Annotated in this window: 47 protein-coding genes (2 of these 47 cut by a window edge); 10 read left to right on the top strand and 37 right to left on the bottom strand. The window is 65.2% G+C overall.

All coding sequences use genetic code 11. From position 1 onward, the window contains the following. From doeA to P9272_RS00830, 9 genes are all read right to left on the bottom strand, one after another. Window positions 1–501: the 5' portion of an ectoine hydrolase DoeA gene (gene doeA / locus P9272_RS00790; protein ID WP_128259658.1), read on the bottom strand. 678 nt of this gene lie to the left of the window's left edge; the window shows 501 of its 1179 coding nt (coding positions 1–501); the start codon lies at window positions 499–501; its stop codon lies beyond the left edge, outside the window. Between the two features lie 38 nt (window positions 502–539). Then, the gene (locus tag P9272_RS00795; protein WP_278158104.1) at window positions 540–1532 is read right to left on the bottom strand and encodes a cyclodeaminase; all 993 of its coding nucleotides are present in this window, start codon (window positions 1530–1532) and stop codon (window positions 540–542) included. After that, window positions 1529–2515: a hydroxyectoine utilization dehydratase EutB gene (gene eutB / locus P9272_RS00800; RefSeq protein ID WP_278158105.1), complete on the bottom strand. Its 987-nt coding sequence runs from the start codon at window positions 2513–2515 to the stop codon at window positions 1529–1531. The genes P9272_RS00795 and eutB overlap by 4 nt, the downstream gene beginning before the upstream one ends. Window positions 2516–2535: 20 nt before the next feature. Beyond that, entirely contained in the window at window positions 2536–3312 is a 777-nt protein-coding gene (eutA, locus tag P9272_RS00805; protein WP_278158572.1) for an ectoine utilization protein EutA, read from the bottom strand. Between the two features lie 5 nt (window positions 3313–3317). Continuing rightward, window positions 3318–3977 (bottom strand): ectoine/hydroxyectoine ABC transporter permease subunit EhuD, encoded by a 660-nt coding sequence (ehuD, locus tag P9272_RS00810; RefSeq protein WP_128259660.1) that lies wholly within the window; start codon window positions 3975–3977, stop codon window positions 3318–3320. Further along, window positions 3977–4636 carry an ectoine/hydroxyectoine ABC transporter permease subunit EhuC gene (gene ehuC, locus P9272_RS00815; RefSeq protein ID WP_278158106.1) on the bottom strand — a complete coding sequence of 220 codons (660 nt, stop codon included), beginning with the start codon at window positions 4634–4636 and terminating at the stop codon, window positions 3977–3979. The genes ehuD and ehuC overlap by 1 nt, the downstream gene beginning before the upstream one ends. A 194-nt stretch (window positions 4637–4830) precedes the next feature. Then, entirely contained in the window at window positions 4831–5682 is an 852-nt protein-coding gene (gene ehuB / locus P9272_RS00820; protein WP_128259662.1) for an ectoine/hydroxyectoine ABC transporter substrate-binding protein EhuB, read from the bottom strand. Window positions 5683–5776: 94 nt separating this feature from the next. Next, a complete protein-coding gene (gene ehuA / locus P9272_RS00825; protein WP_042638471.1) occupies window positions 5777–6562 on the bottom strand; it encodes an ectoine/hydroxyectoine ABC transporter ATP-binding protein EhuA in 786 nt (261 codons plus the stop codon). A gap of 136 nt (window positions 6563–6698) precedes the next feature. After that, window positions 6699–8084 (bottom strand): PLP-dependent aminotransferase family protein, encoded by a 1386-nt coding sequence (locus tag P9272_RS00830; RefSeq protein WP_278158107.1) that lies wholly within the window; start codon window positions 8082–8084, stop codon window positions 6699–6701. A gap of 82 nt (window positions 8085–8166) precedes the next feature. Between P9272_RS00830 and P9272_RS00835 the strand changes: the two genes are divergently transcribed. From P9272_RS00835 to P9272_RS00850, 4 genes are all read left to right on the top strand, one after another. Further along, window positions 8167–8655, top strand: coding sequence for an Lrp/AsnC family transcriptional regulator (locus P9272_RS00835; RefSeq protein WP_278158108.1), 489 nt, complete (start codon window positions 8167–8169; stop codon window positions 8653–8655). Between the two features lie 171 nt (window positions 8656–8826). Then, window positions 8827–10320, top strand: coding sequence for an NAD-dependent succinate-semialdehyde dehydrogenase (locus tag P9272_RS00840; RefSeq protein ID WP_278158109.1), 1494 nt, complete (start codon window positions 8827–8829; stop codon window positions 10318–10320). Between the two features lie 35 nt (window positions 10321–10355). Further along, window positions 10356–11735 (top strand): aspartate aminotransferase family protein, encoded by a 1380-nt coding sequence (locus P9272_RS00845; protein ID WP_278158110.1) that lies wholly within the window; start codon window positions 10356–10358, stop codon window positions 11733–11735. A gap of 8 nt (window positions 11736–11743) precedes the next feature. Beyond that, on the top strand, window positions 11744–12844 hold the full coding sequence (locus P9272_RS00850; protein ID WP_278158111.1) for an alcohol dehydrogenase family protein: 1101 nt from the start codon (window positions 11744–11746) through the stop codon (window positions 12842–12844). Window positions 12845–12874: 30 nt separating this feature from the next. Here the strand turns inward: P9272_RS00850 and P9272_RS00855 are convergent, their stop codons facing one another. The 7 genes from P9272_RS00855 to P9272_RS00885 form a co-directional block, all read right to left on the bottom strand. Then, complete coding sequence (locus tag P9272_RS00855) at window positions 12875–13849, bottom strand: branched-chain amino acid ABC transporter permease (protein ID WP_278158112.1); 975 nt, start codon at window positions 13847–13849, stop codon at window positions 12875–12877. Then, complete coding sequence (locus P9272_RS00860) at window positions 13846–14724, bottom strand: branched-chain amino acid ABC transporter permease (protein ID WP_278158113.1); 879 nt, start codon at window positions 14722–14724, stop codon at window positions 13846–13848. Before P9272_RS00860 ends, P9272_RS00855 begins: the two co-directional genes overlap by 4 nt. A gap of 3 nt (window positions 14725–14727) precedes the next feature. Beyond that, window positions 14728–15438 carry an ABC transporter ATP-binding protein gene (locus tag P9272_RS00865; RefSeq protein ID WP_278158114.1) on the bottom strand — a complete coding sequence of 237 codons (711 nt, stop codon included), beginning with the start codon at window positions 15436–15438 and terminating at the stop codon, window positions 14728–14730. After that, entirely contained in the window at window positions 15431–16231 is an 801-nt protein-coding gene (locus tag P9272_RS00870; protein ID WP_128259671.1) for an ABC transporter ATP-binding protein, read from the bottom strand. The genes P9272_RS00865 and P9272_RS00870 overlap by 8 nt, the downstream gene beginning before the upstream one ends. Window positions 16232–16235: 4 nt before the next feature. Then, on the bottom strand, window positions 16236–17585 hold the full coding sequence (locus P9272_RS00875; RefSeq protein ID WP_278158115.1) for an ABC transporter substrate-binding protein: 1350 nt from the start codon (window positions 17583–17585) through the stop codon (window positions 16236–16238). Window positions 17586–17606: 21 nt separating this feature from the next. Further along, complete coding sequence (locus P9272_RS00880) at window positions 17607–18707, bottom strand: class II histone deacetylase (RefSeq protein ID WP_278158116.1); 1101 nt, start codon at window positions 18705–18707, stop codon at window positions 17607–17609. A gap of 141 nt (window positions 18708–18848) precedes the next feature. Beyond that, entirely contained in the window at window positions 18849–21584 is a 2736-nt protein-coding gene (locus P9272_RS00885) for a LuxR C-terminal-related transcriptional regulator (protein WP_278158117.1), read from the bottom strand. Between the two features lie 313 nt (window positions 21585–21897). On the opposite strand from P9272_RS00885, the gene P9272_RS00890 reads away from it, so the two are divergent. Both P9272_RS00890 and P9272_RS00895 read left to right on the top strand, forming a co-directional pair. After that, a complete protein-coding gene (locus P9272_RS00890) occupies window positions 21898–24447 on the top strand; it encodes a caspase family protein (protein ID WP_278158118.1) in 2550 nt (849 codons plus the stop codon). Then, on the top strand, window positions 24444–24722 hold the full coding sequence (locus P9272_RS00895) for a hypothetical protein (RefSeq protein ID WP_278158119.1): 279 nt from the start codon (window positions 24444–24446) through the stop codon (window positions 24720–24722). Before P9272_RS00890 ends, P9272_RS00895 begins: the two co-directional genes overlap by 4 nt. 381 nt (window positions 24723–25103) lie before the next feature. Here the strand turns inward: P9272_RS00895 and P9272_RS00900 are convergent, their stop codons facing one another. Further along, window positions 25104–25826, bottom strand: coding sequence for a hypothetical protein (locus tag P9272_RS00900; RefSeq protein WP_278158120.1), 723 nt, complete (start codon window positions 25824–25826; stop codon window positions 25104–25106). Window positions 25827–25852: 26 nt separating this feature from the next. On the opposite strand from P9272_RS00900, the gene P9272_RS00905 reads away from it, so the two are divergent. Further along, the gene (locus tag P9272_RS00905; protein WP_278158121.1) at window positions 25853–26389 is read left to right on the top strand and encodes an OmpA family protein; all 537 of its coding nucleotides are present in this window, start codon (window positions 25853–25855) and stop codon (window positions 26387–26389) included. Between the two features lie 63 nt (window positions 26390–26452). On the opposite strand, the gene P9272_RS00910 is transcribed toward P9272_RS00905, so the two are convergent. The 7 genes from P9272_RS00910 to tagH (P9272_RS00940) form a co-directional block, all read right to left on the bottom strand. Then, window positions 26453–28891 (bottom strand): M23 family metallopeptidase, encoded by a 2439-nt coding sequence (locus P9272_RS00910; protein ID WP_278158123.1) that lies wholly within the window; start codon window positions 28889–28891, stop codon window positions 26453–26455. Further along, complete coding sequence (locus P9272_RS00915; RefSeq protein WP_278158125.1) at window positions 28888–29298, bottom strand: DUF1036 domain-containing protein; 411 nt, start codon at window positions 29296–29298, stop codon at window positions 28888–28890. The genes P9272_RS00910 and P9272_RS00915 overlap by 4 nt, the downstream gene beginning before the upstream one ends. A gap of 95 nt (window positions 29299–29393) precedes the next feature. Then, complete coding sequence (locus P9272_RS00920; protein ID WP_278158127.1) at window positions 29394–31922, bottom strand: serine/threonine protein kinase; 2529 nt, start codon at window positions 31920–31922, stop codon at window positions 29394–29396. Further along, complete coding sequence (locus P9272_RS00925) at window positions 31919–32698, bottom strand: PP2C family serine/threonine-protein phosphatase (RefSeq protein WP_128259678.1); 780 nt, start codon at window positions 32696–32698, stop codon at window positions 31919–31921. The genes P9272_RS00920 and P9272_RS00925 overlap by 4 nt, the downstream gene beginning before the upstream one ends. Before the next feature lie 117 nt (window positions 32699–32815). Continuing rightward, window positions 32816–36346: a type VI secretion system membrane subunit TssM gene (gene tssM, locus P9272_RS00930; RefSeq protein ID WP_278158130.1), complete on the bottom strand. Its 3531-nt coding sequence runs from the start codon at window positions 36344–36346 to the stop codon at window positions 32816–32818. Further along, a complete protein-coding gene (tssL, locus tag P9272_RS00935) occupies window positions 36346–37875 on the bottom strand; it encodes a type VI secretion system protein TssL, long form (protein ID WP_278158132.1) in 1530 nt (509 codons plus the stop codon). The genes tssM (P9272_RS00930) and tssL (P9272_RS00935) overlap by 1 nt, the downstream gene beginning before the upstream one ends. Before the next feature lie 296 nt (window positions 37876–38171). Next, entirely contained in the window at window positions 38172–39254 is a 1083-nt protein-coding gene (tagH, locus tag P9272_RS00940) for a type VI secretion system-associated FHA domain protein TagH (RefSeq protein ID WP_278158134.1), read from the bottom strand. A 308-nt stretch (window positions 39255–39562) separates the two neighbouring features. Here tagH (P9272_RS00940) and tssI point away from each other — a divergent pair, with 308 nt between their 5' ends. From tssI to P9272_RS00955, 3 genes are read left to right on the top strand one after another with little or no spacing between them, the layout of a single operon-like run. Continuing rightward, complete coding sequence (gene tssI / locus P9272_RS00945) at window positions 39563–41887, top strand: type VI secretion system tip protein TssI/VgrG (protein ID WP_278158136.1); 2325 nt, start codon at window positions 39563–39565, stop codon at window positions 41885–41887. Between the two features lie 7 nt (window positions 41888–41894). Then, window positions 41895–42320: a DUF6484 domain-containing protein gene (locus tag P9272_RS00950; RefSeq protein ID WP_278158574.1), complete on the top strand. Its 426-nt coding sequence runs from the start codon at window positions 41895–41897 to the stop codon at window positions 42318–42320. A 9-nt stretch (window positions 42321–42329) separates the two neighbouring features. Next, complete coding sequence (locus P9272_RS00955) at window positions 42330–43493, top strand: hypothetical protein (RefSeq protein ID WP_278158138.1); 1164 nt, start codon at window positions 42330–42332, stop codon at window positions 43491–43493. Window position 43494: 1 nt separating this feature from the next. Here the strand turns inward: P9272_RS00955 and P9272_RS00960 are convergent, their stop codons facing one another. The 13 genes in view from P9272_RS00960 to tssF are tightly spaced (at most 43 nt apart) and all read right to left on the bottom strand, a layout consistent with a single transcriptional unit that may run on beyond the window. Continuing rightward, window positions 43495–44538: a hypothetical protein gene (locus P9272_RS00960; protein WP_278158140.1), complete on the bottom strand. Its 1044-nt coding sequence runs from the start codon at window positions 44536–44538 to the stop codon at window positions 43495–43497. Continuing rightward, window positions 44535–45620, bottom strand: a complete 1086-nt coding sequence (locus P9272_RS00965; RefSeq protein ID WP_278158142.1) for a DUF2169 domain-containing protein — start codon at window positions 45618–45620, stop codon at window positions 44535–44537. The genes P9272_RS00960 and P9272_RS00965 overlap by 4 nt, the downstream gene beginning before the upstream one ends. Before the next feature lie 3 nt (window positions 45621–45623). Next, entirely contained in the window at window positions 45624–46103 is a 480-nt protein-coding gene (locus tag P9272_RS00970; RefSeq protein ID WP_278158144.1) for a hypothetical protein, read from the bottom strand. A 3-nt stretch (window positions 46104–46106) separates the two neighbouring features. Beyond that, the gene (locus tag P9272_RS00975) at window positions 46107–46529 is read right to left on the bottom strand and encodes a hypothetical protein (protein WP_278158146.1); all 423 of its coding nucleotides are present in this window, start codon (window positions 46527–46529) and stop codon (window positions 46107–46109) included. 9 nt (window positions 46530–46538) lie between these two features. Further along, window positions 46539–47399 (bottom strand): DUF4150 domain-containing protein, encoded by an 861-nt coding sequence (locus tag P9272_RS00980; protein WP_278158148.1) that lies wholly within the window; start codon window positions 47397–47399, stop codon window positions 46539–46541. A gap of 4 nt (window positions 47400–47403) precedes the next feature. Then, window positions 47404–47958: a type VI secretion system-associated protein TagF gene (tagF, locus tag P9272_RS00985; RefSeq protein WP_278158151.1), complete on the bottom strand. Its 555-nt coding sequence runs from the start codon at window positions 47956–47958 to the stop codon at window positions 47404–47406. Beyond that, window positions 47940–51476: a type VI secretion system membrane subunit TssM gene (gene tssM, locus P9272_RS00990; protein ID WP_278158153.1), complete on the bottom strand. Its 3537-nt coding sequence runs from the start codon at window positions 51474–51476 to the stop codon at window positions 47940–47942. Before tssM (P9272_RS00990) ends, tagF begins: the two co-directional genes overlap by 19 nt. A gap of 1 nt (window position 51477) precedes the next feature. Continuing rightward, window positions 51478–52806, bottom strand: a complete 1329-nt coding sequence (tssL, locus tag P9272_RS00995) for a type VI secretion system protein TssL, long form (protein ID WP_278158155.1) — start codon at window positions 52804–52806, stop codon at window positions 51478–51480. Window positions 52807–52810: 4 nt separating this feature from the next. Further along, on the bottom strand, window positions 52811–54145 hold the full coding sequence (tssK, locus tag P9272_RS01000; RefSeq protein ID WP_278158157.1) for a type VI secretion system baseplate subunit TssK: 1335 nt from the start codon (window positions 54143–54145) through the stop codon (window positions 52811–52813). Between the two features lie 43 nt (window positions 54146–54188). Then, window positions 54189–54641, bottom strand: coding sequence for a type VI secretion system lipoprotein TssJ (gene tssJ / locus P9272_RS01005; RefSeq protein WP_128259693.1), 453 nt, complete (start codon window positions 54639–54641; stop codon window positions 54189–54191). Window positions 54642–54645: 4 nt separating this feature from the next. Then, entirely contained in the window at window positions 54646–56103 is a 1458-nt protein-coding gene (tagH, locus tag P9272_RS01010; RefSeq protein WP_278158161.1) for a type VI secretion system-associated FHA domain protein TagH, read from the bottom strand. Continuing rightward, a complete protein-coding gene (gene tssG, locus P9272_RS01015; protein ID WP_278158163.1) occupies window positions 56103–57167 on the bottom strand; it encodes a type VI secretion system baseplate subunit TssG in 1065 nt (354 codons plus the stop codon). Before tssG ends, tagH (P9272_RS01010) begins: the two co-directional genes overlap by 1 nt. Next, a protein-coding gene (tssF, locus tag P9272_RS01020) for a type VI secretion system baseplate subunit TssF (RefSeq protein WP_278158164.1) crosses the window boundary here: on the bottom strand, window positions 57131–57671 show its end. Its footprint extends 1334 nt past the window's final position; only the last 541 of its 1875 coding nucleotides appear in the window; the start codon falls outside the window, past its right edge; it ends in the stop codon at window positions 57131–57133. The genes tssG and tssF overlap by 37 nt, the downstream gene beginning before the upstream one ends.

Below are 57671 nucleotides of genomic sequence, written 5' to 3' on the forward strand. Positions count from 1 at the left end.
GTACTCGATCTCGGTCGGGCTCTTCACCGCGCGCTGCCAGTTCACCAGCGCGGTGGCGTCGGCGAAACGGGCATTGGGCAAATGCTTCTGAAGAGCTGCGAAGGCAGCCGCCGAGAACCAGTAATTGTCCATCTCGACGCCGATGGAGAGCTTGTCCCAGCCGCGCTCGGCCAGCACGCTGGCGAGATAATCCATCGGATGCCGCTCGGTCGACTGCACATAATGGTCGGCGTAGCCGATGATGTTGTCATGCGCGAGATAGGCTGTGCGCTTGGCGCCGTTGGCGTCCTGCCCGCGACCGTACCAGACCGGCTCGCCCGTAGGCGGCACGATGACCGCCTGATGCACGTAGAAGGACCAGCCGTCATAACCCGTCAGCCAGGCCATGTTGGAGGGATCGCTGACGATCAAAAGATCGACGCCCTTGGCCTCCATGGCTTTGCGCGTCTTAGCGAGGCGATCGGCAAATTCGCTCCGCGAGAATTTCAAGTTTGGCTGCATTGTTCTTGGTCCTCGTTTGTTGGGCCTTGCGGCCGGTACTAGCTCTCGAAAATCGTTCCGGCGTTCGCCGCCCGCGCGCGATCGCGCGCAAGTGTGGCGATCGCGGTGTCCTGCACGCCGGTGCCGGTGAGATCAGCGATGGTGATGTCGCTCGCCGAGCGCCGGCCGTGCTTGCTGCCGGCTATGATCTGGCCGAGCTCGGTGACCTCGGCGTCGGCCACCATCACGCCTGCATCGATCGCGTGATGGAGTTCGCCGAGGCGCCGCGTCTGCTTCGCACTGTCGGCCACATAGAGATCGGCCATGCGCAGGATCGCCGGCGCGATCTCGTTCTTGTGCTCGGCATCGGAGCCCATCGCGGTGATGTGTTGTCCGGCGGAAACGAAACCGGGCTTGATCAGCGGTTCGGTCGATGGCGTCGTGGTGACGATGATGTCGGCGCCGGCTGCCGCGTCCGCCGCATCCGGCTCGGCGCGAACCATGATGCCGAGCCTGTCGCGCAAGCGGGCGGCGGTTGCTTCGGCCTTGGCGGCATCGCGCGCCCAGATACGCGCTTCCTCGATCGGCCGCACGAGGCGCAGCGCTTCCAATTGCCGGCCGGCCTGCAAACCGGCGCCGAAGATCGCCGCGACCTTGGAGTCCTCGCGCGACAGATGCCTGGCCGCAACAGCGCCAGCAGCGGCGGTGCGGACATCGGTCAGATAACCATTGTCGAGCAGCAGCGCCTCGACCACGCCGGTCTTGGCCGAGAGCAGCACCATCATGCCGCCGCCGCTCGGCAGACCGAGCTTCGGATTGTCGAAGAAGCCGGAGCTGATCTTGACGGCGAAGCCGTCTATGCCCGGCACATAGGCGGACTTCACGTCGACCTCGCCGCGATGCTCGGGAATGTCGAGTCTCAAGATTGGCGGCATTGCCACCGGCAGCGTGGCCAGGGCGCGAAAGGCGTTCTCGACGCAGGCGACGGCTTCCAGGTCGAGCGTCACGATCTTGCGAAGATCACTTTCGGTGAGAATTGTCATCCGGCTCATGCGGCACGCTCCCTTGCGGAGGATTCGCCGCAGACGATGCGACGGTGCAGGCTCATGTCGATGTTGCGCCCGGAGAGGATGAGCACAGTCGGGCCGCTCACTTTGACCTTGCCGGCAAGCAGCGCGCCGATGCCGACAGCGCCCGCGCCCTCGACGATCTCGCGTTCCTCTTCATAGGCATGGCGAATGCCGACAGCGATCTCGTCCTCGGCAAGCAGGATCACGTCGTCGAGCAGGTCGCGGCACATGGCGAAGGTAAGCTGGTTGTCGAGGCCGATGCCGCCGCCGAGCGAGTCCGCCAGCGTCGGCAGTTCCTCGACCTGCACGGGCCGGCCTGCGTCGAGGCTGGCTTTCATCGCGGCGCCCCGCGCCATCGAGATGCCGATGACTTTCGTGCCCGGGCTCACGCCTTTGACGGCCGCCGCCACGCCGGCCGCGAGCCCGCCGCCGGAGAGCGGCACCAGCACGCATGCTGCGTCCGGAAGCTGCTCCATGATCTCCACCCCGAGCGTGCCTTGCCCGGCGACGATATCGGGATGGTCGAAGGGCGGCAGCATGACCAGCCCTTCCTCCGCCACCAGCCTGTCGACCTCCTGCTGGGCATCGTCCTGGCTGTTGCCGACAATGCGCACTTCGGCGCCCAGGCGGCGGATGCCGTCGAGCTTATTCTCCGGCACCAGCTTCGACATGCAGATCACCGCGCGCATACCTTCGAGCTTCGCCGCATGCGCCAGCGCGCGGCCGTGATTGCCGGTCGAGGCGGCGACGACCCCGCGCGATTTTTCTTCCGGGCTCAACGCCGCAATCGCGTTGGAAGCGCCGCGCAGCTTGAAGGCGCCGGTGGTCTGGTGGTGCTCCAGCTTGAGATGAACAGGATGCCCCACGCGCTCCGACAGGTTTTGCGACAACACGACGGGTGTCCGCTCGACCTTGCCGGCAATGCGTTCGCGCGCGGCGCGAATATGCTGAAGCGTAACTGGCATTTCGATCACGGGCATTACGATCACTGTGCCAGCGGCTTGGTCCACAGGCGGCCGAACTCCGGTCGCGGCGTCTCGTCGCCGCAGAGCCGCAGGCAGTTCCAGGCGCTGGCCTGGTTGCTGGTGACGACCGGACGCCCGATCGCGTCTTCCATGCCGGGGACGGCGAGCGCGGCGCGCAGCGCGGTGCAGGAGACGAACAGCGCATCGGCCTGCGGATGCGTGACCTTGCGCGCCATCTCGATGAGGGAAGCCGGCCTGATGCGGGCCATCTCGCGGTCATCCTCGAAGCCGAGGCAGGTGAAGCTCTGGATGTCGAAGCCATGCGCGCCGAAATAGGCCGCCATCGGCCGGCTGGTCTCGACAGTGTAGGGGGTGAGAATGCTGATGCGCTTCACGCCGAAGGCGCTCAGCCCGCGCATGCCGGCCATCGGCGGCGTGACCACGGGCACGCCGGGCTTGGCCGCCTGGATCGCAGCTTCAATCTCGGCATCGCCGATCACCACGGAAGCGGAGGTGCAGGAGTAGCAGACGGCATCGAGCGTCTCGTCCGGCAGGATCAGCGCCGCGCCCGCCGAGAGCGATGGCTGCATCTTGCGCAAATTCTCCAGCGTCGTCGGATTGGCGTAAGGGATGCGCGCGACATAGACGCCAATCCGCTCGCTCGCCACCATGCGGCGGAAGTCCACCTCGCTGGTGTGGTCGGTGGCTAAAGCGATCAGCCCGACACGCTTTTCCAGCGGACGCGCGTCAAGCGTGGGTCGCGCCGTTTCGAGGCGGATTTCAGGCAGTGCTTTCATGACTTTCATCTTTCGATCCTGCCGTAGCGATGCTCCAGCCAGCGCAACAGCACGACGGAGCAGAGGCTGATGACGAGGAAGAACGCGCCGACCAGCGTCATCGGCTCGATGTAGCGGTAGTAGGTGTTGGCGACGCTCTTGGCTTGGTTCATCAGCTCCAGCACCGTGATCGCCGAAAGCAGCGGCGTCTCCTTGAACATGGCGATGAAATAGTTGGCCAGGGCCGGGATCATCGGCGGGATCGCTTGCGGCAGGATGATATGTGTCCAGGTGTGGCGTCCAGTGAGATTGCAGGCCTTGGCCGCCTCCCACTGGCCACGCGGGACGTTGTCGATGCCGGCACGATAGACTTCCGCCGTGTAGGTCCCGTAGTGCAGGCCGAGCCCGATGACGCCCGCCACCAGCGGCGGCAGCAGGATGCCGATATCTGGCAGCACGTAGAAGATGAAGTAGAGCTGCACCAAAAGCGGCGTGCCGCGGATGAACTCGGCGAACCAGCTGATGCTGCGTGACACCAGCGGGTTCTCCGAGCGCCGCCCCAGCGCAATCCCGAGCCCCACGATCGCGGCCAGGATCGAGCCCAGAATGGTCGCCAGGATGGTGATCTTCACGCCCTGGATCAGGGTTGGCATGATTTGCCAGACGAAATCCCAATCCCAATCCATCAGACCCGCACTCCATCAAGGCCGCGCGCCATGCGGCGCTCGAGCGTGCGCACGCCCCAGGAAATGATCAGCGCCAGCGCGAAATAGATGATCAGCACGGACAGGAACGGCATCAGCGTGCTGCCGGTCTGCGAACGCACCACCTGCGCCTGGAAGGTCAGGTCGGCGAGTGAGATCAGCGATACGACCGAGGTCGCCTTGAGCAGTTCGATGGCGTTGTTGCCGAAGGTCGGCAGCATGACCAACAACGCCTGCGGCAGGATCACATGGCGCATGCCTTGCCAACGGCCGAGGTTGAGCGCCGTGCAGGCCTCATATTGCTCGCGGCCGACCGACAATATGGCGCCGCGCACCACTTCCGCCGCATAGGCGCCGACATTCAAGCCCAGCGCCAGCACGCCCGCCTGCAGCGGCGTCAGCGACAGGCCGGCGAAGGGCAGCACGAAATAGGCCCAGAACAGCTGCACGAAGATCGAGGTGCCGCGGAAGAACTCGATATAGGCGGTGGCGATCGCCCGCACGACGAAGAAGCGCGACACGCGCCCCATGCCGGCGAGGAAGGCCATGATCAGCGCAAGCACCGACCCCATGAGCGTCAGCTCGATGGTGACAAGCGCTCCCTGCAATATCAGGCCGAGATAGCCGGACCACTGGGTCATCTGGGTGTAAGATTTCCTATCGTTTGCGGTTGTGCGGGGCAGCCGAGACAAGCCCCTTCTCCCCGTTCAACGGGGAGAAGATGCCGGCAGGCAGACGAGGGGTAGAGCCAGCCTGTCAGAACTCGCCGCCGCCCCTCATCCGTCACTTCGTGACACCTTCTCCCCCGTGAATGGGTAGAAGGAAGAAGTAGTGCCTACTTCGCCGCGCAGAGCTTCTCGCGCGTCGTCGACATCGCCGCCTTGGCGGAGAAGCCGTAGGGCTCGATGATCTTGGCGAACTCGCCGGACTTCTTCATCTTGGCGAGCTCGACGTCATAGGCATCGCGCAGCGCCTCGTCGCCCTTCTTGAAGGCGGCGCCGTCGCAATAGACCGGCGCGCCCTGCACCGGCGCGATCACTTCGAGGTTGGGATCGTTCGCCTTCTTCATCAGGTCGTTGATCGACAGAACGGGGAGCGAGTAGGCGTCAATGCGGCCGTCCTGCACCATCTTCAGGCCGCTCTGGCCGTCCGGCACGACGATGACGCGATCGCGCGGCACGCCGGCATTGAGCGCCAGCTTCTCCTCGGTGCCGCCGCCGGGCGCGCCGACGGTGGCGGAGCTGTCCTTGGCGATGTCCGCATAGCTCTTGAAGCCCTTCGGATTGCCCTTCTTCACCAGCATCGCCTCGGCATCGCACAGCACCGGCTCGGAATAGGCAACCGCCGCGCAGCGCTCTGGCTTCATGAACAGGCCGGCGGTGACGACATCGAAGCGTCCAGCCTGCAGGCCAGGGATCATGGCACCGTATTCGGAGATCGAGGCGACGATGTCGTTGACGCCGAGACGCTTGAAGATCTCCCGCGCCACGTCCGGCGCCGCGCCTGAGACCTTGCCGTCGGCGGCCACAGCCGTATAGGGCGGCTCGTTGGCGATGGCGACGCGGGCAAAGCCCTGCTGCTTGAGTTGCTCCAGCTTTGCGTCGTCCGCCGAACGCGCCCCGGAGGCGAGCAGCACAGCGCCCAGTGCTAGGCTGGCGACGCCAGCCAGAATGCCAAGTCTCTTCATCGTTCCCAACTCCTTGTTTCTCTTCTTGGTTTGCTCGATTGACGGCTCTCGCCGCCGCCTTCGGAACGACTCACGTCGCCCGTTTGCATTGCGGTCAGACGCGATGTCCGGCCGCGATGATCTTCTTCAGGAAACTCTGCGTTCTTTCCTGTTTGGGGTGACGGAAAATCTCATCGGGCTTGCCTTCCTCGACGATCCGTCCGCGGTCGAAGAACAGCACGCGGTCGGCGAAGTCGTGAGCGAAGCCCATCTCATGGGTGACCAGAAGCATCGTCATGTCGGTCTCGGCCGCGAGCTTGCGCATGACGTTGAGCACTTCCTCGACGAGCTCCGGGTCGAGGGCCGAGGTCACTTCGTCGAACAGCATGATCTTGGGTGAGAGCGCCAGCGCTCTTGCGATCGCCACGCGTTGCTTCTGGCCACCTGAAAGCTGCGCGGGCATCGCCTTGGCCTTGTCGGCGAGACCCACCATGTCGAGCAGTTCCATCGCCCGTTTCTCGGCGGCGGCGCGCGCGACGCCCTTGGTCAGCATCGGCGCCAGCGTCACATTGTCCATGACGCATTTGTGCGGGAAGAGATTGAAGAGCTGGAAGACCATGCCGATCTTCTGGCGCATCCTGGCCAGGTGCCGCTCGTCGGCCGGCAGCAACTGGCCGTTGCGCTCCATGTGATAGAGCTGCTCGCCATCGACCTGGATATGGCCGCCGTCGATCTTCTCGAGCGTCATCAGGATGCGCAGGATCGTCGTCTTGCCTGAGCCGGACGGGCCGATCAGCGCCAGCTTCTCGCCCGGCATCACTTGCATCGACAAACCGTCCAGCACCTTGAAGGTGCCGAAGCTCTTCGAAATCGCATCGACCTTGATGATGGGCGCGGGCAATCCATTTCCCCGTTCTGGAGAAGCCTATGCCCTTAACGATGCGAAACGCGTCAAATCATGTCAATTGGGAAAATAATATCATGACAATATTTCCGACGCGGCACAATTTCAGGGCAATCTGCGCTCAGCTTGTGCATCAGATCGCGAGCAGGAGATGCTCCGGATCGCCGAGCAGCAGCTTGGCGACAACGCTCAACCCCGCCCGCAGTTCCCCCTCGGTGGTCGATCCGAGCGAGATGCGCACGGCCGGATGCCAAGTCGTGTCGGCGATGCGGAACGAGGTGCCTGGCGCGATCGCCACTCCGCGCAGGCGCGCTTGAGAGACAAAGCTCTCTTCGGCGCGGTCGCCCGGCAGCTCTAGCCACAGATGCAGCCCGTCGCGGTGGACGCGGTAATCGACGCCTGCCAGCATTTCCGCGGCGATCTCCTGGCGCCGCCTCAACGCCTGGCGCTGCCAGTTGACCAGTTCCATCGCCGTGCCGTCATTCACCCAACGCGTGGCGATCTCCGCCACCATTGGTGTCGCCATCCAGTTTGAGACGAGGTGGCGGTTGGCGACGGCTGCCACATAGCGGTCCGGCACCGCCAGATAGCCGATGCGCAGGCCGGGCACGGTGATCTTGGTGAAGGAGGTGACGTAGAGCGTCCGCTCCGGCGCGAAGGCGGCAACCGCCGGCGGCCGGCCTTCGACCAGCGGCCCAAGCACGTCGTTCTCGATGATGGCGATATCGTGCTTGCGGGCGACCGCCGCGATCTGCTCGCGACGGGTGGTGTCCATCAAGGTCGCCGTCGGGTTGATCACCGACGGCTGGACGAAGACGGCGCGGATGTCCGAGAGACGGCAGGCCTCGTCGAGCGCTTCGGGGATCAGCCCATTGTCGTCGATCGGCAGCCCTTCGAGATTGAAGCCGAGATAGCGGGCGAGCGGCACCAGCGTATGGTGGCCGATCGCCTCGGTGGCGACCGTCGAGCCGGGCGGGGCGACGCTCATCAGCGCGACCGTCATGCCGGCGGTGGCGCCGTTTGTGAGGCTGATGTTCTGCGGCGACGCCTCCAGCCCGCAAAGCTTCAGCCATTCGACCGCCACCGCGCGGTGACGCGGGAAAACCATGTTAGGCCTGAACGACAGGGCCGAGCTCGACGGCAGGTTCTCGGACAGCCACCCCAGCGCCTGCTTCATTTTCTCCAGATGCATCGGCTCGCAGACCGGCTTCAGGATGGAAAGGTCGATGACCTCGCCCAGCCGTTCCGGGAGGTAGGGCGGCTCCGGCTCGCGGCGTTGCGTCTGGACGAAGCTGCCGCGGCCGACCTCGCCGGAAATCAGCCCGCGGCGGATCAGCTCCTCATAGGCGCGGCTGACGGTCTGCACCGAAAGCTTCAGGTCGTCCGCCAGCCGGCGATGCGTCGGCAGCTGCGTGCCGTTGGCCAGCCGCCCGTCATGGATGGCGCGGGCGAACTGGTCGGCCAGCGAGAGATAGGCCGGGCGGCGGATGAGAGCAGGATCTGGCTGCCATAATGTCATGACTTATTAGAGATCGAAATCAGTGCAATTGACAATCGAAATAATGCATAATCATGTGTCTTGAACGAAAGGCGGATCCCGCATGGCGGCAGCGAAGCTCGACCCGATAGACCTCAGGATTCTCGATGCCATCCAGCGCGACGGGCGCATCACGAAGCTGGCGCTGGCCGAAAAGGTCGGGCTGTCGCCGACGCCGTGCTGGATCCGGCTGCGCAAGCTGGAAAAGGCCGGCATCGTCTCCGGCTATCACGCCGCGATCGCCATGCGGGTTCTCGCGTCGGTGGCGACGGTGCTGATGGAGGTGACCCTGGCCAATCATCGCCAGGCGGATTTCGACCGCTTCGAGCGTGTCGTGCGCGATGTTCCGGAGATCGTCGCCTGCTGGTCGGTGGGCGGCGGCGTCGATTATGTGCTGAAGGTCATGGCGCGCGACATCGATGCCTACCAGCGGCTGGTTGACGGCCTGCTCGAACGCGAGATCGGCATCGACCGTTATTTCACCTACATCGTCACCAAGACGGTTAAGGACGAGACCGTGCTACCGGTGGCTGACCTGCTGCCGCAACATTGACGCATCGTCATCCACGGGGCTCAGCAAGGAGCGTAGCGGACTCTGGCTGCTTGCTAGAGATATTGGCTACGCCTATGCGCCAATAGAGAGAATCTCTCTACCAACACCCGCTGAAACAGTCTCATTTTTCGCACGGCACGGCCGATATTTTGGCATCGAATGGAGACGCCGATGTCCGCGCATTTCGCTCGCCCCCACCGCCACGAGGCACTCGACCGGCTTGCCGATCGCCGGTTGCTTCGCGATCTCGGCTATGTCGGCGGCCACTGGACCGCTGGCCAAGAGGCGGCGAGCTTCGAGGTCACTGATCCCGCCACCGGCGCCACCGTCGCCTTTGTCGCGGCGCTCGATGGCAGGCAGACCACTGAAGCGATCGATGCAGCGTCCCGTGCGTTTCCTGCCTGGCGCTCTGCCCTGCCGCAGGAGCGCTCGAAAATCCTGCGAAAGTGGTTCGATCTGATCATCGCCGCCAAGGGCGATCTGGCGCTGCTGATGACGCTCGAGCAGGGCAAGCCGCTGAAGGAATCGCTGGGCGAAATCGACTATGCCGCTTCCTTCGTCGAGTGGTATGCCGAGGACGCGAAACGCCTCAACGCCGAAAGCGTCACCAGCCATCTGCCGAACGCCGAGATGTCGGTGCGCCGCGAGCCGCTCGGCGTGGTCGGCGTCGTCACGCCCTGGAATTTCCCGTCGGCCATGCTCACCCGCAAGGCCGCGGCCGCGCTTGCTGCCGGCTGCACAGTGGTGGCGCATCCGTCCGCCGAAACGCCGTTGTCGGCACTGGCGCTGGCCGAGCTTGGCGAGCGCGCCGGGCTGCCGGCCGGCGCCTTCAACGTCGTCACGGGTGATGCGCGCACCATTGTCGGCGCGATGTGCGCCGATGCCAGGGTCCGCGCCATGAGCTTCACCGGATCGACCGAAGTCGGCCGGCTGATCGCCGCGCAGAGTGCCGCGACGATGAAGCGCCTGGTCATGGAGCTCGACGGCCATGCGCCGCTGATCGTTTTCGACGACGCCGATATCGACAAGGCCGTCACGATCGCGCTGGACGCCAAATTCGCCACCTCCGGCCAGGATTGCCTCGCCGCCAACCGCATCTATGTGCAGCGGCCAATCTATGACCGCTTTTGCGCCGCTTTCGCGCGCCGCATCGAGAAGCTTCGCGTCGGCAACGGGCTATCCGCGGACGCCGAGATCGGGCCGTTGATGCATGAGCGCGCGGTCAAGAAAGTGGAGGAGCAGGTGGCCGATGCCGTTGCTCATGGCGCCCGTTGCCTGACCGGCGGCAAGCGTCACGCTGCCGGCCCACTGTTTTACCAGCCGACGCTGCTTGTCGATGTGCCGGACGAAGCGCTGATCATGCATGAGGAAACGTTCGGCCCGGTCGCCGCCGTAACATCGTTCGACGACGAGGCTGAAGTCGTCGCCCGCGCCAACGCCACCGAATATGGCCTCGTCGCCTATGTCGTCACCGAGCACGGCGCGCGGCAGGCGCGCATGGGGCGTGCGCTGGACTACGGCATGGTCGCGATCAACCGCGTCAAGATCACCGGCGCGCCGATCCCCTTCGGCGGCGTCAAGCAGTCCGGCATTGGCCGCGAGGGCTCACGACACGGGCTCGAAGCCTTCACCGATCTGAAATACCTTTGTCTCGACGTGGCCTAGCGCACGCCGGAAGAATTCCCTGCAAGGAGAAAAAAATGCTCGAACAATCCAACGAACTTTCGGCCTGGGATCGCGACCACTTCTTCCATCCCTCGACGCATATGGGCACGCACGCACGCGGCGAGTCACCGGCGCGCATCATGGCCGGCGGCGAGGGCGTCACGGTCTGGGACAACACCGGCAAGAAGAGCATCGATGCCTTTGCCGGCCTCTATTGCGTCAATGTCGGTTATGGCCGCCAGAAGATTGCCGACGCAATCGCCGAGCAGGCGAAGAACCTGGCCTATTATCACGCCTATGTCGGCCACGGCACGGAGGCCGCGATCACGCTTGCCAAGATGATCATCGACCGCGCGCCGAAGGGCATGAGCCGTGTCTATTTCGGCCTCTCCGGCTCAGACGCCAACGAGACCAACATCAAGCTGATCTGGTACTACAACAACGTCCTCGGCCGTCCTGAAAAGAAGAAGATCATCTCGCGCTGGCGCGGCTACCACGGTTCCGGCGTGATGACCGGCTCGCTGACCGGGTTGGAACTGTTCCACAATGCGTTCGACCTGCCGCGCGAGCCGATCCTGCACACCGAGGCGCCGTACTATTTCCGCCGCGCCGACCGCTCGATGAGCGAGGAGCAGTTCTCGCAGTATTGCGCCGACAAGCTGGAAGAGATGATCCTTGCCGAAGGTCCGGACACCGTCGCGGCCTTCATCGGCGAGCCGATCCTCGGCACCGGCGGCATCGTGCCGCCGCCGGCTGGCTACTGGGAAAAGATCCAGGCCGTGCTGAACAAGTATGACGTGCTGCTCGTCGCCGACGAGGTGGTGACCGGCTTCGGCCGTCTCGGCACCATGTTCGGCTCGGATCACTATGGCATCAGGCCGGACCTGATCACCATCGCCAAGGGACTTACCTCGGCTTACGCGCCGCTGTCCGGCGTCATCGTTTCCGACAAGGTCTGGCAGGTGCTGGTCAAGGGTTCCGACAAGCTGGGCTCGCTGGGGCATGGCTGGACCTATTCGGCGCACCCGATCTGCGTTGCCGCCGGCGTCGCCAATCTCGAGCTGATCGACGAGATGGACCTGGTGCGGAACGCTGGCGAGACCGGTGCCTATTTCCGCGCCGAGCTTGCCAAGGCCGTCGGCGGTCATAAGCATGTTGGCGAGGTACGCGGCGACGGCATGCTGGCCGCAATAGAGTTCGTCAAGGATCGCGACGACCGCGTCTTCTTCGATCCGGCGCTGAAGGTCGGGCCGCAGATCGCCACGGCGCTGGCCGCCAGCGGCGTCATCGGCCGCGCCATGCCCCAGGGCGACATCCTCGGCTTCGCGCCGCCGCTTTGCCTGACGCGCGAGGAAGCCGACATCATCGTCGCCAAGACCGCCGACGCCGTGAACGGCGTCCTCGCCAGCATCTGAGAAGCGCCATGAATGCCATGACAAGAACCGTTCCCGCCACAATGGCCGCCGTGCAGCTAACCGGCCACGGCGGCCTGGAGAAGCTCGTCTACCGCACCGATGTGAAGGTGCCTGCGCCTGTCGCCGGCGAAGTGCTGGTCAAGGTCAGCGCCTGCGGCATGAACAACACCGATGTCTGGGTGCGCCAGGGCGCCTATGGCACGGAGGAGGATGCCGGAGCGGTCTCCACCTGGCGCCGGCAAGGCAACACGCTGACTTTTCCGCGCATCCAGGGCACCGACACGGTGGGCACGATCGTCGCCGTCGGCGACGGCGTGCCAGTGAGCCGCATCGGCGAGCGCGTCATGGTCGACTTCTCGATCTACAACCGCGACGACGATTCGCTGGCCGACATCGACTATATGGGCCATGGCCGCGACGGCGGTTACGCCGAATACCAAGCGCTGCCGGCTGAGAACGCCCATGTTGTCGACACCGACCTGAGCGATGTCGAGCTCGCCACTTTTTGCTGCGCCTATCTCACCGGCGAGCAGATGCTGGAGCGCGCGGCGCTGAAGGCCGGCGAGCGGGTGCTGGTCACCGGCGCGTCTGGCGGCGTCGGCTCCGGCATCGTGCAACTGGCGCGGGCGCGCGGCGCCATCCCCTATGCCGTCGTCGGCAAGGGCAAGGAGCAGGCCGTGCTCGACATCGGCGCCGAGAAGGTGATCACGCGCGGCGTGGCCGATCTGCCCGCCGCCGTCAGCGATGCGACAGGCGGCCAGCCCATCGAGGTGGTGGCCGATCTGGTCGGCGGCGCCATCTTCAACGACCTGTTGCGCATCCTGCGGCCCGAGGGCCGCTACACCACTGCGGGCGCCATTGCCGGCCCGGTCGTGCAGCTCGACCTGCGCACCATGTATCTGAAGCAGCTCCAACTGCATGGCTCGAGCCAGGGCACACGCGCCGACTTCCGCCGCATCGTGCGCTACATCGAGGAAGAGAAGATCAAGCCGCTGGTCGGCGGGGTCTACAAACTGTCGGACTTCCACCGCGCCCAGACCGACTTCATGCGCAAGGACTTCGTCGGCAAGCTGGTGGTGGTACCGGATGCGGTGTGGAGCGGCGCCTGACCCGGAAGAGAGCGCCGACGGAAGCTATCGTCAATTGCGGCTGGCGCGGCTCCTCTGCAGCCAGCCGTTCAGTCCGTTCGGCCATGCGATGACGAAGACCGCCAGCAGCAGCCCAAGGCCGATATTGCGGTAGTCGGACAACTCCCGCATGCCTTCGTCGGCCAGCATCAGCACGGCGGCGCCGAGCAGGGGTCCCCATATCGAGCCGAGGCCGCCGATGACGATCATCGCGATCAGGAACAGCAGCGTCGAGAAGGAAAACACCGTCGGGCCGACGACGCGGAAATGGATGGCGTAGAAGCCGCCGGCGATGCCGGTGAAGAAGGCGGATACGGCGAAAATCCAGAGCTGGTATTTGAAACGACTGATGCCGCGCGACATGGCGTAGCCCGGGTTGTCGCGCAGCGCCCGAAAGGCGAGGCCGAGCGGTCCCCGGATGACGATGATCGAGATCGTCACCGCGACAGCCAGCAGCGCCAGCCCGACATAATAATGGGCGACGTACCATTTCGACGGGAACAGCGCGCGCAGGCCGATGTCGCCGAACTGGCCGATGCCGCGCACGCCGCCGAACAGCGGCATGCAGCCGCCGGTGGTGGTGAAGCAATCGGTGTCGTTGACGATGAGCACATACATGACCTGCGCGATCGCCAGCGTCAGCAGCGCCACGTAAGGGCCGCGCAGGCGCAGGCAGGCGAGGCCGATCAGCATGCCGACCGCGACGGTGATCACGCCGGCCATCGGGACGGCGGCAAGCATGGGCACCTTCCAGTAGAAACCCAGCATCGCGGTGGCGTAGGCGCCGGTGGCGAACAGCGCCATCTGCGCCAGCGAGAAGATGCCGCCTATGCCGAGTACGAGGTTCCACTGCACCACGACGATCGCCCAGATGAAGAACAGCGTCGACTGCGTGATGACATAGCGCCCTGGCATGGCGAACGGCAGCGCGACGGCGAGAGCCAGGCAGACGAGGCCGATCAGGATGTCGCGGCGGATCGATTTCATAGGCGCACCACCTGCTGTTTGCCGAACAGGCCGTAGGGCCGCCAGATAAGCACGAGGATGACGAGAAGCAGCAAGGTGGCGAAGCTCCAGCGCACGCCGAGCACATATTGCGTGGCGGCCTCGAGCAGCCCAAGCGCGATCGCCGCGACCACCGCGCCGTAGACATTGCCAAGGCCCGCAACCACGCAGACGATGAAGGCCTTCAGCATGGGGTCGCCGCCCATCACCGGCGTCAGCGTGGCGATCGAGCTGATCATGATGCCGGAAACGGCGGCGAGCGCGCCGGAGAGCGCCAGCACCTGCGCGTAGATCCGGCCGACCCTGACGCCCATGAGCTGCGCCGCTTCGCGGTTCATCGAAGTGGCGCGGATGGCGCGGCCGGCGCTGGTGCGCTGCAGGAGGATGGCGACCCCCACCATCAGCACGATGGCGACGCCGAGGATGAACACGTTCTGCAGCGGTATATGCACATTGCCGATGACGACCTGGCCGTCGACGGCGAGCGGCTGCGGGATCGGATAAGGTCCAAAACCCTTGAGCATCAGGTTCTCTATGACGCTGCCGATGCCGATCGTGGCGATGAAGATGTTGGTCTCGAAATTCTCGGCCCTGAGCAGCGGCAGCGCCGCGCTGAAATAGATCATCAGGCCGACCAGCGCGCAGACGAACGCGGCGGCGAGCAGCGCCAGTGTTGGATGCAGGCCGGCATGGACGATGGCCGCGTAGCAGATATAGCCGCCGAGTGTCAGGATGGCGCCATGCGCCATGTTGAGCATGTTGAGCGAGCCGTAGACCAGCGAGAGGCCGATGGTTGCGACCGCGTACATGGCGCCGAGCGTCAGGCCGGACGCGACGATCTGGATCAGGACGTCCATCGCTCACACTCCGAGATAGGTTTCGACGATTTCCGGGCGCGCCATAAGTTCGACGCCCAGGCCCGACCAGGCGATGCGGCCATTGTCGAGCAGGTGGATCATGTCGGCATGCTCGGCGATCCGCTCGGCATTTTCCTCGACGAGAAGGATGGTGCGTCCCTTGCGCCTGAGGTTGAAGATGACCTCGTAGATTTGCTCGATGACTATTGGCGCCAGTCCGAGCGAGGGCTCGTCCAGCATCAGCACCTCGCCGCCCGCCATCAGGCCGCGGCCGATGCCGCACATGCGGCGCTCGCCGCCGGAGAGCGTGCCGGCGGTCTGGTTGCGGCGCTCCTTAAGCTTGGGCAGCAGCGTGAAGACGAAATCGAGCCGTTCGGCCAGTCCGTCGCTGTTGGCATATGCGCCCATCAACAGGTTTTCGTGCACGGTCATCGCCGGAAAGAGCAGGTCGCCCTGCGGAACCTGGATGACGCCGCGTTCGACGATCTGGTCGGGGCGCAGGCGGTCGATGCGCGAGCCATCGAGGCGGATCTCGCCGGACGTCACCGGCACCAGCCCGGAAATCGCCTTGAGCAGGGTGCTCTTGCCATGTCCGTTGGGGCCGACAATGGCGGTGAGCTCGCCCTTCCTTGCCGAAAGTTTGATGGCGTCGAGCACGATGCGGCCGGCGTAGCCGGCGCTCGCGTCGACGATCTCGAGAGTTGCCTCAGCCATGCGTGTTTTCCATGAAGGAGCGCAGCCGCTCAGAGGCACCCTGGCCGAGATAGACGTCGACAACGGTGCGGTCGTCGAGGAGCTTCGTCGGCAGGCCTTCGAATATCTTTTCGCCGTGATGCATGATCATGATGCGGTCGGAGAGGCGCACCAGGAAGCGCATCACATGCTCGATGAGGATGATGGTGACGCCTGCCGCCTTGATGGCGCGCACGGCATCCATCACACGGTCGACCTCGCGCGCCGTAAGGCCGCCGACGGGCTCGTCCATCAGAAGCAGTTTCGGCTTCGTCGCCATGGCGCTGGCCATCATCAAGAGCTTGCGGTCAAGCACCGGCAGCTTCCCGGTGACCTTGTCTGCGCGGTCGGCGATGCCGAGCATCTCAAGTGCGGCATCGGCGGCCTCATGCGCCGCGCGGCCGGCGCGCAGCGTCGGCACGGCCCGGTTGTTGCGGCCAAAATAGGCGCCGACCAGCACGTTCTCGCGCGCGGTCATGCTGTCGAAGCCGGCATTCAGCTGGAAGGTGCGGGCGACGCCGGCGTGGCAGATCTGCTCGGGCGCATGCTTGGTGATGTCCTGGCCGTCGAGCACGATCGCACCCTTGGTGGCTGGGTTCAGCCCCGAGATCACCTCGAACAGCGTCGTCTTGCCGGCACCGTTCGGCCCGCCGATGCCGAGTATTTCTCCAGCCCCGACATCGAAGGAGAGATCGCGGACCGCCGCGAGCGCGCCGAAGGACTTGCCGACATGCCTGCACGACAGCAATGGCGTCGCGGCGGCGTCTTGCGTCATCCGGCTAGGCCTTGATCCATGGCGGCATCATGAACTTGGTCGTGCCGTATGGCGCCGGCGCGATCAGGCCGGGACCCTTGGTGTAGTCCTGGATCTGCAGGAACTGATGCGGCATGCCGAGCGATGAATCGTTGACCTGCGTAGGATAGGTGTAGGCTGCGTTCTCGAGCGGCATGAAGCGGGTCGTGCCGGTCACGCCGCGCCATATCATCGAGCTCATCCGGGCTGCAACCTTGCGGTTCTGGTCGTTGTTGCCGGGTTCGCCCGTGCCGCCGGCAAGTGCGGCGGCTGTCGCCCAGACATAGGCGCCGTCATAGGGCTGCGCGCCGGAATTATGGCCGGCGTTCGGGCCGAACTTTTCCTTGTAGCGCTTCTCGAAGGCAGTGCCGATCTCGTCCTGCAGCGCGCCGACGACGGTCGCGTAGATGATGCCGTTGGCGGCCTGCTTGGCGATGTCGCGGAAGGCTGGGATCGACGGGCCGTATTGCATATAGACCAGGCTCGGCGTCGGGTTCGAGGCGAACTGCAGCGCGAACTGCCCGAGATCGGCCGGCAGGAAGTGCGTGATGCAGATCACCGCCGGCGGATCCTGGCGGATCTTGGCCAGCGTCGGGCCCCACTCGGACGCCGGCACGCTGACGGTCTCGAACAGGCTGATGTCCCAGCCATAGCTCTTAGCCTGTTCCTTGACGGCGTTAGCGATGTTGGAGGCATAGACGCCGGCCGACAGGATCACCGCCATCTTGTTGTTCTTGCGCTTCCACTCGCCGTTCTCCTCCAGTCCCTGCAGGAATTTCAGGAAGCCGGGGCCATACCAGTATTCGGCCGGATCGCCCTGGAACGAACCCCAGTAGCGGTCCGGGTTGGACTTCACCAGATTGTTGTGGCCGATCGTGGTGTCGTAGTGGACGTAGATGATGCCGTTGTCGGCGGCGACCTCCTGGATCGCGGCGCCGGAGCCAATGTTGTAACCGTTGAGGATGGCGTGCACGCCGTGCCGGTCGACGAGCCGCTGCGCCGCCTGAACGTTGGTGGCGTCGCCCATCTGCGCGGTGTCCTCGAAGGACGGCTCGAGCGGCCGGCCGAGGATGCCGCCCAGCGCGTTGATCTCCTCGCAGGCAAGCGTCAGGCCGTTCTTGAACTCGATGCCGTCGGGCGCGGCGAAATCAGTGGTCGGCCCGCACTGGCCGACCGGGATCGGGTCGCCTTCGGCGCGCGCCTCGTTGTTCATCGAAAACAGCATGGCCGGCATGCCGGTCAGCGTCGCGGCGGTGGCAAGGCCGCCCTTGATCAGGAAATTGCGGCGAGAGCCGGCAATCACATTCGGAGTGGTCAGTTTCGAACTGCGCTTCATCTCGATTCCCCTTGTTTTTTGTCAGTTTATGTTTTTGACCAGTTCGGCAGCCTGGTCGATGATTGCCGTCTGATGCGGCTGCGCCGACATTCCACCCCATTGTCCCATCAGCTGGTCCCACGGGTCCTCGACGCCCGTGCGGTGCCCGCAAAGCTCCTCGATCACCGCTAGGCCGCAATAGGGCACGTACATTTCGGAGTAGCCGCCCTCATGCGTCATCACCAGGCGCCCGCCGCACAGCTCGCGCGCCGCGTCGAGCAGCATGCGCGCCAGTCTGCGATAGCCGCTGGAATTCATCAGCATGCGCCCCATCGGATCGACGCCGGAAGCGTCGAAGCCCGAGGGCACCACGATCAGCTCCGGCTTGAAGCGTGTCAGCGCCGGGAGCACCACGCGCTCGAACGCCGCGGCGTAGGCGCCGGGACCGGACCCCGGCGGCAGCGGGACGTTGATGTTGAAGCCCTTGCCCTTGCCCTCGCCATTTTCGGCGATCGCGCCGGAATTGGCCGGGAACAGATTGTCCTGGTGCAGCGATATCGAAAGCACGCTCGGATCGTCGTAGAAGATCGCCTGCGTGCCGTTGCCGTGATGCACGTCCCAGTCGACGGTCGCGATGCGCGTGAGGCCGTGCAACTGCTGCGCATGGCGGATGGCGATAGCGGCGTTCGAGAACAGGCAGAAGCCCATACCGACATCGGCGGTGGCGTGATGGCCTGGAGGACGGATCAGCGCATAGGCATTGTCGACCTCGCCGGTGATGACGGCCTCCATCGCCTTGATGGCGCCGCCGGCTGCCAGGAGCGCGATCTCATAGCTGCCGGCGCCGAGCGGGGTCAGCGAACTGGCGTCTCCATAGCCGCGGTCGCTGATCTCCCTGATCTTGGCGATATGCGCAGGCGTGTGGACCCGCGACAGTTCCTCGACCGTGGCGCGCCGCGGTTTGATGGTGACCAGATGGTCGAGGATGCCGCTCACTTCCAGCAGGTTGCGCAGGCGGCGCTTGGTCTCGGGATTTTCGGCATGCGTGCCAGGCTGGACCGTCAGGCTCGGCGGGAAGACCTGGTTCCAGTTCCAGGTGTTGTGCCAAAGATAAAGTTCGTGGAAAACGAAACCAGTCGCCATGCGGCACCACCCAGCGTATCTCGACCGGATGATGGCCCGCTACATTAGCGCTGTCCCGACACCTTCGGGTAACGGGTGGCTTTTTTAAGCCCACCCATTCGGGTAGTTCTTGTCGCGGCGCAATTGCGGACTGAAGATTGCTCAGCCAGCCAATTGCCGCTCGGTGGCGGCATCTAGCCCGATTTCCTTCAGCTTGAGGACCGCTTCCGTCCGACTTGAAACGCCAAGCTTGCCGAAGATGTTCTTCAAATGCCACTTCACCGTGTCGGGCGCCATGGACAGCGACTCCGCCAGCTGGCGGTTGGTGTAGGCGCGCAGAAGCAGGGCGGCGACATCGGTTTCCTTGCTGCTCAGCATCTGCTTCTTCACAGCGATCGCTATCGGGCGCGCACGCTCAGGCGCGGTCTTGCCCAGCTCGCGCAGGAGCGTGTCGACAAAGGTGGCCGTGCTCGAATTGCGTGACCAGGCCGGAATTCGTGAGCGGGCGAATTCGAGCACCTCGCGCATCGGCAGGCCTTCATCGATGAGGGAGCGCAATGCGTTCTGCGGCAGCGCCAGGGTGACGACGTCGACCACCGCCGCCAGGGCCAGCAGCGTTTCGCCCGCGCCGTGCGCGGCGATCGCTACCAGCGCACGCACCTGCATGAAGCCGCGCAGGCGGCCGTCGCGGCGCATGCGCTCGGCGATACGGTCGAGCACGGCGATGGCCTTGGCCGGGTGGTCCTCGGCGATCAGCACGCGCGCGGCGCCGATATGGGCATATTCGTCGAGCGGATGGATCGGGGCTGGCCGGCTTTCGGCCGAAGGCTCGATGCCGCGCGAACGCAGCGCCAGCCGGGCGGCGCGGACGTCGCCGCGCGACAACAGCAACCGCACCCGCTCGTTCAGCGCGGCCGCAGTCAGGCGGCGGTAGCGCTTCTCGATGCCCAGCCGCTCGGCGCGTTCGAGGAAGACGATGGCCTCGTCGTGCCGCCCATGCGCAGCGGAGAGCCGCGCAAGATGCAGCTTGCAGGCCATTTCATGCACGACGAGCCCGCATTCCTCGATGATCTGCCGATGCTGGTGCAGGATGCGCTCGGCGCCCTGCAGGTCGTTCCATTCATAGGCGAGCTCGACATGGAAGATCGCCGTCATCGCTTCGGTGTAGGAGCCGGGTCCCAGGCGCTCGCGGGCGAGCCGGCAGGCGCGGTCGAGCAATCGGCGCGCCTCGGCCAGGTTGCCGGCGGAGATCTCGACCAGGCCCAGCAACAGGTCGCAATAGACGATGCCGAAGACCGAGTTGGCGGCGGCATGATGGTCGCGTGCCGCGAGGCTTCGCAAGCGTGCGGCATCCAGCTCGCCGAGCGAATAGTGGCTGAAGGCGCAGATATTGGCGAGCGTGCCGCGCGCGAAAGGCTCGTCTTCGGGAAAATCCGCAAGCCAGCGCGAGGCGACCCGGGTCGCGGTGCGGGAGCGGTCGGTGGCACTGATGACGCCGGCCGTCAGCGTCTGCAGCTCGGCCTTGAGCGAGCGGGTGGTCGCGCGGTCGATCTCGCCGCGCTCGGCAAGCTGCCCGATCAGGATCTTGGCCTGTTTGAGGATGCGGACCGCCTGGCGCGGCCGGCTCATGTGGAACTGTGCCCAGACGCGCGCAAGGAGCAGGCGGGGGCGGGCGGCGATAAGGTCCGGGGGAAGGTGGTTCAGCCACTCCGTCAGCTTGGGGATATGGCCCTGCATGGTCAGCGGCATGGCGCATTCCTCGACCAGGCGCGCCGCATGGTCGGCGTCGCCGCTGGCAAGCGCGTGGTCGACCGCGTCGGAGATATAGCCTCGGGCTGCCAGCCAGGCGGCGGCTGAGCGATGCAGGTCCGTGCGTGCCCCGGGCGCCCAGCCATCCAGCTTGTTGCGCAGGAACTCCGAGAACAGGTGGTGATAGCGGAACCATTGTCCCGAGGAATCGAGCGCGATGAGGAAAAGGTTCGACTGCTCGATGGCGGCCAGCGCTGCGGCGCAGTCCCGTCCCGGACAGACCGCCTCGACGAGGCCCAGGCAGAAGCGATCGAGGATAGAGGTCCTGAGCAGGAAATCCTGGATGTAGGGCGCCTGCCTGGCGAGCACATCGTGCGTGAGGAACATCGCCACGTCGCGCTGGCTGCCGGAAAATTCGGCGATGAAGGCTTCCCGCGAGCCCTCATGCGCCAAAGCCAAGGCGGCAAGCTGCAGGCCGGCCGGCCAGCCTTCGGTCTTGTGGTGGAGCGCCACCACGGCCGAGACGGCGAGGTCGAGGCCGCAGACATTGGCAAGATAGTCCTCGGTCTCCTCGAGCGAAAAGCGCAAGTCGCTGTCGCCGAGGCTGACCACATGCCCCTTCATCTTCATATGGGCAAGCTCGAGCGGCAGCTCGCCGCGGGTCGCGAGCACGATGCGCAAGGCGGGCGGCGCATAGGCGACCAGCATGTTGATGCAGGCGGCTATCTCGCCGGAGACGATCAGATGCGCATCGTCGAGAACGAGGTAGATCGGCGCGGCGCGACGCGATAATTGGTTGATAATGGCGGTGAGGATGGAATCGATCGGCGTCACCGGGCTGGAGTCGATCAGCGATTCCGCGTTGCCGGCAATGTCGGGGTCCACGCGGTGGAAGGCGGCGGCGAGATATTTGAGGAAGCGGGCGAGATCGTTGTCCAGCCGGTCGATTGATAGCCACGCGACCTGGGCTATGCCGCCGGATATGCCGGCGGCCCATTGCGACAGCAGGGTCGATTTGCCGAAGCCGGCGGGCGAGGTCACCACCGTCAGCTTTCCCGCCGTCGCCGCGTCCAGGGTGCGCAGCAGCCGCGGCCTTTGAACAAGGGCGTCGCGCAAATGAGGCGGCTGGAGCTTCGTCTCTATCAGCATGTGGCTCTCGACGGCTGGTATGGCGCAATAGTAAACGCGGAGTGCAGCGCGGAGGCAATGGCCGGTGAAGTAGATGCTCGCCGCGGCCGGCGTGCATCGCTACGGCGGTCCTGCATCGACACTTGGCCCCGCGCCCCTCCCAGGTCATTGCGGCGCCTCGGTCTCTGAGTTATTTTAGCAGTCTATTGGATGCGCGAGCTGCCCTGCAGCGGCGGTCCTTGCCATTTTGGCAGATTGTGAAGTCTTTAACAGACCGCGATGACGCAAGCTGCGTTCTTGTGGCCGACTGGAGATAGCAGTTAGGGATTTTGCCATGCTGCGACGCTGTGTGCTGATTGCAGCCTTGATCTTCGTGGGTCTCACGACGGTGCAGGCGCGTGCCGATCGAAGGGTTGCGCTTGTCATAGGCAATTCCGAATACCGCGAAATTCCGGCCCTGAAGAATCCTGACAAGGATGCCGAGGACGTTTCGAACACGTTTCGGCTGGCCGGGTTCGATGTGTTCGTCGCCAAGGACCTCACCAAGCTCCAGTTCGAGAAGGAGTTCCGCAATTATCTCGCCGCGGCCGACGGCGCCGATCTCGCGGTCGTCTATTATTCGGGCCACGGCTTTCAGATTGGCGGCGAGAATTTCCTGATCCCGGTCGATGCATCGCTGAAGGCTGCGGCCGATATCGAGGTCCAGGCGGTCAAGCTCGACGACGTCCTGCAGCAGTTGCGCGCCAAATCGAAGATCCAGGTGATCATTCTCGACGCCTGCCGCAACAATCCGTTTCCGCGCAAGGATTACTGGCTGCGCGACCAGTTGATCGCGGCCGGCGGCACCGGCCTCGCCCAGGTGAAAAGCTCGCTGAACACGCTGATCGCCTTCGCCACGGAGCCCGGCGCCGTCGCCTATGACGGGTCCGGCGATCTCAGCCCGTTTTCATCCGCCTTCTCCCGCCGCGCGCTGGCGCCCAACCAGGAGATACGCTCGGTCATGGCGGCCGTGCGCCGCGACGTGGTCGAGGCCACCAAGGGCGCCCAGGTTCCGTGGGAGAATTCCTCGCTGATCGACGAGGTGGTGCTCATGCGCCGCGCCAGCCGGCCCGCTTTGCCGCCGGTGCTGGAAAAGACCGTGCCGGCCGGCGTCGGGCCTGTCGTGCTCGACCTGCCGGTGCCCGTCGACGTCGACGGCGGCGCGGTCACTATCAGCATCGAAAGACCGCCGGCGCTGGGGCGTCTGATCCTGGACAACAGGCCGGTCGCAACGGGCCAGCCCATAGAGGGCAAGGATCTGCCGCGACTCGCGATGGATGTGCCGAAGGGCGCCGACACCGAGGACCAGGTCGATATGCTGGCCTATGCCGCGCATGACGAATGGGGCGGCGGATCGCAAGGCATTCTGGTGTTCAGGGTCAAGAATGGCGACGGCGCCGCCGGCAAGCAGCTCGTGGCCTCGCTGGAGTCCGAGCAGAAGCAGCAGGTGGCGGAGCGTGGCATCCACATCGCCGGCGCCGCCGAGGCGATCGAGAACCGCGACGTGAAGATTCCCGTCGGTGTCGGTCCGGTTCCGCTGAAGCTGGATTTGCCGACCAAGGATCCGGCGGTCAGCGTGAAGCTCGCGAGCTATCCGGCGACGGGGACGCTGTCCCTGCCCGATCGGACCCTGTCGCCGCAATCGAGCCTGAGGGCCAATGAAATCGACCAGCTGCGCTACGAACCCCAGATAGGCGCCGCAAAACCGCTGATCGTCGGCTTCGAGATCGCGGCGGATAACACCTCGTCTAAGCCTGCGACGATGAAGCTGTCGCCAAGCGTCGATCCTTGCGACACCGAGGCAGGCGAGCCTTTGGACCTGCAGGGCGTCGTCCCCGGCCTGTTGCCGAACGAGATCGGCGCCGGCGCGGTGGAGGCCTGCCGGGCGGCGGTGAAAGCCTATCCCGATGTCGCGCGCTTCCACTACGAACTGGGGCGCGCGCTGCTCGCCGCCGGCAAGGTCGACGAGGCGAAGAAGGCCATTCAGGACGCCGCCGACAAGGGACATGTCCGCGCTGTGTTCGAGCTCGGTTACATCGCTTCGTCCGGCATAGGAACGGCCGTGGACCCGTCGAAGGCGAATGGCTTCTACGCTAAGGCGTCTGATAAAGGCGATCCTTATGGAATGACCGCTTGGGGACGCGCGCTGTTCAATGGTCTTGGCGTCCAGCGCGATACCGGCAAGGGCTTGGATTTGCTGCTCAAAGCGGCGGCCATGGGCCACACCTATGCGATGAACGATCTCGCTGCGATCTTCACCGAAGGCCGCAATGGCGTGCCCGCCGACCCGGCTCGTGCCGCCGCCTTCCTCAAGGCAGGCGTCGAGCGCCAGGACATGTATTCGATGAACATTCTTGGGCGCAACTACCTTAGCGGACGTGGCGTCGAGAAGGATACGAAGCAGGCGCGGGCACTTTTCCAGAAGGCGATGGATCTCGGCCAACCATATGCGCCCGGCAGTCTTGCGCGCATGTACCGGGACGGTGACGGCGTCGATCAGAACCTTGCCGAAGCACAGAGGCTATTCGAACTGGCGACCGACCGTGGCGACTACTCAGCGGCCTATGATCGCGCGGCCATCGAAATGCAGAAAGGCGACAAGTCCGATCAGGCCGTCGCCGTCCGCTATCTGGCGTTCGCGGCAGGACTTGATCTGCGCAACGAGTTGCCGGTCGCTCGGTCGACCTTGGCGCAGTTCGGCGCAAAGCCGAAGGCGGCTGCCCTCAAGCAACTGCGCTCCGAACTCAAATCCAAAATCCCGACCGGTGGCTCGGTAGACGACCAATTGGTCAAGACTGCCAGAGCCATCTGGGAACAGGCCAATCCGCGTCGGGACCTGTTTTGATCAACAAGGAGGCAATGGTGGGCAGGGCATTGAAGCAGGCGTTCATCGCAACATTCCTATCCCTCACGGTCGCTGCGTGCACGACCATAGCGCCCAGGGTCGAACCGGCGCCGGTAACGAAACATCGCACCACGCAGGTTCGCGTGACGACGCCAAAGGTCGTCAAGCAGAAGAAGGTGACTGCCAAGAAACTGATCAAACCGGTCAAGAACGAAACCACGCCCGTCATTGCACCCTTAGGTGGGAGCGGCGGCGGTGGCGGCGGTGGCTGGTAGTATCGTCACCGACAACCGTTCTTTCCCGACGCATGGCGTCGTAACCGCTCGTCCGGTCAGTTCGGCGACGCGGCGATCGACGGCAAGAGCATAGCCCAACCGATCAAGGGAGAACCGCTTTTCAGCCCGGTCGAAGGCCTCGACGAGTCGGTCTGGCAGGGCAAGAACTGCGACGGCTGCAATAGTTGGAACGGGGCGTGAGCAGGCGAAGAATTTCGCCGCCAACGACCTCTCCCTGTTGCGCCTGCAGCATTCGCTCGGCACCCGCTTCAAGGTCGCTTTGGCCAGGTGGACGCAAGGCGGGTGCCAGTGATTGTCAGGCGGAAGCTAAAAAGCATGATCCGGAAAAGTGAGAACCGGTTTTCGGAAGGATCATGCTCCCTAATACGCGTCGACCGATTGCCGCTGCGCCTCCATCTCCACCATCTGGATGCCCATTTCGACAAAGGCGGAAAGCACGGCGAAGCGATCTGCGGTCGAGATGCGCGCCAGCCCCGCCAGGATACCGGCATTGACGGCGTGGGCGGCGGGGAATCCGGTCGACAGCATATCGAAGGCCGGGTCACGCCACGCCGCCGACAAGGCGATCCAGGCAGCAGGCGTTGCCGGCGACGGATCGACAGCGCTGCCCAGCGCCGCCCGATGGCGAGGATTGCCGGGCTCGCCCACCCAATCGCTGACGAGCGCCAGCAATTCGAGATCCCTTTCGGCAAGGAGCTCGGCGAGATGGCTCAGGCATTCATGCCCCCACCAGACCGCGGCGCGCTCGGGCAGGAGGTATGCACAGAAGGTGACGGCTTCCTCCGGGACGCGCCCGGCGAGCAGCGCGCGGCAGAATTCCAGCGGTGGTTGGGCGACGGCCGGCGACTTCATGTCCCGGGCGATCGCGGGACAGGCAAGAAACAGATCCCTTGCCGTTCTGTATCCGAGTTCATTGGCCATCGCTGCCATACCCCGAGCATCGGCACAAATAGCACTGAAACCCGCGGCCAAGCGCCGGTCAAGCGTCAACCTTATCAGGCGGCGGCCATCGGCAACGTGCGCTTGTTCACAGACAATCGCTTTAGGATTTGATATAGTCCGCGCCAGCGAAGAACCGCTCAAACAGGGCTCAAACAGGAGTGACGGTCATGCGGTGGGGCAGCTCAGCCTTGGCATTGGCGATCGTGCTTTTTTCAACGCACGTTTACGCCGATCCGCTTCAGAAATCGGAAGACATCGTAAAATTCTTCGCCGGCCAGGGAAATCTTGGCGCGTCACGCGGCATCTGTGTCGGCACCGAGGAAGAATGCAAGAGCAAGGCCGAGAAGAGCGAGGCGCCGCCCCAGAAGGCCGGCCTCGACATGATGATCAACTTCGCGCTGGATTCGGCCCAGCTCGACCAGACCGCCCGCGCGGAGCTGGACGAGTTCGCCAAGGCGCTGAAGGACAACCGGTTGAGCACGTTCAGCTTCGTCGTCGAAGGCCACACCGACGCGACCGGCACGGATCGCTACAACCAGGACCTGTCGCAGCGGAGAGCGCAATCGGTGGCGGCCTTCCTCGAGGCGAACGGCGTTGAATCGGCGCGGCTCGAAGCGATCGGCCTCGGCAAGTCGCATCCGCGCGTCGCCAATCCGTACGATCCGGTCAACCGTCGCGTGGAAATGCGCATCAGGACGGAATAGGTCGCCAGCGGGTCTGAAAACCAGCCGGCCTGCCGAGAACACGACGTTTGCTGAACCGCGGTTCTAGCCGGGCTCCAGCGTGCCCAGGATCGAAGCTATCAGCGCAGTGATTGCCTGCTTGTACTTTTCGAACTCGGGCGACGTCTGCCGCACCTCGGTGGTCGTCGTCGGCTGCCCCTGGTCGGTCACAACGCTCGGCACTTTCTGTCCCATCTTCCGCTCGGCCCAGTCCACGACGTAGCTCGCGGTCTTGCCAGTGAGGAACGGGTTGGCCTGGATGACGGCCGATCCAAGCACGGCGCTCAATTGCGTCGAGCCGGGCGCCGCCAGAACCTGGGCCGCGCCTTCCATTCCGAGGAAATGGCAAAGATAGAGGCGACCGGCGGTGATCTGGTGGCCGCGCGCGCGCAGATAGGCCTCGCCCTCGCGCGCCAGGTTGCGCACCATTTCGCGCGACAGTGTCGCGTCGTAGCGAAGCGCGAGCAGGTCGGCGGTCGACAGCGAGCGGGCAAGGTCGGGCCGATAGGTGTTCATCATCCGGATCCAGGTTTTGGAGATGAACTGGCCGGCGCCGGTCGCCGAGGAAAGCGGGTTCTTGGCGCGGGCGCTACCGCCACTTTCGACATGCACGATCCGGTCGGTGAGCGTTTCGACGGCAGTATCGCCGGAACCGCCGGAGCTGACGGCAACGGCGGTAGCCACCGTGGTGACCGTCCCCAGCGGGTCGATAGCCTCGCCGTTCTGGTAGAGCTCGAAATGCAGATGCGGCCCGGTCGAAAGCCCGGTGGTGCCGATATAGCCGATGATGTCGCCGGCCTTCACCCTGGTGCCGACGCCGCTTGCAATGGCGAATTTCTGCATATGCGCATAGCGCGTCTCGCGGCCGTTGGCATGCGAGATCTTCACCAGATTGCCATAGCTGCCGCCATCGCCTTGGAACGAGATCTCGCCGTCGAAGGCGGCCATGACCGGCGTGCCGACCGGTGCCGCCCAGTCGACGCCCTTGTGGATCCGAACCGTTCCGAGAATCGGGTGCATGCGCGGGCCGAAGGTCGAGGTCATCACTCCGGCCACCGGCGTGACCATGCCGTTGGTGACGGCCAGCGAGCGGACCTGATCATCGCCGGTCACGCAGGCATATTGGCCGTCGCTCTGCTGGAAGACGAAACAGTCCAGACTCCTGTCTGTACCCTGGACGCCGACGTAAAGCACCCTTCCGGAAATCTGGCCCTGTCCGCGTGGCGTCTGCGAATAGATCAGCACCAGGCGCTGATCCTCGCTTGCGAAGGCGTCGAGGTCCTGCCCGCGGGACAGGTACATGATCGCCTCGCCGATGACGTTGGTCGGCACCTTGTTGCGCGCCGCGGTCGAATATATCGCGTCGAGCAGGCGGTACTGCCGCTTGGGGCCCCCTTGGTCCGAGGCGCCGGAATAGTTGAACAGGTCCTCGCGGACCCAGGGGTCGACGCCCGACACGAAGGCGCCGGCCGCATTGCGCGTCAGCGTGCCGACATAGACATTCTTGGCGTAGACGGAGACCTGCATCAGCGACATGGTCGTCGTCTCGCGGTTCGGCCGGAACCCGCGCATGGCCACCACAAAGCCGGCTTCCAGCCCGTCGCGGTTGAACAGCGCCTTCAGCGCCTCGCCGGCAAGCTTGGCGTCGTCGGCGGAGAAATGCGCGTCGAGCGCCACGCTGTCCAGGCTGCGGTCGTTGAGGATCTTCACAAACGTGTCCTCGGTCGCCTCGAAGCGCTGATATTCGCTGGTGACGGTCGCGACGGTCGTGTTGTTCTCGATCGCGGTTTTCTTGAAAGCCGGGAGTGCTGCTTGCCCCTGGTCGATGGTCTCGCCCCAGCCGGCCTCGGGGTCGTCGGCATCGGCCTTGGGCGCCGAACCGGCGTTGCTGTCGTCCGGCGCGGCCTGGAGATCATTCTGCAGATCGCCTTGCGGATCGCCCTGTTGATCGCCCGGTGCTGCGGCCGGAGCGGGCGGGGCCGGTTGCGCATCGACCGGCGCTGTCGCAGAAGGCTTCGGCGCGGCCTGCCGCTGCGCCTGGAAGAAGGCGAAATCCTCCTGCGTCGACGGGATCGTCGTCATGAACTTTTCGCTGGCGCTCAGCATCACATCGGAGAGGATCTCGATCTGCGGCGAAGCCCCGGAACTGTCTAGCTCGGCCGGGCGCGCGACGGTCTTGCCCTTCGTGGCGGTGTCGGCGTCGGGCGCGAGCGTGATCCACATCGGATCGCCGGCAAGGTCGATGATCGCCGGCACATAGACTGACGCGTCGGGCGGCACGTCTTCCATGCCTTCGACGGGATGCAACTCCTCGTTCTCATCGCCGAACGACCAATAGTCCCTGGTCAGATAGAAGCCGGTGGCCGAAGCGACGACGGCGAGGGTGGCCAGGCCGGCAAGAGCCCGGCGCCAAAGCTTGCGCCGCCCCTCGGCCTGGCGCGCCAGCTTCTTCTGTTTGAAGCTCGTGTCGATCGTGTGCGTCACGGGCTGTTTCCGGTCAGGAAATAGGTCCAGCGCACCTGCTCGAGCGTGTCGACCTCGACGAAGCGCGCCGCGATATGGCCGCGCTGCCAGCACTCCTCGATGCCGCGGATCGAGAAGCGCCGCCGGTCGATGCACATCTCGGTCGATCCGTTCAGGATCGCGTGGCCGAAGACGTCCGTGGCGTAGAGATAGATGTAGCGGTTGGTCAGCTCCTCGCGGATTACGTTGACGCACTGGTTGGCACCGATCGTCCACCAGCCGTCCGTCTGGTCGGCATTGTCGACCTTCTGTCCGACGGCGAGATTGACGACATCGAGCGTCTGATTGCAGACGGTGAATTCGGCATGCGCCTTGCCAGGCGAAAGCATCGCAAGCAGCGCCGCGCCGAGCAGCGTGGTAAGCGTCATGCGACCCGGCAACGGCAATCGGAGCCGGCTAGGCAGCTTGCGTGGCGGGGGCTGGTGCAAAGAACGCAAGGTGCGAAGGTCCATCGGCGTTCATGCTATCCGCCAAGCCGGAAATAAGTGGCCGCGGCGGAGAACTGCGAGCCGTCGGCCTCGATCTCCTTCAGAATCCTGGGCAACAGCTCCGAGGCCGGCGTCGGCCTGGAGAACATGGCGGCCTGGATGTCCTTGGGCCCGGTGATCACCAGCATGATCTGCGGCACCGCCTTGCCGGCCGCCTTGTCGGCGGCGGCGAGGCCGATCGGGATGTTGAAGGTCACCTTGTCGGTTTGCGCCACCATGCGGTCGTCCAGGTTGAAGGCGACGCCCTTGTGGTCGATCAGCATGATGTTCGAGACGAGCCCCCCGCCTGTATAGAGCGCGCCGCTGACCGGCGCGCCATCGGGGATCGATGTCTTGTCGAGCACAAGCTGCGGCTTCGCGGCCGAACTCCGGTCAAGAAAGCGAAGGAAAGTAGGCACGCCGCATTGGGAGAGCGTGATGAGGCGCACGCTGATGTCCGGCTCGGCATGGAATGTCGTCTGGAAATCGTTGAGCAATTGTTCGAAGGGCTGGACCGCCGTTCCGTAGCCCTCGATCATGGGAGCGGCGCCGGGTCCCGATGTCACATTCGCGTAGAAGCAATTGCCGCCGCTGAAATCGCGCACCCAGGAGCGCTGCTCGTTCCACTTGGTCATGTCATCTTCCGCCGAGGGAAGCGACGGCTTCGGCACATTGATGGCGACATCGGTGCCGGGCTGCTTGGCTGTCGGCGTCTGCGGTTGCTGCGCCGGCTGGGTCGGCGCGGTCGGCGTTGACGGCTGACTGGCTGTCGGGATCGACGCCTTCGGCGCGGATGGCGAGGGGGTCGGCTGCGCCGATGCCTGGCTTTGCGAAGCGGGGGGCGGGGATGCGTTCGGCTTGGGCAACTTGGAAAGCTTGTCCACGAGGTCCTTCACGCTGAGCTTGGCCGCCGGCTTATTTGCTTCGGGCGCGTTTTTGGCGGTCTGCGTCGGTTCCGAGGTCTTGACCGCAGTCTCGCTAGCAGGCTGCGCCGGCTTCTGGTTTTCGGCGGCCGTAGGTGCGGGCGCAGGCGCGGGCGTCGGTGACTGTTGCGCCGGCGGTTGCACGGGCTTGGTCTCGACCGGGGAGACAGGCGGCTGGTTGCCGACTTCGCTCTCCGACTGGGTGGCGGGCCGGGTCGTCTCCACGGCAGGTGCCTTGGCCTCGGGTTGAACAGGTGTCTCCGCCGTCTCGGTGGTGGCTGCGCTCTCAGGTTTAGGTGCTTCGGACTGGGTCGCGGCCGGCGCCAGCGGCCGAGATTTCGGCGCCTCCGGTTGCGGGGTTTCCACAGCCGGTTTGGCTGCTTCGACTACCGGCTTCGGTGTCAGCGGCTTGGATGTTTCGGCTACCGGCGCGGGAGCCAGCACGCCGCTGAAATAGACGCCGGCTGCCGCCAGGATGCTAATAGCCGCGACGCCTCCCGCGATGGCAGGCACCCGCGAAGGCCTTTTGGGCGCAGCCGGTGCGGGGGCGCTGGCCGGGGTGGCGGCCGGCGAGGGCCGAGCCTCCGATAGGTAGGCAGGGCGCACATGCTCGACGAAGCGCGGCTCACCGGGAGGAACCGGCGGCTGGGGCTTGGAGTCCGGCGCCGCCGTCCAAGCGGCGCGCGGCAGGCCGGGGCGTTCACGTGCACCGAACGACATCGGCGGTGGCAATGTCGCCTCGAGATCCTCGCCGCGCGTTGCCCTGGCGATCTCGGCCATGCTCGCCGGCCGGTGGCGCGGATCCGGTTGCAGCATGGCTTCGATCAGCTCGCGGAAGTCGGGATCGATATCCGAAAGGTCCGGCACGGTCCGGCGCTTTTCGATGACTTCGTATTGCGAGCCGCTCATGTCGAGCGGCTTTCCCCGCAGCGCCGCGGCCAGCACCAGGCCGAGGCTGTAGATGTCCGATTGCTCGCTGACTTCGCCGCCATAGAGACCGAGCTGCTCCGGCGAGACGTAATTGTATTTGCCGGCGAATTTGCCCCCGATCAGCGTCTCGCCGCCGACGGTGGCCGACCGGGCGATGCCGAAATCGATGATCTTGGCCCGCTCGACCCGACCGCCGGGCAGGATGATATTGTCGGGCGAGAGGTCGCGGTGCACGGCGCCCGCCTGGTGCACGGCGCTCAAGCCCGAGGCCAGGCGATGGCAAAGCCGGCGCACATCGTCGCTTGGCATCGGCCCGCGCCGCATCATGTCGAACAGCGATTGGCCGTCCACGAACTCCATCGCGAGATAGGGGCGGCCGATTCCCGGGTCGATGGTGAAGACGTGGTAGCGCACCACCGCGTCATGCGACAGATGGTTGAGGATCGATGCTTCCTTGCGGAACAGCGACAGGATCGTCTGGTCGCGGGCGAATTCCGGCAGCACGATCTTGATCGCCACGTGGTCCCCGGTCTGGATGTTGTGGCCGCGATAGACTTCGCCCATGCCGCCGGACGCAATCCTCTCGTCGAGCTCGTAAATGCCGCTGAGCTGCGTGCCGACGCCCGCATAGGTGACGTTGGCCGAGATCCGGGTCTTGTCGTCGTCGCTCATCTGGCCAGGCCCTCCACTGCGGACCGATCCGGATGGGGCGCGCCGTTGCGCTCGCCGCCGATCTTCACGAGCACGATGGTCACATTGTCGGTACCGCCGCGCGCCAGCACCGTGTCCAGGAGGGTCTGGCATGCCGCCCGCGGCGTGGCGGACCTGACCGCGGCCTCGATCTCGGCGTCGCTGACATGCGCGGTCAGCCCGTCGGTGCCCAGGACGAAAACGTCGCCCGGCATCAATTCGCCCTGCTGGAAATCGATTTCGAGCTCGTCACTAACGCCGACCGCGTGCGTGATCACATTGCGGCGCGGCCAGGTGCGCGCCTCCTCGGCACTGATCATGCCGCGGTCGAGCAGTTCCTGCACCTCGGTGTGATCCTTCGAGACCTGGAAGATCGAGCCGTTGCGCACGAGGTAGATACGGCTGTCGCCGGCCCACAGGCAGGCGAAGCGTCCATCCATGGCAAGCAGGGCTGCGAAGGTGGAGCCGATCGTGATGCCGCGAGAGCGCGATATGTCGCGGATCTCGGCATTGGCGCGGCTGAGCCGATCCTCGAAGCGGGCGCGAAGGTCCGGCGCGGAACTCGCGATACCGATCGTCGCCAGATGGTCGACGATGCTGGCCGAGGCGACTTCGCCGGCCTCATGGCCGCCCATGCCGTCGGCCACCACCCACAGCCCGGTCTGCGGCTCGATGAGGTAATTGTCCTCGTTGTGGTCGCGCACGCAGCCCTGGTGGCTGACGCCGAAGCTGTCGATGGGGAGGGCGACAGTGCTCAATTTGCCACCAAGCGCTCAGCGAGCGTCCTCTGTGACCAGCCATGGGCCGCGTGCCCACGCCACTCTGCCATAAGCGTGTACATTAGAGTATCGAAATGAAGGCGCGATCCGGCCATCTCAGAACGCCTTCGGACAGCTGAAGCCTGACAAGGCTGGCAGGATCAGGGGGTTGGCCCCTGAGCCGGCCTGGATCGTGTAGGCGACATCGCGTCCGCCGATCACGAAGCGCGCCTCGGTGTTGGCGCCGTCGCCGGTGATGGTCGCCTTGTCGAAAAGCCGCTTCAACGCCCACGGCCCCTCGAATTTGAGCGCGGACTCGCGTCCGGGCATTTCCGGCACCAGGCTGAGGCTCGCCGATCCGGACGCGGCGCCGCTCGGCCATGTCACGATGCTCGGCGCGTTGCCGGCCTGCGCGCTCTGCACCGTCTGACCGTCAACGTTGAGCACTGCGCTGTCGGCTTCGCTGTTCAGCGAGGTGGGCGTGAAGGTGATCGACACCAACGGTGTCGATCCGCCCGACGGGAAGTAGGCAGCCCGTATTTCCGCCGCCGCCTGGAACGCCTTCAAGGTCGATTTCGCAAGGTCCTTGCTGGAGCGCGCATTCTGCTTCCAGGTCCATTCCTGCCCGGTCATGTCGATTAGCGGCGCGAGGTTCTGCGCGAAGAAACGGTCCATCAGCCCGCCCGGCGCGAACAGCTTGGCGAAATCCGCCATCGATATGTCTTCGCTGCTGTCGCGGGCGAAGGGGTAGCGGCCATTGACCGCCTCCTCGCAGGCGCGTGTCACCGTCTGGTCGAGCGCCTGGTTTAGGTTTGCGACGGAGGTCTCGGCGACATTGCCTTCGAGCTCGTCCGCCGCTGCATTGACCATGCGCGCCAGCGGCTTGGGCAGGCGCGAGACATTGGCGCGCAAGGTCGAGATCTGCAGCTGCAGATTGGCGTTGACGCGTTCGGTCTGCGTGGGGACATCGGCCGCGAGCTTCAGGCTCTGAAAAATGTCATGGAAATTCTGCGTCAGCGCATCGAGCGGCCGGCGTCCGGCGGCGCCGCTGACCAAAGCATGGAACGAGCGGAACTGCGCCTCGACGCTCGCGCCGGCGTTCTGCGCAACGGCCGAGCTTGCGCCGGCGCGGCTCTGCGACTTGCCGCCGGCGATCTGCAGGCCGATGCGTGCGAGGCCTTTGGCCATGCTCGCGAGGTTCTGCTCAGCCGTCCCGGTATCGCCTTCGGCGGCGGCAGGGTCTTCGGTCAACGCGGTCTCATTCGCGATCGCCGTGAACAGCTGATCGAGAGGCGAGTCCGGCGCGGCGAGGGCGGAAAGCGCGAGATATTGCGGCTTGTCCTTCAGCATCGCTTTGAGCTTCAGCTGGTCGAGCACGCCGTTCCAGGCGGCAGCGAATTCCTTGCCGTAGCGGTCGATGAGCTCGGGACCGAGCTTGGGCAGATCCTGGTCGATGCCGCCCTGTTCGCCGCCGCCGCCAAGCACCCATTGGTCGTTGACGAGCATCTGCGCGATGCGCGAGAGCTGCGGGAGGAAGAAACGGTTGAAACCGGCACGCGTGTAAAGGCCGGGAATGTGCAAGTCTGCAAGCTGGCTGCCATCGGTACGCTCGAGCAACAGCTGTGCTTCCGGGCCGGCTTTCGCGGCGACGGAGAAATCCTGCAGCCTCGCCGCGTAGACCGCCGACTTGATCTGCGCCGAGGCGCGGTCGGCGAGGCTCATGCGGCCGAGCGAGCGCTGCGCGGCCTCGACCAGCGGCTGGTTGAGCGCGAAGGTTGGATCGTAGGCGTCGTCGAGCGCAAGCATGGCGCGCAGATGCTTTTCGAGCTGCTCGCGGCCTTCGCGGTTGTTCTCGCCGGGGTAGCGGTTCTCCTCCCAGTCCTGCTTCATCCACGAGACGATCAGCTCGTCGTCGACCTTTGGCGCCTTGCCGCCCAGCATCAGGTAGATCTTGAGCGGCTCGTAGAGCGCGCTCGGATCGGCCATCCGGGCCTGGATCGTCCGCTCGGCCTGCACCAGCAGCCGCGAACGGAAGGTTCGCTCCAGAGCCTGCCGGTACGCGCTCTTCGAGGCCGACAGCAGCCTCTCGCGCTGGCTGAGTCCGAACGTCTCCTCGATCGGCTTGCCCTGATCGCCGTTTTCGAAGCCGGCCGGCAGGTTGCGCAGCTGATCGAGCGGACCGATAACGTTCTCGAGGTCGACATCGGTCACCGTCGTGCTCTTTAAGAGGCTCTCGGCGCTGTCACGATAATGAGCCATGGCTTGCCTTGTGGCGGCGATCAGCTCTCTGTTGACGAAGAAGCTGAGACCCAGCGCGCCGAGCGTGGCCAAGGCCGCCAGCGCGATCGCGGCCAGGCCGCCGAACCTTGCGAGCCGGATGCGCCGCTCGGCCGCTCGGTCGAATGACACCCAGCCCGATTCCGGGAAGATCACATCGGTCAGCAGGTCGTGCAGGAAGAAGCTCTTGCCGGCGCCGGAAAGGTGCGCCTGCGAAGCGGTGCCGAAGCTGCGGCCGATCGCGCCCAGTACCTGATCGAAGGGCGTCCCTTCCTGGGTGCCCGACGAGAAATAAAGCCCGCGCAGGCTAATATTGACCTGTGACCGGGAAGTGTCGAACAGGCTGCCGACGAACTGCATTATCCGGCTCTTCAGCGCGCCGAACTGCGCCGGAAAGCCGAACAGCGCGATCCGTGCCACAGGGTCGGTCTCTTCCTGCAGGCGGTCGGCGACCTCTTCGGCGAGCCGCTTGGCCAGCTCGTCGAATTCCGCAGGCGTCTCGCCGGCCATGTTCCTGGTGCGGTCGGCGGTCTGGAATGTCGCGCCCCACACCTTGCGCCGGCGCGTCTCGTCAATATCGCCGAAATAATCCATGAAGCCGGCGACGAGATCGGCTTTGGTGAAGAGCAGATAGACCGGGAACTGGATCTTTAGCGTCTCGTGCAATTCGCGCAGGCGGCTCCTGATCTCGGTGACATGCGCGTCGAGCTGCCTGTCGTCGAATCCGACGAGATCAGAGAGGCTGATGGCGAGGATGACGCCGTTGATCGGCTGCCTTGTGCGGTGTTTCTTCAGCAATCCCAGGAAGGCGAGCCAGCTTGCCTTGTCGTGCTCGCGGTCCGATTCCTGCGTCGTATAGCGGCCTGCCGTATCGATCAGTACCGCCTCGTCGGTGAACCACCAGTCGCAGGACCGCGTGCCGCCGACGCCGGCCACCGGCTGCGCGCTGCCGGAGCCGGCGAGCGGGAACTTCAGCCCGGACTTGACCAGTGCCGTCGTCTTGCCGGCGCCAGGCGGGCCGATGATGACATACCAGGGAATATCGTAGAGGAAATTGCGCTTGCCGCTCGTCCGCTTCAGCGTCGCGATGGCTTCGCTCATGCGCGTTTCGAGCACTTGGGAATCGTCGTTGTGTTCATCGCTGCGCACGATGGCCGCTTCGAGCGCCTTTTGCGCTCCGCGCCGCCGCCGGAACCGGATCCCGTAGAACAGGGCAAGCACCGCGACGGTGAAGCCGATGATCGTGGCTCTGAGCCACACAGGCCCGAGCGGGCGTGTATCGGCGAACCGGATCAGCGGGCCGGCATACCAGACTGCCGCCGAGAAGCCGGCGAGCGCAGCCAGGCTGAAGATCCGCAGCATCCAGCGCATCAGCCGCCGTTCTCCGCCGCGCCGGCCTGCAAGCTCTCCCGTTTCGGGATCATCACGTCGACGCGCCGGTTCTTGGCGCGGCCGTCCGCCGTGCCATTGTCGGCGATCGGTTCGTCCTCACCCTTGCCGTCCGCATTGAGCCGCGACGGATCCTTCATTTGCGTGGCGATCGTCGCCTGGACGGCCTTGGCGCGAGCGACGGAGAGGTCGAAATTCGATTTGAACAGGCTCGATTTCTTCGGCTTCATATTGTCGGTGTGGCCGACGATCCGGATCGGCCCGGGTTCGGCGTCGAGCGCCGTGGCGATGTCGGCCGCAATCGACTGGAACTGCGGCTTCAGCTCCGCCTGGCCCGATGCAAACAAAAGCTGGTTGTTGATCTCGACGACGATGAACGCGCCCTTTTCGCCGACGTTCACTTCGCCGCCGGCAATCTCCTTTGCAAGTGCCAAACGGATCCGGTCGATCTGGGCGGTGTCCGGAACCGCTGGCGGCGGCGGACTGGCTTGCGCCGGCTCAGTGGGCGCCGCCACGCTGGCGCGCTCGATGGTGACGGGCGTCGAGGGATTGAGCGCCAGCAACTCGGCGGCGGTCGCATCGCCTTCGTCGGTGATCAGCACCCGCAGCCCGAAGAAGGCCGCACTCACCAGCGTCGCCGCGGCAGCCGCTACCGCCCAGAGCGGCAGCCGCGCCCTTGGCTTCGGCAACGCCGCCGCCATGCCTTGCCAGTGGGGCGAGATGTCGCCGGCGCGCGGCTTGAAATAGCGCAGCGTGTCATAGACGTCGCGCCGGACGCGTTCGAGCGTGTCTCGTTCCTTGGCCAGCCCGCGATACTGGCCCTCGAAGCCCAGGGACAGGCAGGCATGCATCACCTCGAGCAGGTCGTAATGCGCTTCCGGCCTCGCGAGGACGTTGTTCAGCGCTCCGTAGAAGCCGGCGCCCGTTGGCTCGGTGTGGAAGAACTGCGTCACCAGGCTGTGCTGAAGCCAACTGTCCTTGATCGGCCAGGGCAGATTGCCGATGAGATCGTCGGCGGTTTCGCAAAGCGCGAATTTGGCGATCCGCGCGTCTTCCTCGGCAACGCCTGCCTTCGCGATCGCAAGGTCGAAGGTCTCGATCGCGTCGGCTATGCGCCCCGCCAACGACGCCGCTTGTCGTTCAACCGGCATCAGTCGCATTTGGCCGAAGAGCATCAACAGCGGCGCCGCCGCGGCAAGTATCGGATTGGCCGCGGCGTATTTCACCCCGGAGGCGGCATCGAGCAGGGCGTCCTGCTGCACCCCCGGCACCGAATTCGCGGCCGCCGCCGGGGTTGGTCCTTGAAACAGCACGGTTCCCGACGACCAGCCGGTGGGCACCTGTCGGCCGCCGCCGGGATCGAACACCGTCGCTTCGCGGGAAGGTGATGGAGCGGGCCGTGCGCCTTCCGAACCGGGCCTCCCGGGCGCCGCGAGCGGCCTTTGCTTCGGCCGCGGCGCGCGGATGACGGTCTTGTCCGCCGGCCCGGAGGGATCGTCCTTCGAGCTCATCGGCGGCGCCCCGCCGTCTCGGTGCGACGACCATGCTTCTGCCCGGGGGAACGCGTTTCGGGCTCACCCTCGGCGGCGGGCCGAATAAAAAGGCTCATCTCGCCGAAACATGACATTGCTGCACACGCCCCAAGCCTCGCCGCCTGCCCGCCGGGCTGGCGTCCTTGTGCATTCTAGTCGCCCGGATACCCAATTGAAACGGGCCGCCGATTGAAATCGGGAAGCAACATGCTGGAAGAGGCGGCTTCTTCTATGAGGCCGGTCACATACGGCCGGTGCGGTCCGTGCGTGTGCGTTTATTTCTGCTTGTCGGCCTTGGCGTAGGCTTCGGCGAAATAGGCGAGGAAGACATCCAGCATGCCGTTCTCATGCTTGTCTTCCATCGTCCGCCATGTCGCGACCAGCGCATCCCAGGCCTGGCTTTTCCTGGACGAGAAGGACGCCGGCGGGATCTTCTTGGCGATCGCCTCCGGCGACAGGTCGTCGAGCAGCCTGGACAGCGCGGTCTGCATGGCGGCATAGGTGGCGATTTCGTGGGCCTTCAGGTCGCGGAACGCGTCCTCGATGCTGCGCCTGGCATCGAGATAGCCGGCCCTGCGCCTGGCGAACATGATCTCCAATATGTCGTCGGCGCCCGGCACGAATTTCAGCGGGTTGTTGTCCTCGGCGCCGATCATCGTGCGGTTCGCGCTCTTGGCGAGCACCTTTGCCGCCGCGCGCGCCTTGAGCAGCAGCGAGAGTTGCTCCACCGTTGTCCTCAGCACTACGCCGATCTCGGCCGCGACGTCATGCGGATCGCGCGACTGCAGCAAGTCCGGCGCGATGCCCGCCGCCCTCGCGATCTCCCGCAGCATTGCGTCCGCTTCCGCGGGCCGACTGGCCGGGGCTGGCGGCCCCGGCTGTTGCAATGCCGAGGATGTCGAGACGGGCGCCGCCCCGGCCGGGCGCTGCTCCGCCGGATTGAACAACGGTTCATGGCCGGGATCCAGCGGCCGGCCGGTCGAGGGCGGCAGCTCGCGCTGCGTCGACCCGGTCCTGGTCTGCGGATGTCCGGTCGCGGCTCTCTCGTCTTCGATCGAAACGCCGACGACATAACGGCCGATCAGCAGACGGTCGCCGTGGGCCAGCCGATGCGGTCCGCTCATGCGCTGGCTCGAACCGTTGATGAAAGTGCCGTTGCGCGAGACATCGTAGAGCCAGAATGAGCCCGCCTGGTAGCGGATCTCGCAATGCCGGCCCGAGATGAATTTGTCCGGATCGGACAATGTCCAGTCGCAATTCTCGCGGCCGATCTCGAAGCTGCGGTCGCGGGCGGTAAAGCTGGCGGCGGTGCCGGCCGGCAGCCTGTCGACATTGCTGATCTGGAGAGAGATGAACATCCGGAAGCGTCGCCGAACTTGGTCAACAAATGCTTATCTTGCGCGCAATTCCGGACGGAAAACCGTTGAGCGCCCTTCCGGAATTGCTCTGCTATTCTAGCAGCTTGCAAGCCGAGCGGGAGAGGAGCGTTTCACACCGGCGCATCGGCGCGCTTTAGCCATCGCTATTATTTGGCCTCCCTCAAACATGTGCTAGGTTGACGCGGATACGGTGCGGTGAACTCGAACGCTCCCGAACGTGATGCAGTTAATAGAGCGGGGGCTTCAAACCATCACACTGGCGGCCGCGTCGAGGAGGGGCACGACCCATGCCGAACGAACGTGCCACGGTTGTACAGACACCGGCTGGCGCCGACCTGACATTCACCCATCTCATCGGCCGCGATGAGATCAGCCGCTGCTTCGCCTATACGGTCGGCTTTGTCTCGAAAAACCGCGACGTCGACCCGCTGAAGATGCTGGGCGGCGTCGTTTCGGTCGAGGGCGAATCCGACCCGAAGCGCTGGTTCAGCGGCCTCGTGTCGGATTTCAAGCTGACCCGCATCGAGGACCGGCTGGCCTTCTACGAGGCGACCGTCAGGCCATGGCTCTGGTTCCTCGGCAACACCACGGATTGCCGCATCTTCCAGAACATGACGGCGGTGGAGATCGTCGAGAAGATCTTCTCGAAATATGGCATCGCCAAATTCGAGAAGCGGCTGCAGGGCTCCTATCCCCAGCGCGAATATTGCGTGCAGTATGACGAGAGCGATCTCGATTTCGTACAGCGGCTGCTCGAGCACGAAGGCATCTTCTATTTCTTCGAGCATGACGAGGGCAAGCACACGCTCATCCTCTGCGACGCGATGAGCAAGCTGAAGCCGGCGCCCGGCTACGAGAAGGTGCTTTACAATTTCGAGGGCCAGGCCTCGCGGCGCGATGTCGAATATATCACCGAATGGATTCCGGGCAGCGCGGTGCGGCCAGGGGCCTATGCCCATACGGACTATGATTTCGAAAAACCCGGCGCCGACCTGATGGCGAAATCCGCCCAGCCTTTCGCCCATAAGGAGGCCTCGGGCGAAAATTATCGCCAGCCTGGCGCGCACCTCGATGTTGGGCGCGGCGACAAGATCGCCGGGATCCGCCGCGAGGAGCTTCAGGCCGTGCACCAGCACAGCACGGCCGTGGGCACGGTGCGCGGCCTTTTTTCGGGCTGCAAGTTCACGCTGGAGAGTTTTCCCCGCGACGACCAGAACCAGGACTATCTGGTGATCAGCGCCGAATACCGGCTGTTCGACCCGGGCTACCGGACCCAGAACGAGGCCCACAACGAGAATTTCAAGGTTGTGCTCGGGGTGTCGCCGGCCAAGCTGCCTTACCGGCCGCCGCGCATCACGCCGCGGCCGATCATGCGCGGTCCGCAGACCGCGACCGTCGTCGGCCCTTCGGGCGAGGAGATCTTCACCGACAAATACGCGCGGGTGAAGGTGCAGTTCCACTGGGACCGGCTCGGCAAAAAGGACCAGAACTCATCCTGCTTCGTGCGTGTCTCGCAGACCTGGGCCGGCAGCAACTGGGGCTTCATCCAGATCCCGCGCATCGGCCAGGAGGTCATCGTCGACTTCATCGAGGGCGACCCGGATCTGCCGATCATCACCGGCCGCGTCTACAACGCCTCGCAGATGCCGCCCTACGGGCTGCCGGGCAACGCCACCCAGTCCGGCTGGAAGTCGAACTCCTCGAAGGGCGGCGGCGGTTACAACGAGCTGATGTTCGAGGACAAGGCCGGTTCCGAGCTGGTCAACTTCCAGGCCCAGAAAGACCATCACCTGCTGATCAAGCACGACCGCAACAAGACGGTCCAGCACGACCAGTCCGACCGCATCGACCATGACGCCAAGCACTCCGTCGGCCACAACCTCGACGAGGACGTCGGCAATAACAAGACGGTCAAGATCGGCGTCGACCAGACGACGAATATCGGCAGCAATGACACCGAAACGGTGGGCGCGAACCGCTCGCTGACCGTTATGGCGAATGAGACCATTCATGTCGTTTCGAATTCGACGGAGAACATCGACGCGAACCATTCGCAGACGGTGGGTCTCAACCAGACGGTGACGGTGGGTGTCGCGCGCGTCGATACGGTGGGGGCAGCGGAAGCGAGGACCGTGGGTGCGTCTCAGACTAATACGATTGGCGTAACACGATCCGTCAGTGTCGGCACCAATCAGAGTCACGATGTCGGTTCTGCGGATAGCTGGAACATCGGGGCGGCCCAAACCGTCAATGTTGGCGCCGATCAGAGTTTCACCGTCGGAGGGGCACAGTCGTCCCAGATTGGCAAGGCACGAACAGCCAAGATCGGAGCGGATGACGGGACCGATGTCGGCGGGGCACATGCTCTCAAGGTCGGGAAGAGCAGCGGCATCGACATTGCCCAAGACAGTTCAATCAAGGTTGGCAAGAACCTGATGATCGAAGCGGGCGACTCGATCACGCTCAAATGCGGCTCAGCGTCGATCACGATGAAAAAGGACGGCACCATTGTCGCTGACGGGAAGGATATTACAATCAAGGGCAGCGGCAAGATTACCGTCAAGGCCGACGGCGACGTGATCGTCAAGGGCAGCACGATCAACAACAATTGAGGGCATCATCATGGAAGTGCTGGAGCGCATCGACGGCGTCGTGATCGGCCTGCTTATCGGTTTCGAAGGCGGAGCGCCACTGGTGGTCTTCGTGGGCAATCCGCACGAAACCGCGATTGCGGCGCGTAGCCTAACCGAACTGGAGCCAGCGGCCATTGGTTCGGAACTAGCCCTTCTGTTCGAGGAGGGTGACCCGACGCGCCCGCTGGTCGTTGGACGCATCGTCGATCCGGCCCACAAGAACAGGGAGCTGCAAGTTGACCGTGACGGCGAGCGCATCGTTATCACCGGCGATGAGCGCATAGAATTGCGCTGCGGCCTGGCATCAATCATTCTGGAAAAGAATGGCCGCGTGACCATTCGTGGCACCCAATTGACCAGCCAGGCCAGCGGCACCAACCGCATTCGCGGCGGGGCAGTGCATCTCAACTGAGGCGAGCGGATGCACAGCATCGCGACCATCGCCCCCATCGTGGACCAGCATGCCGAGGACGCGGCTTTCCTCTGGCTGCGCCGTCGTCGGGAGATCGACGGTCCAATCTTCGGTGAGACCGACATCGGCCGCATCGACCAGCGCCTTGAGGCTAACCTCGAAGGGCTCATGGCGGCCGGCAAGGCTGGCTGGGAGTCTGCTCAAGCGCACTTCGCAGACTATGCCGAGCCGGGCGAACTTTTCGTGCTTGGCACTGTGGCTATGCGTTGGAGCGATGCCAAACTGGTGAGCTCCGCAATCGACGCCGGTGCAAGCCTGGGTGAAGCCGGCATTTCGAGCTTGTCCGCCGCGATCGCGCGTACCCCACGCGAAAGCCTGCGGCCGTTCGTGGCGCAATGGCTGGACACACGCGATGCGAGACTACGCTGCCTTGGGCTGTCTGCGCTCTGGCATCATCGCGTCGATCCAGGACCGCGCCTGCAGGATCTGGTGAGCCATCCCGACGCCGCTGTACGCTGGCGCGCCATTCGGCTCGCCGGTGGGCTCAGGCGGCGCGACCTGCTTCCGGTAGTCCTGGCTAGCCTTGATGGCGAGACGGCGAAAGAACGTCTTGCAGCCGCCTTCGCCGCTTGCCTGCTTGGCGAGGCGCGGTCCGCGCACCCAGTGATCGACAAGATCTTGGTGACGGAGACGGGCCAGATGGAGGCGGCGATCGAGATACGCCTCCTTACAACGCCGCCCAATGCCGCGAAAGCCTGGTTGCAGACGCGCCTCGGGCAGCCCCAGTTGCGCGTGGCGGCGACCGCCTCGCTCGGACTGTTTGGCGATTCCTCGGTGATGCCTTGGCTGATCGAGAAGATGCGCGAGCCGGAGCTTGTCTTTGCCGCCGGGCTGGCGATGCGCGATCTGTTCGAAGTGGATTTCAACGACACCAACCTGTTCACGATAGACCCGGCCGATTTGGGGAAGGCGTTTGAATCTCTGAACGACAGCCCATTGCCTGTCGCTGATCGCGTTGCTTCTTGGTGGGACGAGGGACGGGGCGGCCGCGGCCACAGGCCGTTCCATTCGATGCGCCGGTTGCGGCTTGAGGCGTTGCGCGCAGCCCTCGCGGCAACCGATACGCCGCTGGCCGACTGGCGAAGGACGCGCCGGTTTCCGGCATGGCTGTAATCTACCCGCGGTTCACCCGCGCCACGACGGCGGCAGCGCGCAATCCGTTCTCGGATGCGACTTCGCACATGGCAATCGATCCGGGCGCATAATCCTGGACAAGACTGTCGGCGGCCAGCATCAGCGTCAGCGCGCCGCTGGCCGCGCCGGTGTCGCCGACCGTCATCGCCGGATAGGCCGTCGCCATCAAGGTGCGGTGCGTGCGATAGAAGCGCGGTCGGGCAATCAACATCTCCCAGCCATGGTAGCGCTCGCCATTGCCGTTCGAGACGACGAAGTCGATGTCGGGTTCCGATGGTCCTGATCCCGAAACGGCGTCGCGCAGCGCGCCGAGCATGGCGCGGCCTTGGCTGTAGCGCTCGGAAAGGATGCTGTCCGTCTCCTGGGCCACGCCGACGCCATGGATAGCGGCCACGACAGGCCCGCGGCGGGGTTCCCGCAGCAGGCGCACAAAGACGGCGGCCTCGCCGGGAACCAGTCCTTGGGCGTTGTCCGCACCCCGCAAACGCCCGGTCCGACTGAGCCGGCCGAGGTCGGTATCATTGACGAGGCTGTCGACGCCGCCGAGCAGCACTTGCGCCACGCCTTGCTCCTCCATCAGCCCCAGCGCCCGTTCGATCAGTCCCACGCTTGCGGCCGCGCCGCCGTCGATGACGCGCGAAGCGTGATGGAACCTCAGGCCTGTCGCATCGCCAATCGCGGCTAGGAAATCGCTCGCCGGAATATCCTCGAACCCCGGATGGTTGCGAAAGCTCTCCGGCATGGTGATAAGCAGCGCGGTTGCCGCCGCGACACCCGGCTCGTCCGTGCCGAGTGCCTCTTTGATCGCGCGAGCGGCCATGTTGACCAGCCATTCGCCTTGGTTGCGGCGCAGATGCCGGTGAGTGGGAATGCGTGCGACAATCTGGGAAATGCCGAACGGTTGGGCGAGCGTGATTTCCTCGAAGGCCGAAAGGCTCGCCCGAATCGCCGCGATCGTTTGCCTCGCGTTCAGCCCAGCGGGCGTGACGGCGCCGCCGCCGGCGAGGTAGAGCGGCCGCTTCATGGCTGCCACACGGCGCGGTCGACGGTGCCGTCGCCGCCGCGCGGGCTAAGGTAGGTCTTGCGCTTGCGCCGGGCAACGAGAAAGGCGGGCGTGACATGGCCGAAGACGATCTCCCGCAGCGCCGGCGTGTTCCGTTTTGTCACGTGTGAAAAGCGCGCTTTCAGTGTGACGCGCCATAGATCCGGCTCGACAATCACCGTGTCCGCGACAAATGGACGTTCCTCGACGCGGTCGTCATAGATCAGCCGCACAGGCGCAACGACGCGCGGCAAGCGGAAGTCCCAGCGGCCGTTCGGTGTCATGCCGATGATCGTGACAGTCTCACCGCCATGGATTGCCGGCAGGTGCTGATCCGCCGGGGCGCACAGATTGTAGCGCGGATCGAAATCTCCAGGAGGCAATGGCCACTGCGTGTCGATCCAGGCTTGGTCATAGGTGCCGGCGAGCGGCAGTCTCGGCATCCAGCCCCGCCCGAGCGGGCCGAAGCCAGCCGGTCTGGGGCGATCGGAGGGGCTAAGATAAGGTTCAGCGGGATAGGTGACATTTGGGGCGTGTGTGCGCACTGCCGGATCGGCGGAGGAGGCATGGTGATAGCCGACGCCGACCGGGTTGCGTCGATCAAGCCGACCATCCGGCAGCGTCCCGCCATAGGCGCGCTCGTAAACGATCGGCATGGTTCGGAACATGGCCGGCGTGCTGTAGCCGCCGGCGTCATAGACGCGGTCTCCGACGACGTTGAGCACCTTTTGCAAGCCACCGATGCGGAAACCGACCTGCATCTCCGCCACCGGCCGGCCGTTCGGCGCGTGCGCCGAACCGTTGACAAGGACTTCGGCGGCCGGCTTATGCGGCGCAATATCGGCTTCGTAGCGATTGGAGGAATTGGCCGGATCACCGAACGGGATATCCCAGAGCGCGACCGGCATCTGATCTTCGCAGACGTCCAGTGCTGGTGCGCCGTCGGGCGCATCGAAGGTCGCCGAGACCATGACGACGAGGACTTCCTGGCCGTCGGCGTCGAGTTGCACATGTGTCGCGGTGGCGAACGGCGTGCGATTCTCTATCCCGACCGCGAACGCCATCGCTCAGCACCAATTGCCGTGTTCGTCGAGGCCGATCGGCCAGTAGGGCATGGCGGTCAGCAGCGTCGCATAGTCGTCATGGCCGCCCTGGATCAGCCACTCGAGAAGGAACACCTCGGGAGGTACCGCGCTCGAAGCGGAACGCTGGTTTTCCTCGTCGCACGCGAGCCAATACTTGCGCACAAGCCAGACCACTCTCGGGTGGGCGGCGGGGCCGGCAATCCCGTTGGCCTCGATCGTTCGGAGGATTGCCTCGTCCTTCGGCAGGCCGGTCTCCATGCGCTCTTCGACACTCGCGTCCCACGTCTCGGAGGCGACCGCGAACACGTCCTCGAAATCGAGCAGATAGGCGGCGAACAGGTCGCGGTGGCCGGCCGTGCCGATCACCGGCGCTGCCGCCTGCGGGCGGCCTCGGACGTCGCCGGGTGCCCGCAGCAGCCGGTAGGTTCCGTTCTTGATGTTGTGATTGACAAGCAGCGCCATCGCTCAGCACTCCTCGAATTCCGGATCTTCCCCGACAGGAATGAAGTCGAACCTCCTCATGAAGTCCGCCAGCTCGGGCTCGGCATCGTCGAGAAAGGAGAGCAGCAGCGTCACCGGCGGGACCGGCCCAGCCCCTTCGCTGTCCTCTGACAATTGCTTAGCCTCGGTGCCCCACATCTCGTTCCCGTGTTGCGGCACGCCGCTCAAAAGCGAATCGTTCAGCCTCGTCGTTTCGAAGTAGTACTTCCGAAACAGGGCAATGACGCGAGGATGACTCGCCGGACCTGCCGGCCAGCGAGCGTCGACAAGCTCCTTGTTGACCTCATGTGCATGTATATCGTGCCACCAATCAAGTAAAGATGGAACGATATCCTTCAAATCAGAGATCCATAGATTATATATTTCTTGATGCTTTGCCGGAATCATTTCTAATCTCTATATATTGAGGCCTCTGATATTCGCGTTCATCGCGTCGTATAGCTCGCGGCGATCCAGCTCGCGCATGTCCCTGGACTGTTGCATGCTGTGGGCATGACAATGCGGCTGGCACGGAAGGTCGCGCATCCGCTGGGCGAAGTTGTCCGCATCATGGCACGCTCCCATCTCCCATGCGACCTTCTGCGGCGGCTGGTGATCGGCGATCATCGTGACCTTGCCGTCGGTTTGCTTCTTGATTTTCGCGTCGATGGCCTTCAGCGCCTTGTCCTTCGCTGGCCCGGGAGTCCGACGAAGGATGTTGGCGCGATCCTTCTTGCATTGCCAACAGGCCTGCCCCTGCACGGAGGCGCGCTGGGTCTCGGTCGTGGGGGTATAGTCCTCCGAGTACTTGTAGTCGCGCGGGCAGTCTTCCTTCATCGCGTCTTTGCCGAGCACCACCGAGAAGTCCACCATGGCGGAAACGTCGACCGTGTTCGGCAGCGGGCTCGCGGTATTCTGCTCCATCGGATCGCCGTGGCGGCAGACCCCCTTGCCCTCGACCTTGACCGTGAACGACCAGAGCTTGAACGAACCCTTACCCTTGATGCGATGGGTGATTACGCCGGCGCCCAGTCCCGGCGTAGCCGCCTCGTTGCCCGTGCTCAGCGCCACTTCGGAAGAGTTCTCTAGCGCCGTTGGTGTTCCCTGCACTTTGACGCTCTTGCTGCCTTTGATGAGGTCGCTGGCCGAAAGCATGTTGACATATGGAACCGGCACCGGTCCCGCCGGCGGTGGCGGCGGGCTGAGGCAGACATCGCCCGGCGCGATGCCCTTGCCGCCGCTCGCCTGGTGGAAGAAGCCCATCTTTTCGGCGTACACCGTGTTACCCATGGCTCGGGGCTCCTTCGTCTCCGGCCGTGCTCGCGCCGCGCATCGCGGGCAGGGCATTTTGGGCGAGGTCGTGGATGTCGGCGAAGCCGAGTTCCACGACCTCCCAGTCGTCGCTCCAAAATGCGATCTCGTCGGTCGCGGTGGCGGCGCTCGGACGCGGCAAAATCTGAAGGCCTTCGGCCAGCCGGGTCTGCGCCCAGTAGTTGTCGACGCAGTTCCGAAGAAGCGAGGCCACGGCATCGTACCAGGGGTCGTCCGGCTCTGGCGGGGGCCCCAGCCGGACGATGGCGAACGGATAACGGCGGCCGACGCGATCCTCGCTCATGCGCCAGGCGCCGGCACAGGGCTGGTCGCCGAAAATGCCGCCCTTGACGATGAAGCGCCAGACGCGCGAATCCAATTCCCCCTCATCCGGCCGTGCGCGCAATTCCATCGACATCCACCGGTCCCAGCGGTCTATGAAGGTCCGCGGCAGGTTCGCGGAGACGAAATCGCCCGTCGCCGGAATCTTGCCGAAAAAGCCGGTTGTCAAATCTGCGGCGGACATGTGAACTTCTTGAACATCTCTAGCGTGTAGGGGTTTTCGACGCTGGCCGCCTTGAGTTCGAAATCGGCCCACATCCCCTTGGTGCCGAGCCGCAGGCTGTAGACGTCGGTGAGCTTGGTCGCGTTGAAGCGGCCGCCGCGCAGCATTCTCAGCCACGCCCAGCTGCCCGTCTCGTTGAGCATCACCTCGGGCGAGCCGTCGACCGGCTGGAAGGCAAGCGAGATCACGCCGGTGCCGTCCTTGCCGGGCCATGTCATCGGCTGCGGCCTCGTCGCGTTGTTATAATAGACGAGGTTCTGGCCATCGAGATTGAGCGTCACCCGCGCCACGTTGGGCGACAGGTCCTTCGGCTCTAGGGTGAAATTCATCACCGGTCCGGTGCCGCCGGGGAACAGGTCGTCGCGGATATGGCGCGCCTGCTCGAAGGCTGCCAGCGCCGCCGGATCCAGGCCGAAATCGGCGCGCCATTTCCACGGTTCGCTGGCAGTGTCGACATAGTTGATCAGATGGTCGTTGGTGAAGGCGTCGATCAGGCCGGTCGGGCCGAACAGGCGCTGGAAGTCGCGCACATTGACGTCGACCGCGCTGTCCGGGCTGAACGGATAGCGGTTGTTGAGCGCCGCCTGGCAGAAGGGCAGGATGTCGGCCCGCCAGATGGCGTTGAGCTCGTTGGTGACGGCCTTCTGCGACAGGCCGCTGGTGTCTCCGGCAATGCCGCCCAGCCAGTCGTTGATCGGCGAGGGCAGGATTTGCGCTTGCCTGGCAACCGCGCCCGTCAGCTCGGCGAGGCCACCCTGTTTCTTGATCGCGTCCTGCGGATTGGGGTTGGCGGTCACGGTCTGCAGCACGTTGGACAGCGCTGTCAGCGCCACCACGGCGGCGTCGAGCGCCGGCGGCTGGCCGTCGACCTGTGCGATCGTACCCTTGAGGGGCTTGAAATGGTCGGCGACCAGGCTGCCGGTCATATCCACCTGGTTGGCGGAGCCGGCGCGCGGCAGGAGCTTTGCGCCTGTGGTCACCACCTTGCCCAATTTGCCGAGCTTGCTCAAAAGCTTCGAGCCAGTGTTGGCGGCGTTCTTGTCGTTGGCCGCCGCGTCGTCGGAGCGGGTCAGCTCCGTTTCCTGCACCACTGCGGTCAACAGGCGCTTCAGCGCGGAGTCGGCGCTGGAAAGATCCTTGAGATTCTCGCTGGCAACGTTGAGGTCCGTCAGCGGCGCCAGCCGCATGTCGCGCAGGAAACTGTCCCACTGCGCGATATAGTCGTCGTAATAGAGCTTCAGGATGTCTTCCGACAGCGCCGAGACCGACGTCTCCGAATTCTCCGAACAGCCGCCGGCAAACACCGCCCGGTCGAGCGCCGCCTGGCCGGCGACATCCTCGACCCGGTCTAGGATCGCATCGTGGAAGCCGGCATAGGTGTAGGGGCCTGGAACGCCGACGCGCAGCGTCTTGTCGGAGCGGCGCGCGAATACCTTGGCACCGTTCGGTCCGGCGAAATTGGCCGGCACCCATTCCTTGACCGCCGCCACTTCGGGGTCCGCCAGAAGCTGCTTGTAGGCGCGCTCCGGCAGCGAGATCGTGCACACCGTCTTCAGCGCCTCGGCGACCAGCTCCTTGTCCGGCGCGATGTAGCTGTCGTCGACCGCCATGCGGCGGATCGCGGCAAGCTGGTGCTCTTCGGCATCCGCGGTCGGAAAGGGCGGCGCGGGCGCGAATTGCGGCAGGCTGTTCACCCACCAGTTCTGCACGAAATCGGTGTCCATCTGCGACAGGCCGGTCATCATCCGATAGGTCTTCAGCGCGCCGAGCATGAAATCCGGGTCGCGGATCTGCCGCCACATCGTGGCTTCCAGCAGCGCAACCATATGCGGCTCCAGCACGTTGCGCAGGGCATGGTCGTAAGTGTCGGTCTGCGCGCGTATGAGCTCGGCCGAAGCGGTCGGACCGAGCAAATTGTGGACGGCATCCGGCGGCGCGGTTCTGGCCGCCCCCACCGCGTCCATCGCCGCCAGCGCGCCGTCCATCGTCGGCTGCTCGACCGCCGCCGGCATGGCGGCGACGTCGGTCAGCGGCTGCTGCAAAGCCTCGAACTGGCCGGCCTGCTCGGTGATCGCATTGCGGTTGTCGAGGTAGGACCAGGTGAACAGCCCACCGACGAGCAGTGCCGCGAGCGCGCAGGCCGCTGCCGCGCCGCGCCAGATCCAGGCGCGGCGGCGCTGCGCCAGTGGATCGAACGTGCCGAGGCCCGCCTCCTTGAAGATCACTTCGGTGAGCAGATTGCGCAGGAAGAAGCTGCGCTTCTCAACCCGCGCCGCCGGCATGGCGCGGCGCGGCGGCAGCCCGAAGGATGACGACAGCGCCGCGGTCAGCCGGTCGATCGGCGCGCCTTCCTGGGTCGCCGAGGTCAGATAGAGGCCGCGCAACCAAGCCGCTTCCTCGTAGCGGCTCTCGCCGAACATCGCCTCGACCAGCACCTGGATCGGCTCCGACAGGCTGGCAAGCTGTGCCGGGAAGCGGAATATCTCGGCCCGCTGGCCAAGCTTGTCTTCGTCCTCCAGCCGCGGCACCAGCCGCCGCTCCAGCTCGGCGGCGAGCCTGGCGAGCTCCGTCTGGATCGTGCCGGCATTGACACGGGCGTCGAGCGGAAAAGTCGTTCCCCACACCTGCTCGCGCGCCGTCGTCGACAAGCCGCCGAAGAAAGCTTCGAAGCCTTTGATCAGGTCGGCCTTGGTCAGCATCAGGTAGACGGGCAGGCGGATCTCCAGCCGATCGTTCAGCTCCGCCAGCCGACGGCGGATTTTCCGGCCATGCGCCTTGATCGCTTCGTCGCCCTCGGACAGCGCGTCGATCGACAGCGCGACGATGACGCCGTTCAGCGCGCGGCGGCCCCGGTGCTTTTTGAGCAGATCGAGAAAGCCCAGCCATTCCGCCGCGTCGACATCCGGCTGGCTTTCCTGCTGGACGTAGCGGCCGGCGGTGTCGATCAGCACCGCGTTCTCGGAGAAGAACCAGTCGCAATTGCGCGTGCCGCCGACGCCCTGCAAATCGTCGGTGAGGTCGATCGGGAAATTGAGGCCGGATTGGCGCAGTGCCGTGGTCTTGCCCGTCGCCGGCGGACCGACGATCACATACCAGGGCATCTCACGCAGGAATTTCCGTCCGCCGAGCTTGCGCCGCTTGAGCTCGGCCATCACCTCGCCGAACTTGGCGCCGACAGCCGCGACGCTCTCCTCGCCGGGCGTGAGTTGCTTCTCTTGAACAGGCGCCGCGATCTCGGCGACGAACATGCGGTTGGCGCGGATCGCACGGCGTTGCGCGATGATCAGCCAGATCAGCCACAGGATGATCAGCCCGGCGATGATGGCGATGCGCACATTGTCGGATTCGAACGGCGCGTAAGGGCCGACCTGAACGATCGGGCCGAACACCCAGATCAGCAGCGAAAGCAGCGCGATGCCGATCAGCGTCCACAGGAAACGCGACGTGATGACGGCCCAGAGGAAGCGCAGGATGAACATCTCAGAGCCTCTTCTCGACCAGGACCTCGACGCGCCGGTTGAGCGCGCGGCCTTCCCGAGTGGAATTGTCGGCCACCGGATCGGTTTCGGCGCGGCCCTCGGACGAGATGCTTTCCTGCGGCACGCCGGCCTGCACCAGAAGCTTGGCTATGGTCTCGGCGCGGGCTTCCGAAAGGCGCTGGTTGCTGGCCAGCGGGTTGGACTTCTGCAGGCGCACATTGTCGGTGTGGCCGACGACGGTGATCTTTCCGATCAGTTCCTTGTTGTCGAGGATCACCTTGGCGATCGACTGGATCAGCGGCTCGTAGCCCGCGGTCAGCGTTGGCTGAGACGACTGGAACAGCTCGGGATTGGAGGATTGGATGACGAGCTTCGCCAGCGAGACGCTCTCAGTACCGCTGAGCGCGCCCTTCAGGTCATCCGGCGCCGCGGTCTTGAACTCGGGCAGCAGCGCGAAATCGACCGGCTGCGGCGCTTCGGGCTCGGGGGCATCCTGCTTGGGCGCGGCGCGGGTGACGTCGCCGCGCGAGGCCGGCGGCAGCGTGCGCACCAGCGCGGAAAGCTCGACTGCCTGGCTGCTCAAGCCCATCGACAGGCCGACATAAGCGGCCGCGGCGACGACAATCGCGGCAAGCGCCATCACCCAGATCGGCACGATGAAGCGCTGCGGCTCGTCGGACGCGATCACGCCTTTCCAGTTCGGCGACAGTGGCGAATCCTCGGCATCCGCATTGCGCAGGAAGCGTGCAGCCGCAACGCGCACCGCGTTGAGCGAACGGTCGCCAGCCCGCCCGGGCACCCGGTATTTGCCGCGGAAGCCGAGCGCCAGGCAGTAATATTGCAGCTCCAGCATCTCGCGGTCGCGGTTCGGATGCCGCTCCAGCTCGTCGAGGCGGGTGAAGAACTGGGTGCCGGCATCGACGTCGCCGCGCAGCATGACCACAAGCGGCTGGCGCGGCCAGGCGCTGGCGCCGCCCCATGGCGTGTTGAGCGCGAGGTCGTCGAGCAGCGCCGCCACCGCCCAGGCCGCCTGGTCGGCGCGCTCCAGCGATGAGCCTGCGGCAACAGCGGCGTCGCGCGCCCGCACCAGCTCGTCGAGCAGGCGTGTGCGCATCACTTCCGGGTTCTCCGGCGCCAGCGCGCTTTCGAGCTCCGGTGCGAATTCGAGCAGCGGCGCGAAGATATTGATGAGCGTGTTGGGATGTGCTCGCGCCCGCTTGACCGGCGCGCCCGGCGCCAGCGGCGCCATCGGGCGGGGCGCCGCACCGGTCAGCCGGATGCGGGTGCGCTCGCGATCCTCCGACAGTCCGAAGGGATCATCCCGGCTCATGGCCTCACCTGTTCACCGAATAGCAGTCGACCTGCGGCTCGCTCGGCAGCACGCCGGAAACGCCGATGACGAAGCCCGGAGCGTCGAGCAGCGAGGCCCAATGCTCGCTCTTCTGGTCGAGCTCCAGGCACAGCCGGTCGCCGTCATAGGGGATCTCGCGCGGCTGCGAATGCAGCGGCTTCAGCGGAATGCCGGGCAGGCGCGATTTCCACAGGCCCTCGAACTGGTCGGCCGAGCCGACCGTCGCCTGGTTGACGAAGATCTTGCGCAGCGCATCCTCCGAAAGTTCGGAGCCGACGCGGATGACGATGCGGCTCGCGACCAGCAGCTTCGGGTTGTCGATGCGCACCTTCCAGACATTGGTGGCGTGCCGCATGACGGGCAGCGCGCGCGATTTCGGCTCGATGTAGCGCAGGCTGAGGATCAGCGAGCGCAGGGCGTCCGCCAGCGCCATATAGGCGGGGCCGGGCGCCATGTGGTCGTAGGCCGGCAATTCGCCGAGCCGCCGCGAACTCGAGCCGTAGGTGGCCATCTCGCCGGCAAGGCCGGTAAGCTCGAGAAAGAGCTCGGCCGGATGGAAGACGTCCTGCGCCAGCATATGCGCAAGCCGCGGCCGCGCTGCGTTGGCGAGGTGCAGCATCAAAAGGTCCTCGACGCTGCGGCCGGCTCCACCCATCACCATCTTGCCATGTGCCTCGGCGATCTGGTCGAGACCGGTGACGACCTCCTGCAGCAATTGCCGGTACCAGTGCACGGCGCCGGTGGTCAGCGTCGGCGGCAGGAAGGACTGGTCGAGCGAGACGCCGCCATCGGCGCGCAAGCCCCTGATATCGGCGATCGGCAAGGCGGTGTAGCCGCCGACCGATTTGCCGGGCGCCAGCAGCAGCGCTTGCGGCCGGGCGATCTCGATCTCTTCGGGATCGGCGCCGCCCTGCACGGCGTCGCGCACCGGGATGATCTTGCCGTGGTAGCGCGCGCCCGTCGATTGAGCATGCGCCGGATCGAAGCCGACGCCGCCGGGCGGCTCCAGCGGCAGCGCCACCAGCACCGGCCCGGCGCCGGTGTCGGCCGTGACCGGCAGCGGCTTGGGCGCGTCCATCAGCTCCGGGATGGAGAAGGGCGTGCCGTCCGGGAAGATGCCCCGGGCGGACACGATCGACACCTGGCCGGCGTCGAGCAGCGACTGGTCGAGCGTCAGCTGCTGGAAGCCGAACGTATGGAGCTGGCCCGCCTGCAACGCGCCGCGCACCATCCCTTCGAAGAACCGGTCCTGCTGCTGGAAATGCTGGGTCCTCAAGAAGAGTCCCTCGGACCACAGCACCCTGTTTGCGTCGCTCATGCTGCCACTCTCTGCACTTCCCTGTTGACGCTTCACTAGTTCGCTAGGCGGAAATGCCGCCCTTGCCGAGGCTGACATTGATGGTGAATTTCGATCCCGGCGAAACCGACTTGGTCGTGCGCCAGTTGCGTCCTCCTGGCTCGCGGATCAGCGCGACGAAGCCGAGCGCCGTCGCATTCGGCTCGACCGTGATGGTCTTTGCCGCCGTCTTGCCCGGCGCCACCGAAATCGTGTCCATGCCGATCAGATCGGCCCCGAGCGCCCCACTGGCGCCCCCCTGTAGCGCGAAATAATCCGCCGAATTGAACTTGCCGGTGCTGGCAAGCCGCATCACCAGAACCGTCACCGGCCGATCGCCGCCACCCGGTCCCGGATTCATGCCGGCGCCGCCGGTCACGTTGACCGAGATCACCGATGGTTTCGGCGGGCCGCTCTGGCAAGCCGCAAGCAGGCCCGTGGCGCCGATGGCAAAGATGAATTCGCGTCTGTCGATCATGTCCCTACTCCTCTTCATATGCGTCCCTGAAGTCTGCGCCGATCTCGCCCAGGAAGCTCGATTCCGCGCTCTGGGCGATGTCGCGATGGCGTTTCTGGTAGAGCTCCCACAGCTTGGCGTTGCGCCCGCCGGCGAGCAGATTGCCGATCGCAGAATTAGACTTGAGCTCTTCCTCGATGGCGGCCGGATCGAAGCGGTCGATCATGTGCCGAAGTGCGGCCTGAACGCCGCGCCAAGCGCGCACGTGATGCTGCGCGAGATCCTTCACCGCATCGCTGATCGCCGCCTCGCCGGACAGAAAGCCGGGGCTGCGCTCGGCGATGATGGTGACGATGACATCGTCGACCGTAGGGAGGAATTTGAGCGGGTTGACTTCCGAAGAACCGACCACCGTCTGTGCGACGCGCGCGCTTCCCTTTTCCTCGGCCCGCTTGCGCAAGAGCTGCATCAGGCCATCCAACATCAGCCGGTATTCGCGGCCGAATTTTTCCATCTCGGCGATCGCGTCACGCCCGGGGAAATCGGCCTCCTCGACGCCCATGCCGCGCAGGAACGCGGCGCGCAGCGCCATGTCGCTCGGCGCGGGCTGCGTCGGGCGTGATGGCCTCGGCGCGGAAACAGGGCGAGGTGGCGGGGCAGGCGGTTCGTGCGCCTGCGCCGGTATCTCCCAGGGACGGACGGCCTTCGGCTTCTCGGCCGGCCGCTCGATGCGATCGGCTGGATCGGCGCCGTGGCCGGAAGCAGGCTTCGCGGCTGGCCCGAAGCTGAAATCGTCGAAGCCGGCCGCTTTCGGCGCGGGCTCGGGCATGTCGTTGCGCGATGGCATGTCGCCGAAGCCGAACGGGTCCGCTCGGCCGCTGGCGGGCTCGTCGTTCGAGGCCGGCGTCGCCACCGGATCGAGGCTGAACGGGTCGTCGAACGCCGGCGAGCTGCGCCGGTTCGAAGCGCGATCGTAAGCCCCGGCCACCGGCTGCTCGAAAGGATCGGGCAGCCCGGCCGGGCGCGGCCGCTGCGGCTCCTCCTCGACCTTTGCAGAGAAGAAATCGTCGCCGCCGATGCTAGGAGGCGTTCTTGGCTGTGGCGACTGCCAGGCCGGCGCCGCGTGGTCGGCGATCGGCGCCTGACCGATCGAGGTGTGGCCGGCGCTGGGCTGCACCTCGACATGAAGCACATAGTCGCCCATGCGCAGCCGCATGCCGCTTTGCAGGCGTGTCGACCTGCCGGTTCCGAGCGGGCTGTCGGAGTCGTCGATGAACAATCCGCTGCTCGATGTATCAGTGACATAATAGCCGTCGCGGCCACCGCTGATCTTGCAATGGGCGCGCGAGACGAACATGTCCGGATCGTCGATCTGCCAGCCGGCATCGGCGCTGCGGCCGATCACCAATTCGCCCTCGTCCAGCCGGGTCTGCCTGACCACTTGCGAGCGCGGGCCTTGTTCCAGGGTCAGCAGCAGGCTCATCAGGCTGCCTCCGCCATGTCCGGCCGCCAGCCGACAATGGTGCGCAGCCTGAGATCGTCGGCGTCACCCTTTTCAGCCGGGCGCGAAAGCCAGGAGGTCCGGCCGAGCTGGATGGTTCCCATCTTCGGCGAAGGCACGGAGTCGCGCGCAAGCACGATCCTGAGGTCGACGTCGAGCGCTTCGCCGATCATGTCGCGCACCGCCTTCTTGAACAGGACGAGGCGCCGTTCGCCTGGCAGGAACGACTTGAAGTCATCGAGGTTGAGCGGACCGACGCGCAATTCGATCCGGCTTTGCCGGCTGAAGACGCGCGGCCCGATCGTGGCCCCGCGCCCCAGCGCCGCATAGGCTTTGCCGACTTGGCTCTGCAGCGCCTGCGGAATGGTGATCCAGGCGGCGACGAATTCCTTGATCTCAACCGGCACCTTGAAGGCGGTGGCGAGAAACAGCGTCAGGCGCTCCGCGCCGTCGACCTGGTTGGCCAGCGATCCGGCCTGGCGCAGCCGCACCGTGTCGAGCTCGGGATCCTGCGTGCCGGGCAGGCCAATCCCGGCCATGGCTTCCAGCATGGCGCGCACGCGCCCGCCGACCGATCGTTCGACCTGCACCGCCGGATGGGCATCCGCCCAGGCGCGATAGTAGAGCGCGATCATGCGATGCTGCAGGATGTTGACGAAGTCGACGAAGGTCGTGTCGCTGGTCTGCTCGGCATCGGCGCCGGTGAACCAGCGCTGCGACAGTCGGTCGAGCACCCAGCGCGTCAGATGCAGCGGCATCGGCCCTTCCGGTCCGAGCAGGCCGAGATTGGCGACGGTCACCCGCGCCGGAGCCCTTTCGCCCGCATCCTGGAATTTGACCACATCCTTGGCCGTGAAGCTCAGGCGCACATGCTGGCCGAGCCTTGCCGGCTCGCGCTCCGCGGTTCCGGAGTGCCCGAAGAGGCCGCGCCGTTGCTCCAGGCGGCGCAGCAGCTCGAAAAAGTCGTAGCCGTCCGACAGCGGCTCCGCTTCGGTTGGGACCGGTTGCGCTAGATCAGGTAGCGATTGCCGGGCGTCATCGGCCATGGCACATCCTCCTGCTTCTGCAGCAACCGCGTCCGCGTCCGCACGAAACCATTTATCCCGGCATGGCGGGCAAACAGCCGCGCCAGCAGGGCCGAAAGCAGCAGCGAACTTTGACCCGCCAGCACCGACTGGTCGACATGCAGCGTCACTTCGGTGCCGCGCCCGAAACACATCGGCCCGTCGATCTGCAGCCGCTCGATCACCGGTCGCGAGTCGATGCGGGTGATCGAATGCACGTTGCGGGCAAGGCTGGGATCGCCGCGGTCGGCGTAGAGGTCGAGCAGCGCATGCAGCGGATCGACGCCGCGACCTTCCTTGGCGAGGCTAAGGAAGTTGAGCGAGAGCTGCGCCACCAGCCGCCAGGCGAGATTGTCGGCGCGGGATTCGCCTTCGGCGCCAGCCGGCAGCGCTGCCGGAATCGCCGGCTGCGGCGGCCGCAACGCGCCGAGCAGCCGCACCGCTTCCACCGGATCGGCGGTCTCCAACGTCAGCGTCGGCGTGTCG

It is taken from the genome of Mesorhizobium sp. WSM4976, assembly GCF_029625685.1.
Classification (GTDB): Bacteria; Pseudomonadota; Alphaproteobacteria; order Rhizobiales; family Rhizobiaceae; genus Mesorhizobium.

Excerpts from the sequence above, each read along its gene's own strand:
- P9272_RS00845 (WP_278158110.1), top strand. The coding sequence starts at position 10,356 with ATGCTCGAACAATCCAACGAACTTTCGGCCTGGGATCGCGACCACTTC.
- tagH (WP_278158134.1), bottom strand. The coding sequence starts at position 39,254 with ATGTTCATCTCTCTCCAGATCAGCAATGTCGACAGGCTGCCGGCCGGC.
- P9272_RS00860 (WP_278158113.1), bottom strand. The coding sequence starts at position 14,724 with ATGGACGTCCTGATCCAGATCGTCGCGTCCGGCCTGACGCTCGGCGCC.
- tssL (WP_278158155.1), bottom strand. The coding sequence starts at position 52,806 with ATGAGCCGGGATGATCCCTTCGGACTGTCGGAGGATCGCGAGCGCACC.
- tssL (WP_278158132.1), bottom strand. The coding sequence starts at position 37,875 with ATGAGCTCGAAGGACGATCCCTCCGGGCCGGCGGACAAGACCGTCATC.
- P9272_RS00885 (WP_278158117.1), bottom strand. The coding sequence starts at position 21,584 with ATGCTGATAGAGACGAAGCTCCAGCCGCCTCATTTGCGCGACGCCCTT.
- tagF (WP_278158151.1), bottom strand. The coding sequence starts at position 47,958 with ATGTCCGCCGCAGATTTGACAACCGGCTTTTTCGGCAAGATTCCGGCG.
- tssJ (WP_128259693.1), bottom strand. The coding sequence starts at position 54,641 with ATGATCGACAGACGCGAATTCATCTTTGCCATCGGCGCCACGGGCCTG.
- ehuD (WP_128259660.1), bottom strand. The coding sequence starts at position 3,977 with ATGGATTGGGATTGGGATTTCGTCTGGCAAATCATGCCAACCCTGATC.
- P9272_RS00865 (WP_278158114.1), bottom strand. The coding sequence starts at position 15,438 with ATGGCTGAGGCAACTCTCGAGATCGTCGACGCGAGCGCCGGCTACGCC.
- P9272_RS00905 (WP_278158121.1), top strand. The coding sequence starts at position 25,853 with ATGCGGTGGGGCAGCTCAGCCTTGGCATTGGCGATCGTGCTTTTTTCA.
- ehuC (WP_278158106.1), bottom strand. The coding sequence starts at position 4,636 with ATGACCCAGTGGTCCGGCTATCTCGGCCTGATATTGCAGGGAGCGCTT.
- P9272_RS00850 (WP_278158111.1), top strand. The coding sequence starts at position 11,744 with ATGAATGCCATGACAAGAACCGTTCCCGCCACAATGGCCGCCGTGCAG.
- P9272_RS00880 (WP_278158116.1), bottom strand. The coding sequence starts at position 18,707 with ATGGCGACTGGTTTCGTTTTCCACGAACTTTATCTTTGGCACAACACC.
- tssM (WP_278158130.1), bottom strand. The coding sequence starts at position 36,346 with ATGCGCTGGATGCTGCGGATCTTCAGCCTGGCTGCGCTCGCCGGCTTC.
- P9272_RS00960 (WP_278158140.1), bottom strand. The coding sequence starts at position 44,538 with ATGAAGCGGCCGCTCTACCTCGCCGGCGGCGGCGCCGTCACGCCCGCT.
- tssM (WP_278158153.1), bottom strand. The coding sequence starts at position 51,476 with ATGTTCATCCTGCGCTTCCTCTGGGCCGTCATCACGTCGCGTTTCCTG.
- tssI (WP_278158136.1), top strand. The coding sequence starts at position 39,563 with ATGCCGAACGAACGTGCCACGGTTGTACAGACACCGGCTGGCGCCGAC.
- P9272_RS00975 (WP_278158146.1), bottom strand. The coding sequence starts at position 46,529 with ATGATTCCGGCAAAGCATCAAGAAATATATAATCTATGGATCTCTGAT.
- tssK (WP_278158157.1), bottom strand. The coding sequence starts at position 54,145 with ATGAGCGACGCAAACAGGGTGCTGTGGTCCGAGGGACTCTTCTTGAGG.
- P9272_RS00875 (WP_278158115.1), bottom strand. The coding sequence starts at position 17,585 with ATGAAGCGCAGTTCGAAACTGACCACTCCGAATGTGATTGCCGGCTCT.
- P9272_RS00890 (WP_278158118.1), top strand. The coding sequence starts at position 21,898 with ATGCTGCGACGCTGTGTGCTGATTGCAGCCTTGATCTTCGTGGGTCTC.
- P9272_RS00920 (WP_278158127.1), bottom strand. The coding sequence starts at position 31,922 with ATGAGCGACGACGACAAGACCCGGATCTCGGCCAACGTCACCTATGCG.
- P9272_RS00955 (WP_278158138.1), top strand. The coding sequence starts at position 42,330 with ATGCACAGCATCGCGACCATCGCCCCCATCGTGGACCAGCATGCCGAG.
- tssG (WP_278158163.1), bottom strand. The coding sequence starts at position 57,167 with ATGGCCGATGACGCCCGGCAATCGCTACCTGATCTAGCGCAACCGGTC.
- P9272_RS00870 (WP_128259671.1), bottom strand. The coding sequence starts at position 16,231 with ATGACGCAAGACGCCGCCGCGACGCCATTGCTGTCGTGCAGGCATGTC.
- P9272_RS00970 (WP_278158144.1), bottom strand. The coding sequence starts at position 46,103 with ATGGCGCTGCTTGTCAATCACAACATCAAGAACGGAACCTACCGGCTG.
- P9272_RS00795 (WP_278158104.1), bottom strand. The coding sequence starts at position 1,532 with ATGAGCCGGATGACAATTCTCACCGAAAGTGATCTTCGCAAGATCGTG.
- P9272_RS00855 (WP_278158112.1), bottom strand. The coding sequence starts at position 13,849 with ATGAAATCGATCCGCCGCGACATCCTGATCGGCCTCGTCTGCCTGGCT.
- P9272_RS00835 (WP_278158108.1), top strand. The coding sequence starts at position 8,167 with ATGGCGGCAGCGAAGCTCGACCCGATAGACCTCAGGATTCTCGATGCC.
- ehuB (WP_128259662.1), bottom strand. The coding sequence starts at position 5,682 with ATGAAGAGACTTGGCATTCTGGCTGGCGTCGCCAGCCTAGCACTGGGC.
- eutA (WP_278158572.1), bottom strand. The coding sequence starts at position 3,312 with ATGAAAGCACTGCCTGAAATCCGCCTCGAAACGGCGCGACCCACGCTT.
- P9272_RS00840 (WP_278158109.1), top strand. The coding sequence starts at position 8,827 with ATGTCCGCGCATTTCGCTCGCCCCCACCGCCACGAGGCACTCGACCGG.
- eutB (WP_278158105.1), bottom strand. The coding sequence starts at position 2,515 with ATGCCAGTTACGCTTCAGCATATTCGCGCCGCGCGCGAACGCATTGCC.
- P9272_RS00830 (WP_278158107.1), bottom strand. The coding sequence starts at position 8,084 with ATGACATTATGGCAGCCAGATCCTGCTCTCATCCGCCGCCCGGCCTAT.
- P9272_RS00915 (WP_278158125.1), bottom strand. The coding sequence starts at position 29,298 with ATGACGCTTACCACGCTGCTCGGCGCGGCGCTGCTTGCGATGCTTTCG.
- tagH (WP_278158161.1), bottom strand. The coding sequence starts at position 56,103 with ATGAGCCTGCTGCTGACCCTGGAACAAGGCCCGCGCTCGCAAGTGGTC.
- P9272_RS00965 (WP_278158142.1), bottom strand. The coding sequence starts at position 45,620 with ATGGCGTTCGCGGTCGGGATAGAGAATCGCACGCCGTTCGCCACCGCG.